The following is a 56,303-nucleotide window of genomic DNA, read 5'->3' on the forward strand; positions in this document are numbered from 1 at the left end:
CGCTGGTGTTCGGGTTGTGTCGCCAGACGCATTGCCCGGTAGCTATGTTCGGATAGGATAACCGCTGAAAGCATCTAAGCGGGAAGCCCCTTCCAAGATGAGATCTCCCTGGACCTTCGAGGTTCCTGAAGAGCCGTTCAAGACCAGGACGTTGATAGGTCGGGTGTGTAAGCGCTGCGAGGCGTTGAGCTAACCGATACTAATTGCTCGTGCGGCTTGACTATATAACACCCAAGACAATTGCGGATGACGCAACGAAATCAACATCACTCTATCTCGTCCCCCCAGTGATCAACCGTTTTGTCTGACGACCATAGCGGCTTGGAACCACCTGATCCCATCCCGAACTCAGAAGTGAAACAGGCCTGCGCCGATGGTAGTGTGGCATTGCCCATGTGAGAGTAGGTCATCGTCAGACTCTTAATACCTGAAACCCCAGCTTCTTCGAAGCTGGGGTTTTTTATTGCCCTCTTAAAAGTCACCGTCGGTGGTATACTCCTGTATCCAAGCCAAATTAATTGATGGAGCCTGCGAATGCCCGTCCACGACCATCTGGTTATCTTCGACACCACGCTCCGTGACGGCGAGCAAAGCCCCGGTGCCACCATGAACAAGGCTGAGAAGCTTCGGATCGCAAAAGCGCTGGAGAAGCTTCGTGTCGATGTGATTGAGGCCGGCTTTGCCATTGCCAGTCAGGGTGACTTCGAGTCGGTGAAAGCCATCGCAGAGTCGATCAAGGAATCAACCGTCTGCAGTCTGGCCCGGGCGCTGGATAAGGATATCGACCGGGCGGCGGAAGCCATTCAGCCTGCCGAGCGTGGACGGATCCATACCTTCATTGCAACGTCGCCCATTCATATGAAACACAAGCTCCAGATGCAGCCGGATGACGTTGTTGAGCAGGCAGTGCGTGCCGTCAAGCGAGCCCGTAGCCACGTTGATGACGTCGAGTTTTCCTGTGAGGATGCCGGTCGTTCGGAATTGGATTTCCTGTGTCGGATCATTGAGGCGGCGATCGATGCGGGTGCTCGTACGATCAATATTCCGGATACCGTTGGCTACGCCATTCCCGAACAGTTCGGTGACACCATTGAGAAGTTGCTGACGCGAATTCCCAATGCCGACAAGGCGATTTTTTCAGTTCACTGCCACAACGACCTGGGCCTGGCAGTCGCCAATTCCCTGGCGGCGGTGACCAAGGGTGCACGCCAGGTGGAGTGTACAATCAATGGGTTGGGTGAGCGTGCGGGCAATGCCTCATTGGAAGAGTTGGTGATGGCGGTAAGGACGCGCCAGGACCTCTTCAAGATTGATACCCGAATCGACACCCGGCACATTGTCCCGGCCTCCCGTCTGGTTTCGACCATCACCGGGTTTCCCGTCCAGCCCAACAAGGCCATTGTCGGAGCGAATGCGTTTGCCCATGAATCCGGCATTCACCAGGACGGCGTGCTGAAGCACCGGGAAACCTATGAAATCATGCGCGCCGAAGATGTTGGCTGGCACACCAACAGTCTGGTGCTTGGCAAGCATTCCGGTCGTAATGCGTTCCGTACCCGTTTGCTGGAACTGGGTATCCAGTTCGAGACGGAAACCGAGCTCAATGAAGCGTTTACCCGATTCAAGGCATTGGCGGATCTGAAGCACGAGATCTTCGACGAAGATCTCCAAGCCATTGCCAGCGATACCCGCCAGAAAGAAGAGGTCGGTCGCTATGGTCTGGTGTGCATGCAGGTGTGCTCCGAGACCGGAGTGGTACCCAGGGCCAGCATGACCCTGACTCTCGACGGCAAAGAGCACAAGGTAGAGGCTGAAGGCAGTGGGCCGGTTGATGCCACCTTCAAGGCGATCGAATCACTGGTGGATTCCGGCTGCAATCTGCAACTCTACTCGGTCAACAACATCACCAGCGGCACCGATGCGCAGGGTGAGGTAACTGTCCGGCTCGAGCGCGGCGGACGGATCGTAAACGGTGTGGGCGCGGATACCGATATCATCATCGCGTCTGCCAAGGCGTACATTGAGGCGCTCAACCTCATCAGCCGCGGTGGCATCCGGCAGCATCCTCAGGTTGCGGATGTTTAAATGCAATTGATCGGACGTGCCAGGCAGCCCCAATGATGCAATCGGAAACCCAGCGACAGTTCTATCTTGGCATGGCCGGCGTGCGACTCTGGTACGCCCGAGATGCCCTGCCCGGAGCGGCGCCCAGCCCGGAGTATGTCTTTGATGAAGAACAGGGCTCTGATACCTGGGTGCCTGAGCAGCCCCTCCCTTCGCCCTCGGGTAGTCAATCACCGGGTGCAGCCTCGTCGGGTGATGCTCGGAAGGAAGCGGGTGCCGTCAGGGTGGCGAATCTCCAGGCGCTAATGGAGGACGCCCAGTCGAATTCCAGCCAACCGGAGCCGGCAGACGTCCCGGCCGAGCCCCCGGAGGCGGAAGAACATCAAGGGCCTGGCGCAGAAGAATCGATGCCAGAGGCCAAAAGCGCTGAGCCGATGCCCGAGCTCAATCTTCAGCTTTGGGTGGGGCGCGATGTATCGCTGGTCGCAAGTCTGTCGACCGAGGCGAGCCTGCGTTTGCAGGAAACCCTGGCTGAAAACATCCTCAAGAGCCTGGGTGAGACTGAGCTTCGAAAAGTGGGGCCGGTCCGCTGGCCCGTGTTCAATAATTTACGGGCGCCCGGCAACTCGATGGCGGACCTCAGGGCGGTCCTCATGCACGCGCTGTCTGAGTTACAGGGGCAGAAAGTCGTTGCCCTGGGCTTGGCGGGGCCTGACGGGTTCGAGAGCGAGCAGAGTTGGCTGCACCATCTTTCAGGAACCCGTCCGGACCTCGACTTTTCGGGCACCCTGGCCGAGTTGGCGTCCAACCCGTCCCAGAAGCGGGCTTTGTGGCAGCAGCTGAAATCACTGGCAGGACGGTAATGCCGGAATCAGAGACCTTTCGAGCGGTCATGAACGGTGACCTGGATATCCGGCACCTCGCCCGGGAAGACCTGCCGCAGGTCCTTGAAATCGAGCGACAGAGCTATTCCCATCCTTGGGCCGAAGCCGTCTTTCAGGATTGTTTCCGGGACAACTACCGTCTATGGGCCGCCTGCCAGGGGGATGTTCTGATTGGGTACGCCGTGGTCGCCTATATGGTGGATGAAGCGCACCTCCTGAATCTCTGCGTCCATCCCGGCCGGCAGGGTCAGGGCTTGGGTCGACAGCTGCTGCGTCACCTGTTGGCCGAGGCGGGCCGGGAACAGATCCGGCAGACCATTCTGGAGGTCCGTCTGAGTAATGATGCCGCCCACCAGCTTTACCTGGCTGAGGGATTCGACGAAATTGGCCGGAGACCGGGCTATTATCCTGACGCCGAAGGGCGCGAGGATGCCCGCGTGATGGCGTTCCGGTTCAGTGCCTAGGCCCACGACTGGAACGGTTCGCGTAAGCATCGCTTAGCCCCTATAATAGCCGCTTTCTCGGAACATCTGATTCAGGTTGCCTCTCTACTATGTCAAACCTTTCCCAGGAAGTGGCCAAGCGCCGCACCTTCGCGATTATCTCGCACCCGGACGCCGGTAAGACCACCATCACTGAAAAAGTCCTGCTGTTCGGCCAGGCGATTCAGAAGGCCGGTACCGTGAAAGGGAAAAAATCCGGCCAGCATGCCAAGTCCGACTGGATGGAAATGGAAAAGGAGCGGGGGATTTCCGTCACGACCTCGGTGATGCAGTTTCCTTATGGCGGTAAACTCGTCAACCTGCTGGATACTCCGGGTCACGAGGACTTCTCCGAGGATACCTACCGCACTCTGACGGCGGTCGACTCCTGCCTGATGGTGATCGACAGCGCCAAGGGCGTCGAGGAACGAACCATCAAGCTGATGGAGGTGACTCGCCTACGTGATACCCCCATCCTCACCTTCATGAATAAACTGGATCGGGATACCCGCGACCCCGTTGAACTGATGGACGAGGTCGAGGATGTCCTCAAGATCGCCTGCGCCCCGATTACCTGGCCGATCGGTATGGGGAAGAGTTTCAAAGGGGTTTATCACCTGTACCGGGACGAGGTTATTCTGTATCAGTCCGGTCAGGGCCATACGATTCAGGACACCCGGATCATTGCCGGCCTCGATAACCCGGAACTCGACGAGGCGATCGGAGCCTACGCGGGGGATCTGCGGGACGAAATCGAACTGGTGAAAGGAGCGTCTCACGAGTTTGACCGGGACGCGTTTCTGGCCGGCGAGCTGACGCCCGTTTTCTTTGGTACCGCCTTGGGTAACTTTGGTGTCGATCACATGCTGGATGGCCTGGTTGAGTGGGCGCCGCAGCCACAGCCGCGGGAAACCGATCAGCGTCTTGTGGAGCCCGTGGAAGATGGGTTCTCCGGGTTTGTTTTCAAGATTCAGGCAAACATGGATCCGCAACACCGAGACAGGGTTGCGTTCCTTCGAATCGTCTCGGGAAAATACACGCAGGGAATGAAGGCCCGTCATGTCCGGATTGGTAAGGAAGTGCGCTTCTCCGATGCATTGACCTTCATGGCGGGTGACCGGGAGCATGCGGATGAAGCGTTCGCCGGCGATATTATCGGCCTGCATAACCATGGCACCATTCAGCTGGGTGACACCTTTACCGCCGGCGACGACATGAAGTTCACCGGGATTCCGAACTTTGCCCCCGAACTGTTCCGTCGCATCCGCCTGAAAGACCCCCTCAAGGCCAAACAGCTTCAGAAGGGCTTGATTCAGTTGTCGGAAGAGGGCGCGGTCCAGGTGTTCCGGCCGCTGAGGAACAACGACCTCATTGTCGGTGCGGTTGGTGTGCTGCAGTTCGACGTCGTAGTCAGCCGCCTCAAGAGCGAATACAAGGTTGAGGCGATCTATGAGCCGATCAACGTGGCGACGGCTCGCTGGGTAACCTGCAAGGATGAACGCAAGCTTGACGAATTTCGGCGCAAGAACAATGACAATCTGGCGCTTGATGGCAGTGATCGGCTCGCCTACATTGCTCCGACCATGGTAAATCTTAACCTCGCGCAGGAACGGTTTCCCGACGTCGAGTTCCACAAGACTCGGGAGCACTGAGGCCCGGCTGGAGGTGTGAGTGCGATTTGTCGATGCTCATTGCCACTTTGATTTTCCCCGATTCGATGGGTGTCGGGACAGCGAGCTCGAGCGAGCGCGGGCTGCCGGCCTGGTCGGGCTGGTGATACCCGGGGTGCGTCGGGCGGACTGGGAGCGGGTTCGGGCAACAGCCCTGGCGTTCCCGGAAGGGTTCTACTGTCTCGGGGTTCACCCGTGGTTTGTGGCCGAGCACCACGACAGTGACCTGCAACTGCTTGAGGATCTGGTCAGTCGGTGCCCGGATCGATGTGTTGCCATCGGTGAGTGCGGCCTTGATCGTGTTCATGGCGACCTCGATCAGCAATGGCCCTGGTTTGAGGCGCAGGTTGCCCTCGCTGCACGGCAGCAGTTTCCCCTGGTGATTCACTCCGTCAGAACCCATGATGAGGTGCATGGCGCACTGAATCGGGCGAACTGGGTTGGGGCGGCGCTCGTGCATGGGTTCTCCGGGAGTTACCAGCAGGCCGGTAAGCTGGTCGATCTGGGCTGTTACATTGGGATTGGCGGAGTGATTACCCATCCGGGTGCCCGCAAAACCCGTGAAGCGGTCGCGAAGCTGCCGCTTGGCGCCCTGGTGCTCGAAACCGATGCGCCGGATATGGCGCCTGCCGGTGTGGAAAAAGGCCGTAATTCCCCGGCCAACATGGGTTTGGTGCTGAACGCCCTGGCAGAACTCCGTGGGATGAGGGTCGAAGCGCTGGCGCCGATTCTGCTGGAGAATGTTCGTCGGTTGTACCGCTGGCCGGAGGCGGCATAGGGGAATAACGAAACACCGGCGTGCGGGGTTGGCTTTCTGTAGTGGTTCGAGTATACTTCGCGCCCTGGCTTTTCAAGGCGATGTCACTGTCTCAGCCCCGAACGGTGTCACTGCCGCATTAATTACAGGTACAGAACCTCCTCCGGATGCCAAGCATTTACCGGTGGTGGTTTTTAACGTTTCTTATATAGCGTTCAAGGCGGAATCAATGAAGACTCTGAGTGCGAAACCAGAAACAGTAAAACGTGACTGGTACGTTGTAGACGCAGCCGGCAAGACGCTGGGTCGTCTGTCAACCGAAATCGCCCGTCGTCTGCGGGGCAAGCATAAGCCTGAGTACACCCCTCATGTAGACACTGGCGATTACATTGTTGTTATCAATGCAGGCCAGGTGCGGGTTACCGGCAACAAGTCATCTGACAAGATGTACTACAGTCACACCGGCTTTCCGGGTGGAATCAAGTCCATCAACTTCGAGAAGCTGGTGGACAAGGCGCCTGAGCAAATTATCCAGAAGTCTGTCAAAGGCATGCTTCCGAAAGGCCCGCTCGGCCGCGCCATGTTCAAGAAGCTGAAAATCTATGCCGGCGCTGAGCATCCTCACGCAGCCCAGCAGCCCAAAGAACTCGACATTTAACGGAAGGCGGATATGTCTGTAGCACAAAATTACGGTACTGGTCGCCGCAAGACATCCACGGCTCGGGTCTTTATCAAGCCGGGAAGCGGTAACATTTCCATCAACGGTCGCACCATCGAAGATTTCTTCGGTCGTGAGACTCTGCGCATGATCGTTCGTCAGCCGCTGGTTGTCGCTGAATCTACCGATCGCTTCGATATCAACATTACCGTCAAGGGTGGTGGTATCAGTGGTCAGGCTGGCGCGATTCGCCACGGTCTGACTCGTGCCCTGATGGATTACGATGAAACTCTGCGTCCGGCGCTGCGCAAAGCGGGTTACGTCACCCGTGATGCTCGTGAAGTCGAGCGTAAGAAAGTGGGTCTGCGCAAGGCGCGTAAGCGTCCTCAGTTCTCCAAGCGTTAATACCGCTGGAGCAGGATCCAGGAAACCCGGCCGATTCGGTCGGGTTTTTTTATGCCCGGATGATGTCGGAGCGAATTGATCTGGAACAGGGATGGGGCCGCCCGAGGCGGCTATCCGACTTGTAAGCCCCTGGTAATTTCATTACCATTTGGGCGCTTATATTTTTGGGTTGTGAAGTCCTTTTGATGCACATTGCCGGCTGTTTGGCGGGCTGTGACATCGCCTGATGGGAGAAAACCATAATGAGTAATGGCGACGTGAGCCAAGGCCGGCGCCGGTTTCTGATCGGTGCTACGTCCGTGGTAGGTGGAGTCGGCGTCGTCGGTGCGGCAGTTCCGTTCGTGGCATCCTGGAATCCCAGTGCCAAGGCAGAAGCAGCTGGTGCACCGGTAACCGTCAATGTCAGCAAGATAGAGCCGGGTCAACAGATCACTGTTGAGTGGCGGGGTAAGCCTGTCTGGATTATCCGCCGTAACGAAGAGATGCTGCAGAACATCGAGAAGCTGAACGACAAAGTGAAGGACCCCCAGTCCGAAGCGCCGCAGCAGCCTCCTTACATCGATGGTATCTATCGGGCGTTGAAGCCGGAGATTGCAGTGATCGTGGGCCTGTGCACCCACCTTGGTTGTGTGCCGTCCTATCGTCCAGAGGTCGCTCCGGCGGATTTGGGTGAGGATTGGCTCGGTGGTCTCTTCTGCCCGTGTCATGGTTCGAAGTACGACCTTGCCGGTCGCGTATACGAGGCGCAGCCTGCTCCCCTGAACCTCGAGGTTCCGCCTTATCGTTACGACGATGACGCGACCCTCACGATTGGTCTTGACCCGGAGGCAGCGTAATGCAGAAGTTCATTCAATGGGTAGACGAACGTCTGCCGGTCGTTGAAGCCTGGAACAAGCACCTTGGCAAGTATTACGCGCCAAAGAATTTCAATATCTGGTACTTCTTCGGCTCCCTCGCCATGCTTGTGCTGGTCAACCAGCTGGTTACCGGCATCTGGCTGACCATGAGCTACAACCCGTCGGCGGAAGGCGCGTTTGCCTCCGTTGAGTACATCATGCGGGACGTGGAGTGGGGCTGGTTGCTCCGTTACCTGCACTCCACGGGCGCATCGGCGTTCTTTGTGGTGGTGTACCTTCACATGTTCCGTGGTCTCATGTACGGCTCCTATCAGAAGCCTCGGGAGCTGATCTGGATCTTCGGCATGCTGATCTACCTGGTGCTCATGGCCGAAGCCTTCATGGGCTACCTGCTGCCGTGGGGCCAGATGTCTTACTGGGGTGCCCAGGTTATCGTTAACCTGTTTGGCGCGATTCCCGTAATCGGTGAAGATCTGTCCCTGTGGATTCGTGGTGACTACCTGATCTCGGGGATTACCCTGAACCGATTCTTTGCATTGCATGTTGTGGCTTTGCCAATCGTGCTGCTTGGTCTGGTGGTGCTTCATATCCTGGCGCTGCACGAAGTGGGGTCGAACAATCCTGACGGTATCGACATTAAGAAGAACAAGGACGAGAACGGCATTCCCAAAGACGGCATTCCGTTCCATCCGTATTACACCGTGCACGACTTGCTGGGTGTAGCTGTGTTCTTCTTCATCTTCTTCGTTGTGGTCTTCTTCTTCCCGGAAATGGGCGGTCTGTTCCTGGAAAAGCCGAACTTTGAGCCGGCTAACGCACTGAAAACTCCCGCGCACATTGCGCCGGTCTGGTACTTCACGCCGTTCTACGCGATGCTGCGGGCGGTAACGGTTGATCTGTTCGGTCTGCCTGCCAAGTTCTGGGGTGTGGTCGTCATGGGAGGGGCCATTGCCATTCTGTTTGTGCTGCCCTGGCTCGATAAGAGCCCGGTCCGGTCCATGCGTTACAAGGGCTGGCTCAGCAAAATCGCCCTCGCGATCTTCGCCGTCAGCTTTGTCGTTCTGGGCTATCTGGGTCTGGTTCCGGCAACTGCCGGGCGGACCACAGTCGCGCAGATTCTGACCGTGCTGTACTTCCTCTACTTCATTCTCATGCCGTTCTACACGCGGATGGAAAAAACCAAGCCAGTGCCAGAGAGGGTGACAGGATAATGAGAAAGCTGATTTTTGGTCTTTTCATCGCATTCCTGCCGGCTCTCGGGCTGGCTGCCGGTGGTGGGGTTGCGCTCGATCATATCGAGACGGATCACACCAACAAGGAGTCCCTGCAGCGTGGTGTGGCTCTGTTCAGCAACTACTGCATGGGGTGTCACTCCATGGAGTACGCTCGCTACAAGCGTGTTGCCGACGATCTTGAGATTCCGGCAGAGCTGTACGAAGAGAACCTGATCTTCACCGGTGCCAAAATCGGTGAGCTGATGAAGAACTCCATGAGCAAGGATATGGCGGCAGACTGGTTCGGTGCACCGCCACCGGACCTGACGCTGGAAACGCGTCTGCGCGGCGAGTCCTGGGTTTACTCGTACCTGCGCGGCTTCTACGAAGATGTCAGCCGTCCGCTGGGCGTCAACAATGTGGTCTTCCCAAACGTGGGCATGCCGCACGTGTTGGTCGATCTGCAGGGACTGTGTGCCGTTGCACCGAACATCGGGGTTGAAGCGAGTGTTGAGCCGCTGAGTGGCAACATCAACAACGCGGATGCCTGCCCCGAGTACGCCACTGAAGGCAGCATGTCGGCCGCGGAGTTCGATCAGGCCATGTACGACCTGACCAATTTCATGTCCTACATGGCGGATCCGATCAGGGTCGAGCGTGAGCGCTTGGGCATCTTTGTTCTGATCTTCGTGGCCATCTTCTTTGTCTTCGCCTACCTGCTCAATCGTGAGTACTGGAAGGACGTACACTGAGAAATAGGGTATAATCCCGTTTCCTGATTTCCAGCGGGCAATAACCGGCCCGCTGGAATTTGCGTTTTTTCGGGATCATTTCGGTTTGTTTACTCGTGAGGTAGTTCTATGGGCGTTGTGACCAAGCGGTCATCAATGACGTTTTTCTCGGATCCGGCCAGTCACTACAGCCACAGGGTGCGTATCGTGTTGGCAGAGAAGGGTGTTACCGTCGACATTGTTGACGTGGATCCGGATAACCCGCCGGCCGAGTTGGCCGACCTGAATCCGTACAATGCCCTGCCAACCTTGGTGGATCGTGATCTGGTGCTGTACGAGCCCAACATCATGATGGAGTACCTGGACGAGCGTTTTCCGCATCCCCCGCTGTTGCCGGTTTACCCGGTAGCCCGGGCCAATAGTCGCCTGATGATCCATCGGATCCAGCGAGACTGGTGTGGTCTGGTTGACCAGATTCTGGCGCAGCCGAATGCCAAGGCTTCGGACGCGGCTCGCAAGGAGTTGCGGGAAAGTCTTCTGGCTACGGCGCCGCTGTTCGGTGAAATGCCATTCTTCCTGTCAGAGGAATTCACCATCGTCGATTGCTGCATTGCTCCGATCCTGTGGCGCCTTCCGGCCCTCGGCATTGAGCTGAACGACAAGCAGGCCCGCCCGTTGCAGAAGTACATGGAGAGCATCTTCAGTCGGGATGGCTTCAAGGCTAGCCTCTCCGACCTTGAAGAAGACATGCGCAGCTGAATTGGCGACTCCCGTAATACCGGGCCAGGAGAGAGGCAGTGCCTGATAGCAAAATCACCATGACGTCCAGTCGGCCGTACCTCGTTCGGGCTTTTAACGAATGGATCCTGGACAACGACTGCACCCCCTATATCGTGGTGGATGCCGGCGTTCAGGGTGTTCAGGTGCCGACCGAGCATGTGGCCAACGGGCAAATCGTGCTCAACATCAGCCCCGGGGCTGTCCGGGGGTTGGTGATCGGAAATGGGGCGTTGGAGTTCAGCGCCCGTTTTGGTGGCGTGCCCATGCAGGTCTTCATCCCCCTGCAGGCGGTTATGGCGATTTACGCCAAAGAGAACGGCGAGGGCATGGTGTTTGGCAGTGAGCCAGGGTCACCCGATCCGGACGGTACCAGTGACAGGGACGACTCTCGTCCAGGTGGCGACGAACGACCATCCGGGCGACCAACCTTGAAAGTCGTTAAATAGCACGCCGACCAGTAGTCCCAGAAAAGCCAGCAATCGCTGGCTTTTTCTTTATCCCCCGAACAGTTTGCTGTCGATCAGTCCGCACAGGGCGTTGATGATGACCAGTAGCAATGGTGTCGCCTCGGTGGGGGGCAGGTCGTTCAGGGCGATTTCGTGATCCTCCGGGTGCATGAGCGAGGTAATGTCGGATTTCTCGCGGGCGCTCAGCACCACGACATTCATCTCCCGGTCGTGGGCGGCCTGAATTGCCTGGATCAGGTTGGCCTTGTGGCCATCGTCGACAATGACGAACAGCAGGTCTCCGGGCTTTCCAATCGCTCTGACCTGGCGGGAAAAGGTGTCATTGAAACGATTGTCCCGGCAGATAGCGGAATAGGTGGTTGCGTCGGCGCCCAGGTTGATGGCTGGCAGCGCCGGACGGTCCTGATCGAACCGATTCAGCAGGGCGGTACAGAAATACTGGGCCAGGATATTGGCATTGCCGTTGGCGCAGGTGATGATTTTCCCATCCTGAAGCAGTGCGTTGACGAAGGCATCAGCAACCTCCCCAATGGCCGGGCCGACAGTGCTGGCCGCCTGGGCAGTCTGTTCCATGTGGCTGGCAAACCATTGGTTGATCTGGTGTTCGGTGTCCGTCATCGTGCCTTTCTATCCTGCCTGAATTGCATTTTTAATCCATTGTACCCGGTATCTCTTGGCCGTTCCCGGGTTGATGGCAATCACATCGATGCGACTCTGCGCGTTCCACAGGCCGTGTTTATGGAGGTAGAAGGACGCCGCCTTCAAAAGCCGTTTCTGTTTGGCGAACGTGACTGAGCTGGCCGCGTCCGTCAGGCTGCTGGCACCGCGATAACGCACTTCGAAGAAAACCAGTGTGTCTCCGTCACGTCCGATCAGGTCGATTTCGCCGCCACGGTTGTAGACGTTGCGTTCAGAGATGGTTACGCCCTGACTCATGAGATACCGGGCAGCCACGCCTTCATAGTGATTGCCCAGTGCTTTGCTGCCTTCCATGGCCTGCGTGTCCCGGGTAGGTGGATTACTGTGGCAGATCCTCGGGCCCACTGCGGTCTTCCTGCGCGGGCTCTGCGAGTCGTGGCTCAGGATCCGGTATCAGCTTTGGGGTGCCGTTCTGGAACTGCGCCCAAAGCTGCTCGCGGTGAATGCTGCCTTGGGGGGACATGGTCAGAACGCCGGTTTGTCCGTCAATGGAGGCCGTTTCGACCTGCCTCAGAAGCGGTAGCCGCTTGCTCAACTGCCAGGCGTCAGCCCCCATGGCGAACAGTCGGCCGAGTTGGCCCCTGGTGCCTGACAGGTGCTCGTCGGCTTTCATGCGCAGTTCATTGGCTTCGCCAAGAACCCAGGGTGTGTCGGTGAAGATGACCCGGTTCAGATCCCGGTCCCTGGCGGCATCAGGTGTGCCCTCGTAGACGATGGATGGGGAGTAAACCGGGAGGCCGCCGCCGAAGTAGTAGGCAAACAGGGGTTTGAATTGGCGGGCAATGGTTGGTTCAGCCACCATCACGATGGCATCGGCGTCCTGCCGGCGCCGGGGCTCGAACTCCACGTCCAGTCCAATGGTTTGCTCCACCTGAATGGCCCGGTCCCGGGACGTTGTAATGCCAAGCAGGTCCGCTGTCACGGCGCGGAGATTGTCGTCCCGGAAAAAGCGCTCGATATCGAGGGCTGAATGGCCGTTGGCGGCCATTCGTTGAAGAAGGGCGGTCTCCACCCTGTCACCCCATTCGCCCTGGGGAATCAGAACCAGGGGGTGGCGAAGGTCCTCTGCGGCAAGCCGATCGGCAATCTGGCGGGCCTCGTCTTCTGCGGACAGACCAAACTGGTAAAGGCCCTCCGGTACGTTCTCATTGGTTGGCAGGTAATTGAGCCCCAGAGCGGGCACCGGAAGCGTGTTCATGGTGCTGAGTTGGGTCAGCGCCTCCTTCTCAAGTGGGCCGACGATCAGGTCGACATCCTTGGCCGAAAGCTCCTTATACAGTTCCGTGAACTCGGAGTCAGAGGTGTCGACGATGCGGATGTCTGTTTTGGTCCGGTCAACGGATTCATCAAGATAATAGGCTGCAATAAAGCCATCGCGAATGGCCTTACCGGCGGTCGCCAGTGGACCGTTCAGCGGCAGGGCCAGCGCGATCGTTTCCGGGCGGCTGTCGGCCAGGGACGCAATCAACTGCAGCTCTGATGGTAGAACCTGCGCCGCCGGATGCCCGGGCCAGTTGTTTTGCCAGCTACGAATGGAGCGCCCCTGCGCCTCCAGTTCAACCCCCGGTGCGCGTGCCGATGCGGCGAGTTCCAGCCAGCCCTGCGTCTCGTAGCCGATCGCGCTGCCGCTCGCCGCGTTCAGTTCGTCATCTGATACGGTTTTGAGCAACTGCCAAATCTGGTCATGCAGCTGTTGAGGGTTGGCGCTACTGTCGGTCTGTGTTTGCAGGACGAGGGTCATGGCCGCGGGCAGGGGCTCGCCGGCCAGGGCGAACGCCTGCGCTTGTAACTGGGCGGCGCGGCCCATCAGTTCCGGGCTGTAGTCGGTAATGCTATCGGGAGACAGGTCTGCGACCAGTGTGCGGGCCCAATTGCTGTCATCCAGAGCGGTCGCGCTGGCCAGGGCCAGGAGACGCTTCTGGCTTTCCAGTGCCGGTTCCGCTTGCGCCAACTGGGAACTTTGCAGTAGCGTGCGAGCCGCCTCATGCTTGCCCTGGTCCTGAAAGCGGCTGGCGATGCGAAGCAGATAACGCTGAGCGGCTTCCCGGTTGGTTTCCTGGCCAGCAAGCTCAAGTGCCTGCTGCGGGGTCTGGGCGACATGGGACTGCAAGTTAACGCTGGCACAACCGGCGGACAGCAGTGCCACAGTAAACGCGGTGGCGAGGGCTCGGTGTTTGGTGGGGTTCTTGATCATGGCAAGCTCGAAATACTCCGGATGATTGGGCTTGTGGCGCCGATCTAACGGTGGCAAGTTTAACAGCTCCGGGGTCAATTCACATGACGTAAGTGTCATGGTGTGGGTGTCAGCAACAACGAGGCAGGCGATTTGAAATCCGAGGGAGAGGGGTCGGTATCCGTAACCGGCAATAAAGATGGGGCCGCCGGTGTTCTCTACATCGTCGCGACCCCGATTGGTAATCTCGACGATCTGTCTCCCCGGGCCGCCGCCATCCTCGCCCGGGTTGATGTGGTCGCGGCGGAAGACACCCGTCACAGCGGGCGTTTGCTGCAGCATCTTGGGCTTCAGAAGCGACTCGTCGCGCTACACGACCATAATGAGCGGGATCGGGCGGGCAGCATTCTGGATGAGCTGGCGCGTGGTCGCAGTGTTGCGTTGATCTCGGATGCCGGTACGCCCCTGATCTCGGATCCGGGATACGTGCTTGTTCGCGAGGCGCGGAACCGAGGGTTCACGGTCTCGCCCATCCCGGGGCCGTGTGCCCTGGTGGCGGCACTCAGCGCCGCCGGCCTGCCGACGGATCGGTTTCTGTTCGTCGGCTTTTTGCCCGCCAAGCGAACGGGGCGTCGCGCCGCGCTGGAGCCGCTGCGTAAGGAGTCGGCAACGCTGGTGTTCTATGAATCCCCGCACCGGATACTGGATGCCATGGGTGATATTTCGGCCGTTCTCGGTGAAAGTCGTGAAATCGTATTGGGTCGCGAGCTGACCAAAACCTTCGAAACTTTCTATTCGGGAACCGTCGCAGAGGTGCTTGGCGCACTTGAGGCTGACCCCCACGGGACCAAAGGGGAGTTCGTGGTGATGATTCGGGGGGCGGACCCAGTCGGCAGTGAAGGGGACGAAAGCGCGCTGGATACTGACCTCCTGATCAAACTGTTGCTTCCGGAGTTGCCAGTGAAGAAAGTGGCCAAGCTGGCGGCTGAGCTCAGCGGGCGCTCGAAGAACGAACTGTATCAGCGGGCATTGGAGCTCAAGCAGGACTGAGCCGGGCAGCGAGTTTTCCTTGCAAGGCCAATACGGCAGGAGTATTGTCTCGCCCGAGCTCGCCAGACAGTCGCCGCCGGTTTCGCCGGGGGAGGAAAGTCCGGGCTCCGTAGGGCAAGGTGCCAGGTAACGCCTGGGCGGCGTGAGCCGACGGAAAGTGCAACAGAAAGTATACCGCCTAAGCACCCTCGGGTGCCGGTAAGGGTGAAACGGTGCGGTAAGAGCGCACCGCGTGGCTGGCAACAGTCCACGGCGATGGTAAACCCCACCTGGAGCAAGACCAAATAGGAATCCAATGGCGTGGCCCGCGCTGGATTCGGGTAGGTTGCTTGAGGCCTGTGGTGACGCAGGCCCTAGATGAATGACTGTCCAAGACAGAACCCGGCTTATCGGCGAGCTCGCCTTCCTCCCGTCCCGGTGTGACGCGGTTCATTCTCAGCAGATTTCCGTTATAGCTAAAAAATCTTAAACCTAACTTGCCTTCTTCAAACATTTTTGCAGGTGTTTGATTTTTCACCTTTTCTTTTTCGTAATCTCTCCGATTTCTCAAAACCTCGCCTGTAACCTCTTGTCATAAAAGGAACTTTTGCTAGTGCGACGCCATTCGCGGCGCTTGCATTGTGTAATGCGTGTTTCTATAGTGTGCAGAAGTGGGAAAAAGTGGTTTCTAGTGGTTTTTTGTGGGTTTCTAGGTCCCAGAGACGGTAAAAATGAGCAAATTCCTCGGCAGCAATGCCATCAATATGGATGCGAAGGGTCGCCTGGCGATCCCCGCCAAGGTGCGCGAAGAGCTCGCGCAGACCTGTGGTGGGCGCATTGTATTGACGGCCAATGCCGATGAAGAGCGTTGTTTGCTGGTTTACCCCGAACCCGAATGGGAAGAATTGCGTCCCAAGATTGAAGCACTGCCCAATATGAACAAGGCCGCTCGTCGGCTTCAGCGCTTGCTGCTTGGTAATGCTGCGCCCATGGAGTTGGACTCTGCGGGGCGTATCCTCATTCCGCCGACCTTGAGAAGCTATGCCCACCTTGAGAAAAAACTGATGTTGATTGGCCAGGGTAAAAAACTGGAGCTCTGGAGCGAAGAGCGCTGGTTCGCTTGGCTGGATGAGTCCTCAGACGACGATGAGATGCCGCCTGAAATGGAGGCGCTCTCCTTATGACCGCCGATCGCAAGCAGGGGCACGGGGCAGCGCTTCCGCATCGCTCGGTGCTTCTGGACTCGGCGGTCGACTATCTGGTCAATGACCCCGAAGGAAACTACGTGGACGCCACCTTTGGCCGAGGTGGTCACAGTCGGCTCATTCTGGAACGCCTGGGGCCCGATGGACGTCTTCTGGGCATCGATAAGGATCCGGAAGCGATCAGTGTCGCTGAGCAGTTAGCCATCAAGGATCCGCGCTTCTCCTGGTTCCACGGCTCTTTCGCGGAACTTGAGCTTGCGCTGGCGCGTCGGGAATGGGATGTGGTGAACGGGGTATTGATGGACCTGGGCGTGTCCTCCCCGCAACTGGACGACGCCTCCAGGGGGTTCAGCTTTATGCGGGATGGACCTCTGGACATGCGGATGAATCCGCAGCAGTCGCCCAGTGCGGCCGAATGGCTCGCTGAAGCCGACGAGCAGGACATCGCCAACGTGATCTGGCGATACGGCGAGGAGCGGTTTTCTCGTCGTATCGCCCGTTTGGTTGTGGCGCGCCGCCAGGAAGAGGCGATCGAAACGACTCGCCAGTTGGCCGAGCTGGTCAGTGAGGCGGTGCCCAAGAAAGAAAAACACAAGCACCCGGCGACCCGGACCTTTCAGGCTATCCGGATATTCATTAACCGGGAGCTCGAGGATCTGGAAATTGGCTTGCAGGCCGCCGTTGATCACCTTGGTCCGGGTGGCCGACTGGTCGTGATCAGCTTTCATTCGCTCGAGGATCGTGTGGTCAAACGGTTCATGCGAGATCTGGCGCGCGGGCCGCAACTGCCCAAGGGCATACCGGTAACCGCGGAGCAAGAGGCGTCGGCATTCCGGTTAATCGGCAAGGCCGCCAAGGCGAATGCAGAGGAAGTCAGTGACAACGTCCGGGCCAGGAGCGCAGTGATGCGGGTCCTGGAACGTATCGATACCAAAGCGAACTCGAAGGGGAGTGCGTAGCCATGGGCGCCGTAGCCATAGAACAGCCGGTAAAGACGGCCAAGCTAAACAAGCAGCGAGTGCGCGATGGCGTCGCGACGGCCGTGCGGATCTCACGGCAGGTCTTCGATGCTACTCGCCAGCGCAATGTGTTGATTTCTCTGGCACTGGTGACCTTGCTGGTGGCCTCGTCCATTGGCGTAGTCGTCAGTGCCCACGAGAACCGTGAGCTATTCAACACCCTGTCTCATTTGCAGAGTGAGCGTGATCGCTACCAGCAGGAGTGGAGTCAGCTGCTTCTGGAGCAGAGTGCGCTGAGCGCCCACGGGCGCGTGGAGAATCTCGCTGCTGCGCGGTTCGGAATGGTGGTTCCGGGGCGTCAGGATATTGTTTTGGTGCCGCTGATGTCACCGACGTCAACGCCGTAATACACGATAACAACAACCGTCAGGGTGATCGATTTGTCCGGTCAGGAAACACAGACAACATGGAGCCAGCGATTGGTGTCCGGCCTGAAAGCCTGGCGCTACTGCTCTGTGCTGGGCGTTTTCCTGATGGTCGTGGCCGGTCTCGGCTGGCGGCTGGTTGATCTCCATGTCGTCGATAACGAATTCCTTCGCAAGCAGGGCGACGTCCGTACCATCCGGGTGGAGACCATCGATGCCCACCGGGGTGTCATTTCAGACCGCTATGGCGAACCGTTGGCGGTCAGCACGCCGGTTCAGACCATCTGGGCCAATCCCTCTGAGGCGGATGCCGGCGAGCCCCGGCTGGCCAACCTCGCTCGCTTGCTTGACATCAGTGAGGCGGGCTTGCGCGAGCGCCTGAACGATTATGCCGGCCGGGAGTTTATGTACCTGCGGCGGAAGGTGCAGCCGGAATTGGCGAATCAGGCGATGGCCCTGGACATCGATGGCATATACACCCGCCAGGAGTATCGTCGTTATTACCCCGCCGGAGAAGTGACCGCTCACATTGTCGGTTTTACCAACATTGACGAGCGTGGCCAGGAAGGCATGGAACTGACCTATAACCAGTGGCTGTCCGGCGAATCCGGTCGCAAGCGGGTGCTGAAGGATAACCGTGGCCGCGTGATCAAGGATCTCACGCTGATTCGGGATGCCCGCCCAGGGCACAGTCTCCAGCTCAGCATCGATCTGCGCCTTCAATACCTGGCCTACCGTGAACTGAAAGCCGTGGTTCATGCTCACGATGCCCGGGGTGGAACCCTGGTCATGCTGGACGTGGACACCGGCGAAGTGCTCGCGATGGTCAACCAGGGGTCCTACAATCCCAATGACCGCAGTCAGTTGGCGCCAGAGAATCTTCGGAACAAAGCGATCACGGACCTGTTTGAGCCCGGATCGACCATGAAGCCGGTGACCATGGCCGCCGCACTTGAAACCGGGAAATACACGGTTAACACCACCATTGATACATCGCCGGGCTACCGGCGTTTTGGTCGGTTTACCATCCGGGACCATCGCAATTACGGCGTTATGAACCTCACCGACATCATCGCCAAGTCCAGCAACGTGGGAATCAGCAAGATTGCCACCGACATCGGCGGTGACACCATTCGGGATCTGTATAGCCGGCTGGGTCTCGGTCAGCCAACGGGCATCGGATTTCCCGGCGAGGCGGTCGGCGTCCTTCCGTCTCCGCCAAAGTGGCGCCCGGTTGAGGAGGCGACCCTTTCCTATGGATACGGTATGAGCGTAAACGCGCTGCAGTTGGCCCAGGCCTATATGGTTATTGCCAATGGCGGTGTACGGTATCCATTGAGCCTGATCAAGCTTGACGGGGAACCTGAGGGGCAGCGGGTACTCTCAGAAAAGGTGACCTACGAAGTTCGGAACATGCTCCGCGAGGTTGTTTCCCGCGGTACCGGCAAGCGTGCCCAGCCTGGCTTTTACTCGGCGGGTGGCAAAACGGGGACCGTTCATCTCGTTGGCAAGCAGGGTTATGAAGACAGCCAATACAAGGCGATATTCGCGGGTATGGCGCCAATTGATAACCCCAGAATTGTAACGGTTGTGGCCGTTGATGCGCCGCAGTCCGGCGAGTACTACGGCGGTGAAGTAGCCGCTCCGGTATTTGCGCGGGTCATGAGTGACGCACTTCGACTGTTGAATGTGAAGCCTGAACTGGAAGTCGGTGGCACGAAAGTGCCCGGAAAGACCGCCGGGGAGCGAGGGTAAGCCTATGTGCATCACATCTCTCAGCACGTTGTTGCAAGGAATTGTAGCGGTGCCGTCGGTATTCGACGTCACCATTCACGGACTCAAGACGGACAGTCGCGATGTCAGGGCGGGCGATGCCTTTGTTGCCCTGGCCGGTGCTCGAACGCCCGCGGATCATTACCTCGAGGACGCCATTGCTGCGGGCGCCACGGTGGTGCTGCTGGAATCCGAGGCAGCGGGCGAATGCTCCGAGCACCAGGGCGCTTTGCTGGTGCCGGTCGTCGGTCTTCGGACACTCTTGGGCAAGATCGCTGATCGATTCTTCGAGCATCCATCCCAGCGGCTGCGAGTGATCGGTGTGACGGGAACCAACGGCAAAACCTCGGTGACCCAGTATGTCGCACAATTGCTCAAGGAAACCGGCACACCCTGTGGTGTCCTGGGAACCCTGGGTTACGGCATGCCCGGAGCGCTGCAGCCGGCCACCCACACCACGCCGGATGTTGTCCAGGTCAACCGGGTGCTGTCGCGCATTCTGGCCCAGGGTGGCCGTGCTGCCGTTATGGAGGTGTCCTCCCACGCCCTCGATCAGGGCCGGGTAGATGACCTGACCATCATGGGTGGCATTTTCACCAACCTTACCCGGGATCACCTCGACTACCACGGTTCCATGGAGGCTTACGGTGAGGCCAAGGCCCGTCTGTTCGACCGGGAAGAGTTGCACTTCTCCGTGATCAATTTCGATGATCCATTCGGCCGGCAACTGTATGACCAGCTTGAAGGCCAGTGCGATCGGGTCCGTTTCAGTTTGCACGAAGCCCAGACCGAGCTTTGGCTAAAATCCTTCACCCCTACCGACGATGGTTTCCAGGCCAGTGTGGACGGTCAGTGGGGCGCCTTCGATATCGCGGTTCCGCTGATGGGGAGCTTCAACGCCAGCAACGTTCTGGCGTCGATGGCCATGGTGCTGACCCTGGGGGTCCCGGTTGAACGCGTACAGCAGGCGGTCAGCAAGTTGACGCCACCTCCGGGTCGGCTCGAAAAATTCAGCAGCGCCGAAGGTGTCCGGGTGATTGTGGATTACGCCCATACCCCCGATGCCTTGTCTAATGCGCTGGCGGCCCTGCGGCCGCATGTTGCGGGACGACTGATCTGCGTTTTCGGGTGTGGCGGCGACCGGGACAGCGGCAAGCGCCCGGAAATGGCACGGGAGGCCGAGAAAGTGGCCGATGTCATTATCGTCACTGATGACAATCCCCGCAGCGAGGATCCGGCGGCAATCGCAGCCGAAATCGTGGCCGGCTTCTCGCAGCCGGACCGGGCCTCGGTGATTCATGATCGGGCAGATGCGATTCGTTCCGCCATCCAGATGGCGTCGGCCGATGATCTCGTTCTGGTAGCTGGCAAGGGTCACGAGGCCTATCAGGAAGTGGCCGGACAGAAGATTCCTTTCAGTGACGCGGAGCAGGTGCGTCATGGCCTGAACCTGAATGGGGGTGTGGCATGATGCGCGCATTCTCCCTGGCCGATGCCCTGCGGTGGACTGGCGCGACCAGCGACGCTCCGGGGCTGGACGACCTGAATTTCTTCGGTGTTTCCACCGATACGCGGTCGCTCGGACAAGGCCAAGTGTTTGTTGCACTGCGCGGTGACAATTTCGACGGCCACCGATTTCTGCAAAAGGCGAAGGACTGCGGCGCGGTGGCGGCCGTGGTTGATACCAAAGATGCGACTGTTGATCTGCCCCAACTTGTGGTCGATGACACGGTTAATGCCCTGGCCCGGTTGGCGGCGGGCAACCGGAACGAAAGCGACGCCCGGTTCGTCGCCGTCACCGGCAGCAGCGGCAAGACGACCGTTCGGGAAATGACAGCGGCAATCCTCGCCCGAATGGGCCCGACTCTGGCCACCCAGGGCAACCTGAACAACCACATTGGCGTGCCATTGACCTTGTTCGGGCTTATGCCTGAGCACCGCTATGGCGCTATTGAGCTTGGAGCCAGCGGCCTGGGAGAAATCGCGCACACCGTAGCGATCACTCGGCCTGAGGTGGTCATCCTGACCAACGCCGGTTCCGCCCACCTCGAAGGCTTTGGCAGTTACGAGAATATCGTCCAGGCCAAGGGCGAGATCATTGATGGCGTTGCCGACAATGGCCTGGTCGTACTGAACCGGGACGACCCGGCGTTTGAGCAATGGCAGGCCCGCGCGGGACACCGTTCTGTCGTCAGCGTCAGTCGTCTGGGGCATCCCGATGCGGACTATCGCTCAGAGACAATGGCATCGGATGCGCCGGGCCAGCGCTTCCGGGTAGACGGCCCGGATGGTTGGACCAGCAGCATTCGCCTTGGCCTGGAGGGCGAGCACAACCAGACCAATGCCATGCTCGCGATCGCCGCAGCCCGGCGGGTGGGCGCTGACGATAACGCGATAACGGAGGGGCTGGCCGAGCTGGCGCCCGTAAAGGGACGGTTGCAGAGCCTGGAGCTTGCGCCAGGGCTCACCGTGATTGATGACAGCTACAACGCCAACCCGGCCTCCATGAAGGCCGCGCTCAGCGTGTTGGCCAAACGCGGCGGGGAAAAAGTCGCTGTGTTTGGCGCTATGGCAGAACTTGGTCCGGAGGCACTGGCCCTGCACCGGGAAGTTGGTGAGTTCGCACGGGCCCAGAATATCGACCGTTTGCTCACCGTCGGGCCGGGCTGCGAGGGTTACGCCGATGGTTTTGGTGGCGGAGCCGAATCGTTTCAGACCCACGATGAAGCCGTTGAGGTCATCGTTAGAGCTCGCCAATCGCCGATGACGGTCCTGGTAAAAGGTTCTCGCAGTTCTGCCATGGATCGCGTGGTGGAGGGATTAAAAGAAAAGGTGAATAACTCATGCTGCTCTGGCTGACAGAGGTTCTATCACAATATTTCACGGCTCTGACCGTGTTCCAGTATCTGACCTTGCGCGGGATACTGGGCACGCTCACGGCCTTGCTGATCTCCCTGATCATTGGGCCGGTGATGATCCGCAAGCTGAGTCAGTACCAGATCGGTCAGGCCGTTCGGGATGACGGCCCGCAGACGCACCTGAGCAAGGCCGGTACGCCAACCATGGGCGGCGCCCTGATTCTGGTGGCGATTGGCATCAGCACCCTGCTCTGGGGCGATCTTACCAACCGCTACGTGTGGGTTACCTTGCTGGTTACCCTGTTGTTCGGGGCCGTCGGCTGGGTCGACGATTACCGCAAGGTGGTTGAGCGCAATCCGCGGGGGTTGCCGGGGCGATGGAAATACTTCTGGCAGTCGGTGATTGGTGCCGGTGCCGCCATTGCGCTCTTTTTCAGCTCGTCATTGCCGCAGGAAACGTCGCTGTACGTGCCGTTCGTCAAGCAGGTGTCGCTGACCCTCGGGCCGGTGATCTTCATCCTGCTCAGCTACTTCGTGATTGTTGGCAGCAGTAACGCCGTCAACCTGACCGATGGCCTGGATGGTCTGGCGATCATGCCGACAGTGATGGTGGCGGGAGCGCTCGGTATTTTTGCGTACGTCTCCGGCCACTCGCAGTTTTCCAACTATCTTCTGATTCCCCATTTGCCTGGGACCGGCGAGCTGATCGTGTTCTGCGGCGCCATTGTCGGAGCGGGGCTGGGTTTCCTTTGGTTTAACACCTACCCGGCGCAGGTATTCATGGGCGATGTGGGCGCGTTGGCACTGGGTGCCGCCCTTGGGGTTGTCGCCGTCATCGTTCGTCAGGAAATCGTGTTGTTCATCATGGGCGGTGTGTTCGTGATGGAGACGGTCTCGGTGATTCTGCAGGTCGCCTCGTACCGGTTGACGGGACGCCGTATCTTCCGGATGGCACCACTGCATCACCATTTTGAGTTGAAGGGCTGGCCGGAGCCGCGCGTCATTGTGCGGTTCTGGGTGGTAACGGTTGTTCTGGTTCTGATTGGCCTCGCCAGTCTGAAGATACGATAAGGGTACGCATCGATTATGAGCGTCATTGTTTCGGATCGTCGCACATTGATTGTAGGGCTCGGTAAAACCGGGCTCTCCTGCGTGCGCTATCTATCCGAGCAAGGCCGGGACATTGCCGTTGCGGACAGTCGCGAAACACCGCCGGGACTGGATGAATTGCGGGCTGGCTGGCCGGATGTGCCTGTCCATCTTGGCGCCTTTGATGCGGAACTGTTCTCAGGTTTCAACGAGCTGGTGGTGAGCCCGGGAATCAGCACCGAAGAACCGGCCATTGCCCAGGCAAGCAGGAACGGCGCGCGGATCCGCGGCGATATCGACCTGTTTGCCGAGGCCGCAGACGCTCCCATCGTGGCCATTACCGGCTCCAACGGCAAGACCACGGTAACCACGTTGGTTGGAGAGATGGCCAGGGCCGCCGGTCGACAAGTGGAAGTCGGCGGTAATATTGGTACGCCGGCGCTCGAGCTCCTCGGGCGGGGAGCCGACCTTTACGTGCTGGAACTGTCGAGTTTTCAGCTGGAAACCACCGAGGAACTCAATGCCCTCGCGGCTACCGTCCTGAACGTCAGTGACGATCACATGGATCGTTACCCGAACAAAATGGCGTACTTCCAGGCCAAGCAGAGGATATTCCGGGGCTGCAAGAACGCTGTGGTCAATCTGGATGATGCCCTCAGCACTCCCATGGCCCGGGATAACCTCCGGTTTATCTGTTTCGGTTTTCACCGGGTGAATCCGGACACCTTCAGTACCCGCGATGACGACCAGGGCACCTGGATCACCTTCGGTTTTGACAACCTGCTGCTGGCCAGTGAGCTACACCTGATGGGCCAGCACAACATCAGCAATGTGATGGCGGCTTTGGGACTCGGGTACGCGGCTGATTTGCCCATGGACGTCATGCTCGATGTGGCTCGCCGGTTCCGGGGTCTGCCTCACCGATGCGAGTTCATCCGGCAGGTGGGCGGTGTTGATTACATCAACGATTCCAAAGGCACCAACGTTGGCGCTTCGGTGGCTGCCATTGAAAGCCTCGCGCCACAGGATGGCAAGGTTGTGCTCATTGCCGGAGGCGATGGCAAAGGCGCCGACTTTGCGCCGCTGCAAGCGCCGGCGTTGTTGCACTGTCGAGCACTGGTACTGATTGGACGGGATGCTGGACAAATCGCCGAGGCCATAGGCACCGGCGTCGAAAGCCACATTGCCCACTCGCTGGCGGACGCAGTCGACATCGCCGCCGGGCTGGCACAGGAGGGTGACCGGGTACTGCTGTCGCCCGCGTGCGCCAGCTTCGACATGTTCCGGGACTACGGTGACCGCGGTGACCAGTTCCGCACGCTGGTGGAGGCCTTGTGATGCAGACAGGAATCGCAATGCCAAATCGAAACCAGTGGCTGGGCGAGCTTCAGCCGTTGCCCATGCTTGTCATCAGTGCCGTCGCCTTGCTGGTGATGGGGGTGGTGATGATTTCGTCGGCGTCCATGGACATGGCGGCCGAAACCATGGGCAATAGCTACCACTACGTGATTCGTCAGCTGCTCTTCGCCGCGATGGGCTGCGTGCTGGCCCTCATTGCCGTCAACGTGCCGATCTCATGGTGGGAGCGAAGCGGCTGGCTCTTGCTGGGCATCGGTCTTGTGGTTCTGGTGCTGGTCTTGACGCCACTGGGTCGTACCGTCAACGGCTCCACTCGCTGGATCCCGTTCGGACTGTTCAACGTCCAGGTATCCGAGGTGGCCAAGCTTTGCTTGATCGCCTATCTCGCGGGCTACGTCGTTCGCCGCAGGGAGGAGTTGCTGAATACCTGGAGCGGATTCCTCAAGCCATTGGTCGTGCTTGGCGTGGCGTCGGTTTTGCTGGTGATTCAGCCCGACTTCGGGGCCACCGTGGTTCTGGTGTCGGCTGCCGCCGGCATGATTTTCCTGAGCGGGGTCCGGCTCAGCCGGTTCGTGCCGCTGATCGTGACCCTCGTGGTGCTCGGGGCGCTGCTGGTCCTGACCCAGCCGTACCGCCTCAAGCGCGTGGTGAGTTATCTCGATCCCTGGAAAGATCAGTTCGACAGCGGCTACCAGTTGACCCAGTCCCTGATCGCGTTCGGTCGCGGAGACTGGGGCGGGGTTGGCCTCGGCAACTCGATTCAGAAGCTGTTTTATCTGCCGGAGGCGCATACCGATTTCATTTTCGCCATCATCGCCGAAGAGTTCGGCTTGTTGGGGTCACTGATTGTCCTGGCGCTGTTCACCCTGCTGGTGGTCTCCGGCTTTGTCATCGCCCGCCGGGCCGAGAAGGCGGATATGCCGTTCGGAGCATGTTTCTCCTACGGCATTACCCTGCTGATCGGACTGCAGGCAACCATCAACATCGCCGTCAGTACCGGCATGCTGCCGACCAAGGGGCTGACGTTGCCGCTGGTCAGCTACGGTGGCTCCAGCCTGATGATCATGTGCATCTGTATCGGTGTCCTGGCTCGGGTCGAGATGGAACGCCTGGATCAGGTTCGGCTCGGGCAGGAGAAAACCGGACGAGGAAAGCGGGGAGGTGCGGTTTATGACTGACCAGCGTCGCTTCCTGATGATGGCCGGTGGCACCGGAGGGCACGTTTTCCCGGCGCTGGCAACCGCGCGCGCGCTCGAAGAGAAGGGGCACCAGGTCTACTGGCTAGGGGCCAGCGGTGGCATGGAACAGCGCCTCATTGGTGACACCGATATCCCGCTGTCACTGATCCACATCTCGGGTCTGAGAGGCAAGGGCAAGCTGGCTCTGCTGCTCGCACCTTTCCGGCTGATGCGGGCCCTGGGTGAGGCATTCACGATCATGCGCCGGATTCGCCCGGATTGCGTGGTCGGTATGGGCGGCTTCGTGACCGGTCCTGGGGGCGTGGCGGCCTGGTTGACCCGGACGCCGTTGGTGATTCACGAGCAGAACGCGGTCGCCGGACTGACCAACCGCCTGCTGGTGCGGTTTGCCGAGACCGTACTGGAGGCGTTTCCGGCGAGCTTTGGTACCGACGTGGTCACCCGGTGCACCGGCAACCCGGTTCGGCAGGATCTGGCGGCCTTGCCAGCCCCGGACCAGCGCCTGGCCAATCGAGACGGTGTCCTGCGCGTGCTGGTGGTCGGTGGAAGTCTCGGCGCGCAGGTGTTCAACCAGCAGGTGCCCGAAGCCCTGGCGAAGCTGCCGGAGAACGAGCGGCCCGTTGTGCGCCACCAATGCGGCGAGAAACATCTCGATGCGGCCCGGGCGGCTTACGAGTCGAACGGGGTGGAGGCGGATGTCGAGCCCTTTATCAAGAACATGGCTGAGGCCTACGAGTGGGCTGATGTGGTCCTGTGCCGGGCCGGTGCCCTGACCATCTCGGAGCTCTGTGCCGCGGGAGTCGGGGCGATCCTGGTGCCTTTCCCCCACGCAGTGGACGACCACCAGACCAAGAATGGCCAGCAGATGGTGAACGTGGGTGCGGCGATATTGATTCCGCAGAACCGGCTGACACCGGAAGGACTGGCAGAGACCTTGGGCGACCTGAGCAGAGATCGGACCCGGATAACAAACATGGCGAAGGCCGCACGTACGCTGGCCCGCCCGGATGCAACGGAGAGAGTCGTGAATTACTGTCTGGAGGCCGCCAATGGCTGATGCAACGAATCCGCCGCTGGTCTATCAGGTGCCGGAAATGCGCCGGATTCGCCATATCCACTTTGTGGGTATCGGCGGCGCCGGCATGAGTGGCATTGCCGAGGTGCTGAAGAACCAGGGCTACGATGTCTCCGGTTCGGACATCAAGGAGGGGGCAGTCACGGCGAGACTCAAGGCCATGGGCGTGGAAGTGCACATCGGTCATGGTCCCGAGAACAGCGCCAAGGCGGACGTGGTTGTGGTGTCCTCGGCGGTGGCGGATGACAACCCTGAGGTGGTCTCAGCGCGCGGTCGCAGAGTGCCGATTGTTCCTCGCGCGGAAATGCTTGCAGAGATCATGCGTTACCGGCATGGCATTGCGGTGGCGGGTACCCACGGCAAGACCACAACCACGAGCCTGATCGCGTCGGTGCTTGGTGAGGCCGGTCTCGACCCCACCTTTGTGATTGGGGGCAAGCTGAACAGTGCGGGCACGAATGCCCAGCTTGGTAATTCTCGTTACCTCGTTGCTGAAGCGGACGAGAGTGATGCGTCGTTCCTGCACCTGACGCCGGTCATTTCCGTGGTGACCAACATCGAAGCGGACCACATGGATACCTACGGCGGAGACGTCGAAAAGCTGAAACAGACGTTCGTCGACTTTCTTCACAACCTCCCGTTCTACGGTGTCGCGGTCATGTGTGTCGACGACGACTACGTCCGGGAAATCATCCCGCGAATTTCCCGCGCCATCATTACCTACGGTATCGACAACCCCGAGGCCGACTACCGAGCCGAAGACATCGAATCGGATGGCCTGCGGACCCGTTTCGTGGTCAAGCGCCCAGGCGGCCGGAGTGATCTGGCGGTGGAACTCAAAATGCCGGGGCGTCATAACGTGCTGAATGCACTTGCGGCCATTGCGGTAGCGACTGATGAAGGTGTTGCCGATGACGCCATCTGCAAGGGGCTGGCGAGTTTCGCCGGCGTTGGCCGTCGGTTCCAGGTCTACGGCGACTATCAGACACCCAAGGGCAACATCACACTGGTTGATGACTATGGTCACCATCCGACCGAGGTGGAAGCGGTGATCCGCGCCGCCCACGATGCGTGGCCGGGACGTCGGCTGGTGATGCTTTATCAGCCGCACCGTTACAGCCGTACACGGGATCTGTATGAGGATTTCGTCCGGGTTCTGTCTGAGGTGGACGGACTGCTACTGATGGAAGTGTATTCCGCGGGTGAGCCCGCCATCCCCGGAGCGGATGGCCGTGCGCTCTGTCGGAGCATCCGGCAGCGGGGCAAGGTTGAGCCCATGTTTGTCGAGGACAACAACGAAATTGAGAGCCTGCTGGCGAACGTACTTCAGGACGGCGACCTGCTGATGACACAGGGCGCCGGGGATATTGGTGGTGTAGCGGCGAGATTGGCCGCAGCAGGAGTGATTTCCAGTGAGTGATATGCAGCATCCCGAACCACAGGCCTACCAGGCGCCGCCGGAACTTGTCCGGGCGCTCGGCCGTGTTGCGGTGTTTATGGGGGGCGATTCCGCTGAACGCGAAGTGTCCCTGAAAAGCGGTAAGGCCGTGCTGGCGTCACTGGTGTCCGCCGGTGTCGATGCCTTTGCGGTCGACGTTCGCGGCTGTCTGCTGAAGACCGTCGAGAACCCGGATTTTGACCGTGTCTTTATTGCCCTGCATGGTCGCGGCGGTGAGGACGGCACGTTACAGGCCATCCTGGCGCAGGCCGGTATCCCCTATACCGGCAGCGAAGTGCTGGCGTCGGCCCTGGCGATGGACAAACTGCGCACCAAATACGTGTTCGAAGGGTGCGGCCTGCCGACGCCGCGGTTCCGCACCATGGGCTCGGTGGACGAGGCCGCGCAGATTGTCTCGGAATTGAGACCGCCTCTGAGCGTGAAGCCCTCCCGGGAAGGATCGAGCATCGGCATCCGCAAGGTCAGCAACGCCGAAGAACTGGCAGCGGCGTACAAGGAAGCGGAAGCGCTGGATACCCTGGTGCTGGTCGAGGAGTGGATCGAAGGCCCGGAGTTTACCGTCAGCCTGCTTCAGGATCAGGCCCTGCCAGCCATCGGGTTGAGCACCGATCACGTGTTCTACGACTACGACGCCAAGTACCTCGCGGACGATACCCGCTATCGAATCCCCTGCGGACTGGCGCCAGAAGACGAGCTTCGTCTTCAGCAGCTGGCGCTGGACGCCTTCCGGGTTGTTGGCTGCCGGACGTGGGGGCGGGTGGACGTCATGCAGGACAACGACGGCCAGTTCTGGTTGCTGGAAGTGAATACCGTGCCGGGGATGACCGACCACAGTCTGGTACCCATGGCCGCGAAAGCCGCGGGTATCAGCTTCGAAGAGCTGGTGGTCCGCATTCTGCGGGACACCCTGGAGGACGCCGATGCTTGAGACACTGCTGATCCGGAGTCGGGCGGTACCGTCCGAACCCTCGCGGCGCCGGGGGGCAACCACCCTCGGTCCCGAGCGGGACCGGTTTGGTGTGTTGAAAGCGGTACTCGCCGCGGTGCCCTGGCTACAGGTGGGCATGGGCGCGGTCATCGTGTTGCTGGCGGCGCTGGTGCCCTGGGGGACCAGCAAGGTTCTCGGCGCCATGGACCAGCAGTTCATGGCGGTGGATGTGAATGGTGATTTCATTGGCGACAGCCGGGTGGCGATTGAACGGGCGGCAGGTAACTGGATTGGAAAGAGCTACTTCGCCACGGACCTGTCGGAGATCAAGACCAGCCTCGAGCAGAGACCCTGGGTTGAGTCCGCCGCCGTGCGCCGGGTGTGGCCCGATCGCCTGGTCATCGACATCCGGGAGAAAAAGCCACTGGCCTACTGGACCGACGGGCGACTGGTGAGCCGTACCGGTGAGCTGTTCGCGCCACCCAATCCGCAGGTCGCGGGTCGGCTGCCAAAGCTGGCCGGTCCGGATGAGCGGGTGCGTGACGTTATCAAAATGGCCCAGGGCATGAGCGAACAACTGGTCGGCCACGGCCTGAATTTTGCGGGACTGTCGCTGGAACAGCGCGGTGCCTGGACCCTGCAACTGGCAAACGGCATCGAAGTGGTGCTCGGTCGGGACCAGGTGGAGCAGAGGTTCGAACGGTTTATCACAGTGTACGAAACCCGGCTGGCGTCACGGTCGGATGAAGTCAGTCGGGTGGATGCCCGTTACACCAATGGTGTGGCGGTGCAGTGGAAAGCGGCGGAAGCCGCCTCCGGCCCGAAATCATAGTAACGGTTAATTCAGACCACGGTTTGGTGAGATACATGTCATCGGTTGAAACGGAAAACATGATTGTCGGCCTCGATATCGGAACCTCGAAGGTGGTTGCGATTGTCGGCAAGCGCAAGATGGACGGCACCATTGAGGTGGTGGGCATCGGCTCGCACCCCTCGCGGGGGCTGAAGCGAGGTGTCGTGGTCAATATCGAGACCACGGTCCAGGCTATCCAGCGCGCGGTGGAAGAGGCTGAGCTGATGGCGGGCTGCCGCATTCATTCGGTGTATGCGGGCATCGCCGGCAGCCACATCAAGAGTCTGAACTCCCATGGCATCGTGGCGATTCGTGACCGTGAAGTGACCCAGGCGGATATCGACCGGGTAATTGATGCTGCTCAGGCGGTGGCGATTCCGGCAGACCAGAAAATCCTGCACATCCTGCCGCAGGAATTCGTGATCGATAGCCAGGAAGGCATCAAGGAACCGATGGGCATGTCCGGTGTGCGCCTCGAGGCGAAGGTGCATCTGGTGACCTGCGCGGTGAATGCCGCACAGAACATCGAGAAATGCGTCAAGCGCTGTGGCCTGGATGTGGACGACATCATTCTGGAGCAACTGGCCTCCAGCCACGCCATCCTGACCGAGGACGAAAAAGAACTGGGCGTCTGCGTCGTGGATATTGGTGGCGGCACCACTGACATCGCCGTCTTCACCGGCGGCGCTATCCGCCACACCGCGGTAATTCCCATTGCCGGTGACCAGGTCACCAACGACATTGCCATGGCCCTGCGCACACCCACGCAGAACGCCGAGGAAATCAAGATCAAGTATGCCTGCGCGCTGACCCAACTGGCGGGCGCCGATGAAACCATCAAGGTTCCGAGTGTCGGCGACCGGGCACCGCGGGATCTGTCTCGCCAGGCCCTGGCGGAGGTGGTGGAGCCTCGCTATGAGGAGCTGTTCACCCTGGTCCAGTCTGAGCTTCGGCGCTCCGGGTTCGAGGACCTGATTCCCGCAGGCATCGTGATTACAGGCGGTTCCTCCACCATGGAAGGCGTGGTGGAACTGGCTGAAGAAATCTTCCACATGCCGGTAAGGCTGGCCTGTCCGCAGGCGGTTTCCGGTATGACGGAAGTGGTCAACAACCCGATCTACGCCACGGGCGTGGGGTTGTTGATCCATGGTTTCCGCCAGATGGATCTTGGGCGGACGCCAGTGCTCAAGGGTGAAGACGCACCCACGCTGTTTGAGCGAATGAAGGCCTGGTTTACCGGTCATTTCTGACGGTGCCGGGTGAGCAGTTAACGAAGGTATCTCGAAAACACAATCTCGAAATAACAGCCTGGAAAGGCTGAAAAAACAGCACGAAGGAGTAGGGGAAATGTTTGAACTCGTCGATAATGTCCAGCAAAACGCTGTCATTAAGGTCGTCGGTGTAGGCGGCGGTGGCGGTAATGCCGTACGTCACATGCTTAACAGCGACATCGAGGGTGTGGAATTCATCTGCGCCAACACCGATGCCCAGGCACTGACTGATATGGATGCCCGGCAAATCATTCAGCTGGGTGGCAATATCACCAAAGGGCTGGGAGCAGGTGCAAACCCGGAAGTGGGGCGTCAGTCCGCTCTGGAAGACCGGGATCGCATTGCCGAGTCCCTGAAGGGCGCTGACATGGTGTTCATCACCGCCGGCATGGGTGGTGGTACCGGCACCGGCGCCGCGCCTGTGGTGGCGGAAGTGGCCCGCGAGCTTGGCATCCTGACCGTTGCGGTTGTGACCAAGCCGTTCATGTTTGAAGGTGGCAAGCGCATGAGTGTCGCCGAGGCCGGCCTGAAGGAGCTGGAGGAAAGCGTTGACTCGCTGATCACCATCCCGAACGAGAAGCTGCTGGCGGTCATGGGCAAGAAAACCAGCCTGCTGGACGCCTTTGCCTCGGCCAACGACGTGCTGCTTGGGGCGGTTCAGGGGATTGCTGACCTGATCACCCGAAACGGCATGATCAACGTCGACTTTGCCGACGTAAAAACGGTTATGTCCGAGATGGGTATGGCGATGATGGGCACCGCCCGCGCCACCGGCGAAAACCGGGCCCGGGAAGCTGCCGAAGCTGCAGTACGCAGTCCGCTTCTCGAGGATATCAACCTGCAGGGCGCCAAGGGCATTCTGGTCAACATCACGGCTGGCATGGACCTCAACCTGGGCGAGTTCTCCGAGGTTGGTGACATTGTGCGCGAATTCGCATCCGATTCCGCCACCGTCGTCGTTGGTACGGTGATCGATCCGGAGATGACCGACGAGCTTAAGGTAACCGTGGTTGCCACTGGCCTGGGTGGAGATCGCGAAAAGCCGACCAAGGTGGTGGACAACACCCGGACCCTGGACGGTAAGACCGATTACAACCAGCTCGACCGTCCGGCTGTTCTGCGTCGTCGTGCCGTTTCTCACGGTAACGTTGCGATTGATCAGAGCAAAGAGAGCGAAGAGCAGGGAGTCGACTATCTCGATATTCCCGCATTCCTCCGTCGGCAAGCTGATTGATAATCTGTTGCAATTGTGATCCGGTTTAGGGGTTTGCTCCAGAGTAGGAAAAAAATAATGAACCATTGATCCGGAAAAAACGTGCACTGTTTACCGAACGTTGGCTTATTGTAAATTTGACGCAAAGCCAAGCTGGTTAAATGGTACTCAGTATTACTTTCTGATATTCTCCGGGCAGATTTTTGCTCAGAATATCGACATTTTGTGACGGAATAATGAACCGATGATCAGACAACGGACACTAAAAAACACTATCCGTGCAACGGGTGTGGGGCTGCATTCGGGCGAGAAGGTTTACCTGACGCTGAAGCCTGCGCCGGTTGACTCGGGAATCATCTTCCGGAGGACCGATCTGGACCCAATGGTCGAGATTCGTGCCTGCGCGGAAAATGTGGGTGAGACCATGCTGTCCACGACGCTGGTAAAAGACGGTGTCCGTGTGGCAACAGTAGAACATCTGCTGTCAGCCATGGCTGGTCTCGGTATCGACAACTGCTTTGTGGAACTCAGTGCTGCTGAGGTGCCGATCATGGATGGTTCTGCGGGGCCGTTTGTGTTTCTGCTCCAGTCTGCCGGCATCGCCGAGCAGGAAGCTGCCAAGCGTTTCATTCGCATCAAGCGCGAAGTGACCATTGAAGAGGGTGACAAGAAAGCCACCTTCCTGCCGTTCGAGGGCTTCAAGGTCAGCTTCGGCATCGATTTCGACCATCCGGTCTTCAAGGGCCGTGCCCAGACCGCCACTGTCGACTTTTCCAGCACGTCCTTTGTCAAGGAAGTGAGTCGCGCCCGGACTTTCGGGTTCATGCGTGATATTGAAAAGCTTCGGGCGATGAATCTGGCGCTGGGTGGTAGCGTGGATAACGCCATTGTGGTCGACGACTACAAGATTCTTAACGAAGACGGTCTTCGTTACGATGACGAGTTCGTCAAGCACAAGGTCCTGGACGCCATCGGTGACCTTTACCTGCTGGGCAACAGCCTGATTGGTGAGTTCCGTGGTATCAAGTCCGGTCACGACCTGAACAATAAGCTGCTCCGCAAGCTCAGGGCAGAAGAGGATGCATGGGAAGTGGTTACGTTTGACGACGAAGCCACAGCACCCATCTCCTACATGAAACCTGTGCTGGCGGCCCAGGCTTAAGGCGGGAGGCCTTAATCCCGGACGTGGCTTGCGAGTTTTTCGAGAACCTCGCGTAGTTTTTTATCCTTCGTGTGCCCGGCTTCCTCTTTGAGGAGCCGGGCATTTTCTTTGCTGAGCGGCGCTTTTTTGAACGCCGGCTTCTCACGATAGCGGGGCGGGGTCACTTTGACCTTCAGCTTCCAGACGTACCGAAACAGTTCGTGTTCCCGAACCTTTTCCATGATTTCGTGCTGGCGAAAACGGATCTGGCTGGCCTTGCCCGCGGTTTCTGTGGACAGTACGAGCTCACCTTCATGGCAACTGACAAAGCGGGTTCCGGCCGCAAGAGTTGGTGGTACGGCGGAGAGCACCTGTTCCTCCGCCTGGCGATGCAGTTCGGCTTTGGCGACAAGATCCTTCAATGCCGGCGTGCCACCGAGTTTGTCGAAGCTCAATTTCTGTTCACTTTTTCGCTTCATTGACGACCGTTCACTCGACGAATTCGATTACGATTGGTTACACTTCGGCACGGTTTGTGCGTAGTGCCTGTATTAGACTCGTTTTACATTGTGGAAACTCAGTATGTCTACCCGGGCGCTGCGACTTTTTTAGTACGTAGTTGTTGTCATGGACGGCAAGCCCACTCGGAAATTTCCGGGGCGCAACACTACAGGAATCAGGTTGCGGCTCAACGATGAAACCAGATGACACTATGAACATTATCCTTGTTGGCAAGCGCCATGGGAAATCCCGCGTGGTAGCACTGAACGGTGCCGTTGCCGTCGGCCTCGTTCTTCTTGTACTTGCCTTGCTTGTTTCTGCGGGCTGGGCGGGCTACCAGGTCGCGATCAGTGAAGCCGAGGCGGAGAAGCCGACCCCGTCGGGTTTGGTTGCCCACTGGAAGGCCCGTCTGGATGAGCAAAAATCCGAATTGGTTGCCGTTGAACAGGAAGCTCAGCGACAGATTGACGCGCTGACGCTCCGGTTGGGGGCAATGCAAGGGCGCTTGCTCCGGCTGGATGCGCTCGGCCAGCGGTTTGTTGAGTCCGGCCTGGTCGCCAGCGAAGAATTTGACTTCAGTGAGCCGGCGGCCGTTGGTGGTCCGGAAGGCGGTGCCGGCAACGAATCCTTCACCGTGCCCGGACTGACGGCGATGATTGAACGGCTGGAAGCTCAGCTCGACGATCGGGAACAGCAGCTGCGCCTGCTGGACAAGCTGGCCTCCCGTCAGAAGCTGGAAGACGAGATGTTTGTCGAGGGACGACCAATCACCTGGGGCTGGTTATCCTCCAAGTACGGCTACCGGTCCGACCCGTTTACCGGAAAACGTACCTGGCACGATGGTGTCGATCTGGCCGGCAAGGATGGTAGTGATATCATTTCCGTGGCCGGCGGCGTCGTTACCTGGGCAGGGGAGCGGTACGGATATGGCAATCTGGTGGAGATCGATCATGGCGACGGTCTGGTGACCCGGTACGGGCACTGCAAGACCATCAAGGTCAAGGTGGGTGATGTTGTCCAGAAAGGCCAGGTTGTTGCGCTGATGGGCAGTACCGGGCGCTCCACCGGGCCCCACGTGCACTTCGAGGTACTGGCCAATGGACGGTCCAAGGATCCCGTAAAATACATCGCGCGATCAAGCAACTGAGCGCTGTTTCAATCCGGTTTTCCTGCCTTTCCCTGCGTTCCTGAATCGCCGGCGGCGTCCCGATTTGTCGGGGCTGGCGATTGGGGACACATCAATAAGTTACCCCAAACCCCGCGGCTGTGCGGCCTACCTTTTTTCCTGTCGCGAAATAAGGTTAGAATGCCCGCTTCCTCCGTTTAATCAAAGAAGCAGTGGTCTATGTTCACAAAGCTTGCAACCAAGATGTTCGGCAGTAAAAATGCCAGAGAAATCAAGCGCATGCGCAAATCGGTGTTGCGCATCAACGAACTTGAAGAACAATTTGGCAATTTGTCCGACTCCGAGCTGCAAGGCAAGACCGCTGAGTTCCGTCGCCGCATTGAAGAAGGTGAAAGCCTGGAGGCCATCCTGCCGGAGGCCTTTGCTACGGTCCGTGAGGCCAGCCGACGGGTCATGGGCATGCGTCATTACGATGTCCAGCTGATTGGTGGTATTACCCTTCACGAAGGGCACATTGCGGAGATGAAGACCGGTGAGGGCAAAACCTTGGTGGCGACCGCCTCGGTTTACCTCAATGCCTTGCCGGGCAAGGGCGTCCACGTGGTGACCGTGAACGATTACCTGGCCCGCCGGGACGCCGACTGGATGGGAAAACTGTACCGGTTCCTAGGGTTGCAGGTCGGCGTTGTCGCCTCGGGCCAGCCACCGGAAGAGAAGCGCGCGGCCTACCAGGCTGACATTACCTACGGCACCAACAATGAGTTCGGCTTCGATTACCTCCGTGACAACATGGCGTTCAGCACCGAAGACAAGGTGCAGCGTGGGCTCAACTACGCCATCGTCGATGAAGTCGACTCGATTCTGATCGATGAGGCGCGGACGCCGCTGATCATCTCCGGCGCCGCCGAGGACAGTTCCAAGCTCTACAAGGCGATCAACGAGCTGATCCCGAACCTGGAAAAAGGTGAGGTGCCCGAAGAAGGCGAGCCAACAGGCGACTTCACCATCGACGAGAAATCCCGTCAGGTCGAACTGACCGAATCCGGCCACGAAAGGGTCGAAGAGTTGCTGCTCAATCAAGGCCTGTTGGCTGAGGGCGAGAGCCTCTATTCAGCGTCCAACCTCAGCCTGTTGCATCATGTGCATTCCGCACTTCGGGCCCACCACCTGTTCCAGAAAGACGTGGATTACATCGTCCAGGGCGGTCAGGTGGTCATCGTTGATGAGCACACCGGCCGGACCATGCCGGGTCGCCGTTGGAGTGAGGGTCTGCACCAGGCGGTGGAGGCCAAGGAAGGAGTCAATATCCAGGCTGAGAGCCAGACCCTGGCGTCCACCACCTTCCAGAATTACTTCCGTCTATACGACAAGCTGGCGGGCATGACGGGTACCGCCGACACCGAAGCTTTCGAATTCCGCCAGATCTATGGCCTCGATGTGGTGGTGATTCCGCCCAACAAGCCGATCCAGCGTATTGATTACAATGATCTTGTCTACCTCACCCAGGAAGAGAAGTTCCATGCGATCATTGACGAGATCAAGGATGTCACGACCGAGGGGCGTCCCATACTGGTCGGTACGGCGTCCATCGAAGCCTCTGAGCTGCTGTCGATGCTGCTCAAGAAGGCCCGGATTGACCACAAGATCCTGAACGCCAAGCAGCACGACTCGGAAGCCCTGATCATCGCCCAGGCTGGTCGTCCCGGCGCGGTGACCATCGCTACCAACATGGCCGGTCGTGGTACCGACATCGTGTTGGGTGGTAACTGGGAGTTCGAGGTCGCGGATATGGACAATCCGTCCGAGGAAGACGTCGCGAAGATCAAGGCCGAGTGGACCGAACGCCACAACCAGGTGCTGGATGCCGGCGGTCTGCACATCATCGGCACCGAGCGCCACGAGTCCCGTCGGATTGATAACCAGCTGCGTGGTCGGGCCGGTCGTCAGGGCGACCCGGGCTCCTCCCGTTTCTTCCTGTCCCTGGAAGACAACCTGATGCGCATTTTCGCGCCGGATCGGGTCAAGAGCCTGATGCAGGCCATGGGCATGAAGAAGGGCGAGGCCATCGAGCACCGCATGGTCACCAACGCAATCGAGAAATCCCAGCGCAAGGTGGAAGGTCGCAACTTCGACATGCGTAAGACGCTGCTTGAGTACGACGACGTGGCCAATGACCAGCGTACCGTGATCTACGAGCAGCGTAACGAGGTGATGTCTTCAGAGGACATCTCCGAGATGGTGGATACCATTCGGGCCGATGTCGTTGACAGCATGATCAGCGAATACATCCCGCCCCAGAGCATGCCGGAACAGTGGGATGTTTCCGGGCTGGAATCCCAGATCCAGTCGGAGATGGCGCTCGAGCTGCCAGTGCAGAAGTGGCTGGAAGAGGACAGCAACCTTTACGAGGAAAATCTCCGCCAGAAGATTCTTGATGAGGTTGTCACTGCCTACAAGGCAAAAGAGGAGATTGCCGGCTCCGAGGCCATGCGCAAGTTCGAGAAGCAGGTCTTCCTGCAGGTGCTGGATACCCTGTGGAAGGAACACCTTTCCAACATGGATCACCTGCGCCGCGGTATTCACCTGCGTGGCTATGCCCAGAAAAACCCCAAGCAGGAGTACAAGCGCGAGGCGTTTAACCTGTTTGAGGACATGCTGGAAACCATGAAGCGCGATGTCACTCGGGTGCTCTGTCATGTTCGGGTCCAAAGCCGCGAGGAAATGGAAGAGGTTGAGCGTCGTCGCAAGCAGGAGCTTGAGCAGGAACTGGCCCGGGCTCGCCTGCGCCATGACCAGACCAGCGCGACCGCCGAGAGCCAGCGCGAGGCCGAGGGCCAAGGGGGGCAGCAGCCTGCGGGTACGCCCGAGACCTATGTCCGGCAGGAGCGTAAGGTCGGGCGCAATGAGCCGTGTCCGTGCGGGTCTGGCAAGAAGTACAAGCAGTGTCATGGCAAGGTCAGCTGATCGCCGGCACTGAGTTGAAATCGAAGACCCGCAACCTGGCACGATCAGGCTGCGGGTTTTTACGTTTTGAATGGCCTGTTTCAGGCGTTATCAGAGGAGATGCAGGATGGCGGTAGGTCCCGGAACCTTGCCCGAATTTTTCCCGGTTGCCGGAGTTCGGTTGGGAATTGCCAGTGCCGGAATCAAAAAGCCCGGCCGGAAAGACATCGTGGTGTTCGAGTTGGCGTCGGAAAGCCGGGTTGCCGGTATTTTTACCCGTAACCAGTTCTGTGCCGCGCCCGTGACACTGAGCCGCCGACACCTGGCGCAGAAAGCCCCGCGCTACCTGCTGATCAATACCGGCAATGCCAATGCCGGTACTGGCGAGCGCGGTATGGCCGATGCCCTTGCCTGCTGTAATGCCTTGGCTGAAAAAGCCGGCGTGAATTCGGCGGAAGTGTTGCCATTTTCCACCGGTGTTATCGGTGAACCGTTGCCGGTGGCGAAGATTGTAAATGCCCTTCCCGACGCGCTCGCGAATACCGATGAGACCCATTGGGCGGAGGCAGCCAGCGGCATCATGACCACGGACACCCGTCCCAAAGGAGCAACCCGTCGGTTGGATCTCGATGGCCATACCGTCACCATCTCCGGCATCAGTAAGGGCGCGGGCATGATTCGCCCGAATATGGCTACCATGCTGGGCTTCATTGCCACCGACGCCCGCATTGAGCCCGGGTTGCTGCAGACCCTGGCATCCGAGCTCGGAGAGAAGTCCTTCAACCGGATCACCATCGACGGTGACACCTCGACCAATGACTGCTGCATGCTGATGGCCAGCGGTCAGTATGGTGGGCCGGAGATTGATGCAGATAGCCCGACTCTGCCGAAGCTTCGGGAAGCGCTGGAGCAGGTATACCTGGAGCTGGCCCACGCCATTGTCCGGGACGGGGAGGGCGCCACCAAGTTTGTCACCATCGACGTCAGCGGCGCCGCGGACCAGAAGGAGGCTCTGGACGTCGCCTACACGGTGGCGCATTCCCCCCTTGTGAAGACCGCGCTGTTCGCTTCGGACCCGAACTGGGGTCGGATTCTGGCGGCGGTTGGACGTGCCGGGGTCCCGGACCTGGACCTTGAGGCGCTGGAGATCTTCCTTGGGGACGTTTGTCTGGTCCGCCATGGCGGGCGCGCCGACGACTATTCGGAAGCGCGGGGACAGGCTGTGATGGACCGCGAGGAGATCACCATCGCCATCGACCTGAAGCGAGGCGATGTCAGGGAAACGGTCTGGACCTGTGACTTCTCCCACGACTACGTCACCATCAACGCCGAGTACCGGACCTGAGCATGACCGGAGTCAAGCCTGCGGTCAGGGAAGTGCATGTAGCGGTGGCGGTCGTGATCCGTGAAGGCAGGGTGCTGATTGCCCGGCGGCCGGATCATGTGCATCAGGGCGGGCTGCTGGAGTTTCCCGGTGGCAAGGTGGAGCCGGACGAAACCGTCCAGCAGGCACTGGTGCGGGAAATCGCTGAGGAAACCGGCCTGAGCGTGCCTGAGGGCTCTCTGAAGCCCGTTATTGGTATTCGCCATGACTATGGCGACAAGCGGGTGTTTCTGGACGTCTGGCGCACTCAGGAAGCCATCGGGGTGGCCGAGGGGCGTGAAGGTCAGCCGATAGAATGGTTGCTGCCCGGTGACTTACGGGATGAGGATTTTCCCGCGGCGAACCGGCCCATCATCCGGGCCCTGAGGCTGCCGCCGGTGCTGGCCATTACCGGTGCCATCGAAAATGTCGCAGACGGTCTGCGAGGGCTTCAAATGGCGCTGGCGGGCCTGTCGTCGGACCTCGTGGTTTTGCGGGCTCCGGATCTGCCAGTCGAGGATTACCTGCGATTGGCGGAGCGGGCGGTTCCGTTGTGCCGCGACGCCGGTGTCGGAGTGATCGTCCATGGCGCGCCGGCGACGTTTCGGGAGACTCCGGGCGCGGCCGGACTGCATTTGCCCTGGCGGCAAGCCGAGACGTTGTCGGAGCGTCCGATTCCCCCGGGTGCCTGGCTGGGTGTGTCCTGCCATGACGCGGGGCAATTGGTCCATGCGACCTCGCTGGGCGCGGATTACGTCACGCTCGGACCGGTAACCCCCACGCCCACGCACCCCGAGGCCAGGGGCATCGGCTGGGCCGAATTCGGACGCCTCGCCCGCGCCGCCCGGGTTCCGGTCTATGGTCTGGGAGGCCTGGGGCCGGGTGATGTAGCGCGAAGCCGTGATGAGGGTGGCCAGGGCGTGGCCGGTATCCGGTTCTGGTGGTCCGCACGCTGACGATGACGGCGGTGTTGGCGGTCATCTGGTATGCTCGTCATCCTGCATGAGTCATTCCCCGGTTCAAGAAATCCTGGAGACGCTGTGAGCAAACTGACGCATCTTGATGACAAGGGTGAAGCCCGCATGGTCGATGTGACCGAGAAAGCGGTCACCGAACGTGAGGCCCGTGCCGAGGCCACCATTCGTATGGCGCCGGAAACACTGAACATGATTGTTGACGGTGAACACCCAAAGGGTGATGTGCTGGCGGTCGCCCGCATCGCAGGCATCATGGCGGCCAAGAGAACCCACGAACTGATTCCGTTGTGCCATTCGCTCAACCTCACCTCGGTGAAGGTGGAGCTGACGCCCGGCGATGATGGCGCGTCGGTCCATATCCTGACCCGCTGCAAGCTCTCTGGCCAGACCGGTGTCGAAATGGAGGCGCTGACCGCGGCCAGCGTGGCGGCCCTCACCCTCTATGACATGTGCAAGGCGGTGGATCGCGGCATGGAAATTGGCGCGGTTCGTTTGCTTGAGAAGAAAGGTGGGCGCAGCGGCCATTGGGTGGCAAACAGCCCCTGAGTTTTAATCCGCAATGTCCCCTGGTGCGTAAATCACCAATATCTCAGCATCATCGGAGGCGCTACAGTGCCGGGACTACGCCAAGCAGACGGCCGCGTGATAGAATGCGCGGCCCGATTGACTGAACCACGAGGAAAGACTGTGGCTGTTCGTTACATCCAGACCTGCCGGTTGCCGACCCCGTTCGGGGTGTTTGACATGCACGGCTTCGAGGAACCGGACACTGGCAAAGAGCACATAGCCCTGACATTGGGTGAATTGAACAGCGCGGAACCCATGCTTGCCCGGACTCACTCCGAGTGCCTTACCGGCGATGCGCTGTACAGCATGCGCTGTGACTGTGGTTACCAGCTTGAAGAGGCCCTGCGCAGTATTGCCCGCGAAGGTCGGGGTATTCTCATGTACTTGCGCCAGGAAGGCAGAGGCATTGGCTTGTTGAACAAGATTCGCGCCTACCACCTGCAGGACCAGGGTGCAGACACCGTCGAAGCCAATGAACAGCTCGGTTTTGCGGCAGATCTTCGGGATTACAGCATGTGCAAAGACATGCTGGAGCATCTGGGTATCACAAGTCTGCGGCTGATGACCAACAACCCCCGCAAGGTCAAGGCGCTGTCGTCCTATGGCATCGATATCGCCGAACGGGTGCCCTTGCATGTGGGACGTAATCCCCACAATGAGCATTACCTCGACACCAAGCAGAGCAAGCTCGGCCACTGGCTCGAAACCCATCAGGACGACGATCCCGACGTGTGATTCGCCGCGTCAGGTTCGCGCAAAAAAAAGCCCGCCATAACGGCGGGCTTTTTCGTGTCGGCGATCGGAGACTACTTGACCGCTTTGAGGCTTTGTCTTTGCAGGCGTTCCATCCGCTCCTCGATGTCGGCGCGGATGCCCTCAGCGTCGAGGCCGCAGTCTTTCAGCAGTTCGCCGTGCTTGCCATGGTCAATGAAGGTGTCGGGCAGGCCCAGCTGTAACACGGGCATCAGTACCTCACATCGATTCAGGAATTCGGTCACGGCGCTGCCAGCCCCGCCGGCAATGGCGTTCTCTTCCAGCGTCACCAGCAATTCATGCTGCTCGGCCAGCGCCAGCACCAGTTCCTCATCCAGCGGTTTCACGAAGCGCATGTCCGCGACGGTGGCGCCCAATGCTTCCGCGGCTTCCAGGGCCGGCGCCAGCAGTGTGCCAAAGTTCAGGATGGCCACACCGCTGCCTTCGCGGACGCGGCGCCCCTTGCCGATGGGCAGTGCCTGCAGTTCCTGCTGGATGGCCGCACCGGGACCGGTGCCGCGCGGGTAGCGAACCGCAGCCGGGCCACTGAACATCAGCCCGGTGTGCAGAAGCTGCCGGGTTTCGTTCTCATCGGAGGGCGTCATGACCACCATGTTGGGAATGCAACGAAGGTAACTGATGTCGAACGCACCGGCGTGGGTGGGCCCGTCTTCACCCACCAGTCCGGCTCGGTCAATGGCGAACAGTACATCCAGATTCTGGATGGCAACGTCGTGGATCAGCTGGTCGTAGGCTCGTTGCAGGAACGTGGAATAGATGGCCACCACCGGTTTGGCATTGTCACAGGCCAGGCCAGCGGCCAGGGTAACGGAGTGCTGTTCGGCAATGGCGACGTCGAAATATCGGTCCGGGAAACGTTCAGAGAACGCCAGCAGGTCCGAGCCCTCACACATGGCCGGAGTGATGCCCACAACCCGTTCGTCCGCGGCCGCCGCGTCGCAAAGCCATTGGCCGAAAACGTTGGCGTACTTCGGCTTGGCTGGCTTGGGCTTGACCGGTTCCGGCTTGCTGGGTGGCACCGGGTCGATCTTGTTGATGGCATGGTAGCCGATGGGGTCTGCCTCGGCCGGCGCGAAGCCCTTGCCCTTGGTGGTCACCACGTGCAGGAACTGTGGGCCTTCCAACTCCCGGATGTTCTCCAGGGTTTCGACCAGCAGCGGCAGGTCGTGACCATCGATCGGACCGATGTAATTGAAGCCCAGTTCCTCGAACAGCGTGCCGGGTGCAATCATGCCCTTGAAGTGCTCTTCGGTCTTCTTGGCCAGCGCCATCAGGTGGGGCGTGCCCTGAAGCACTTTCTTGCTGCTGTCCCGGACCTGGTTGTAGGTCCGGCTGGATAGCAGCTTGGCGAAATAGTTGGACAGACCACCGACGTTACGGGAGATCGACATGTCGTTGTCGTTCAGGATCACCAGCATGTCCGCATGCAGGTGGCCGGCGTGGTTCAGGGCCTCGAAGGCCATCCCTGCCGTCATGGCGCCGTCCCCGATCACGGCAATGCTCTTGCGACCGGTTTTCTGGAGACGCGCGGCAATGGCCATGCCCAGTGCGGCACTGATGGAGGTGCTGGAGTGGCCCACGCCGAAGGTGTCGTACTCACTCTCTGCCCGTTTCGGGAACCCGGCCAGACCGTCTTTACGACGGATCGTGCCCATCTGTTCCCGCCGCCCGGTCAGTATCTTGTGAGGATAGGCCTGGTGGCCGACATCCCAGACCAGGCGGTCTTCCGGGGTGTTGAACACGTAGTGCAGCGCAACGGTCAGTTCCAGCACGCCCAGCCCCGCGCCGAAATGGCCTCCGGTCTGTCCAACCGACCACAGCAGAAACGCCCGCAGCTCCCTGGCCAGCTGGGTGAGCTGGTCAGCCGGTAGTTCTCGCAGCTGGGCCGGTGAATCCATCCGGTCCAGCAGCGGGGTATTCGGCCGCTGTGACGGGATTTCCTTGAAAATATAAGTGTCCTGCATCTGCTCGGGTCTTTTCCGGAATGTTCGGCAACTGCCTGGCATTATAGGGGAACAGGACCGCCTGTTTCACACCTATCGGGCCAGTTGTTGCGAGATTGTTAAGCTCAGTGTGCGCCCTTCTGGCGCCGGGATTCAATGGGTCCGTGCCACCACGTAATCGGCCATGGCGCGCAGTGGGTCTGCCTCCGGGCCGAAGTCCCTGAGACTCTCCTGTGCTCGGGTCAGCAAGGTCGCCAGATGCTCCCGGGCACCGGCCGCGCCCAGCAGGGCCGGGTAGGTGGGTTTGGCGCGAGCCGCGTCCGAACCCTGCGGTTTCCCAATGACCGCGGTTTCGCCTTCGATGTCCAGCAGATCGTCCTGAACCTGGAACGCCAGCCCCAGGGCCCTGGCGTAGTCGCCCAGGTTGTCCAGGGCCGAGTCGGGGAGGCCAGGGGCCGTCAGTGCGCCCAGCCTCACACTGGCTTCAATCAACGCGCCGGTCTTGTGCCTGTGCATCGTCTCGAGCTGGTCGAGGGACAGGGTCTTACCAACCGATTCCAGATCAATGGCCTGACCACCAACCATGCCATGATGGCCGCTGGCCCTGGCCAGTTCGTGCACCATGGCAAGCCGCGCCGGGGCGTCGATTCGGTCGTTTCCGGATAGCCAGCGAAAAGCCAGTGCCTGGAGAGCGTCACCGGCGAGAATCGCCGTGGCCTCATCAAATGCAATGTGGGTGGTCGGCCGGCCCCGGCGCAATTCGTCGTCGTCCATCGCGGGCAGGTCGTCGTGGATCAGGGAGTAGGCATGGATCAGTTCCACCGCACAGGCGGGCGCCAAAGCCTCGTCTCCGGTCTGCCCGGCTGCCTTGGCCGCGGCCAGGCAAAGCGCCGGTCGAATACGCTTGCCGCCACCGAGTACGCTGTAGCGCATGGCTTCCTGCAGGCGTTCGGAGGCGGAGCCGTGTTCCAGACAACGTTCCAGTTCGGCGTCCACCCGGACGCGACAGGTCTCGAGGAAGTCCTGCGCCAAGTTGTTCTGATCAGTCATCAATCCGCGTCGTCCGGAGTAAACGGTTGGGTTTCCAGGGTGCCATCGCTGTTCTGGACCAGTTGTTCGACCCGCTGTTCGGCACTCTTCAGGGCTTTCTGGCACTCTCGGGTCAGCTTGACGCCGCGCTCGAACGCGGTCAGTGATTGTTCGAGAGACAGCTCGCCCTGTTCCAGATCCCGGACGAGCGTTTCCAGTTCATCAAGGGATTTCTCGAAATCGGCTATGGATGCGGCGCCTTGTTCACTGGCCATCAGGGCCCTCCAATGGGTGGCAGAATTTCGCGGATTATATCAGAGCTTGCGGGCTACCGCTGCCAATGGAAGCGCCGGCAGTGCTGCGGTTGGGCGTTAGGCCCCCAACTCTGTTCGCTGACCCTTATTTCGCCGCTGCGGGAAACGCTGACAACGGTCGTGGCTCGGGTGCCGTAGGCCTCACCGACAATGAATGGCGAGGACAGGAAGCGCTCGGTATCAATGCCAACGCCGGTGTCCGGCAACAGGTGGTCGGGTGCCGGAGTTGTGTCCTGCAGCAGATGGATCAGGTCCTGGTGCAGTGTTTCGGCGTCGTCGCTTGCCGACGCCACCGTCTCACCTACGGCCTGTCGCAGGCGCAGCAGCTTGGGCCAGGGCGTCTGCAGCAAGTGATTGCTCAGGCCATACAGGCCTCGATGAATGTGTCGGCCGGGATGAGCGTCACGATTGCTGTAATACCAGCCCGACGAATCGTTCAGGTGCACCAGGTTAAAGCCGGCGTACTGACCCGGTTCAGCGGATAAGCTGGCGGTCAGCTCCGCGAGTGGTTCCTGAAGGGCCCGAAGCGGCAGCTCCCCACGACTGTGGCGGCCGTCCTCTGGTGTGCCTTCCCGGACGTTAGTCACCGCGCTGATCGTGCCGTGCCGGGAAACGGCCAGCCAGGTGCCACCGGACTGCAGGTCCCGGCCGGCCAGTATCCGGTTGCCCTGATCCGTGTCCCACCAGTCCATCGGGGCTGTTGGACGTCGGAAAAACTCGTCCCGGTTGGCGGCCACCACCAAGGGAAAGCGGGCGTTCTGGCCAAGGGTAAAGGCGATAAGACACATGGTGGTGCGCGACGCTCCCGGATTTAATGAAGTTGGCACTTGCGGTGTGTATCATACCAGCCTTGTTGAGCGGGGCTATGGACAAGGCGATGACCCTGATTTACGTATTTGCATCCTATCTGGCGCTCGGCGCCCTGGCTGGAACGCTGGCGGGCCTGTTCGGTATCGGTGGCGGGCTGATCATTGTTCCGGTGCTGATTTTCAGTTTCGGGCTGCAGGGCATCAGCCCTGAAATTGCCGCCCACCTGGCCGTTGGTACTTCGCTGGCGACCATTGTGTTCACCTCCCTCAGTTCCATTCGTTCCCATCACCGGCATGGGGCCGTCCGCTGGGACATCTTCCGGCCGATGGCGCTGGGAATTGTCTTCGGCGCGGTGATTGGTGCCTGGTCCGCATCGCTGTTGAGCGGGCCGGCGCTGGAGTTGGTCATTGGTATATTCGTCATCGCGGTCGCCATCAAGATGCTCACAGGCGCCAACCCCAAGCCTGGACGCTCCGTACCTGGACAGCCTGGCCTGGTGGCGTCCGGCGGTGTGATTGGCTGGGCATCCGCCATTTTCGGAATCGGCGGCGGTACCCTGACCGTGCCTTACATGACCTGGTGCAACGTGCGTATGCAGAATGCCGTGGGTACTTCCGCGGCGTGCGGCTTACCCATCGCCATTGCCGGCGCGCTTGGTAATGTCTGGACAGGCTGGGGCAATACCTACCTGCCCGAATACAGCGTTGGGTTTATCTACCTGCCCGCCCTGCTGGGCATCATCCTGACCAGCGTGCTGTTTGCCCGTGTGGGGGCGGCACTTGCGCACCGCTTGGATGCCGCAGTGCTGAAACGAATATTTGCCGTAGTCCTGCTGCTGGTAGGGCTCCGTTTTCTTTTAAGCTGAGAGGTTGTCGATGCTGCAGCATCCCCAGATTGATCCGGTGGCCATCGCCATCGGTCCCCTCAAGATTCACTGGTACGGCCTGACGTATCTCGTTGGTTTCATTGCCGGTTGGTGGCTCGGGCGTTTGCGTACCCGCAAGCCCTGGTCGCCGATCAATGAAGAGCAAATGGGTGACCTGCTGTTCTACCTGGCCCTGGGGGTCATTCTGGGTGGCCGTTTTGGCTATGTCGTCTTATACAACTTCGACGCCTTCCTGGCGGACCCGCTCTGGTTACTGCGGGTCTGGGAGGGGGGCATGTCTTTCCACGGCGGCCTGCTGGGCGTCATGTTGGCGATGTGGTGGTACGGTCGAAAGGTTGGGGCCGGTTTCTGGAAGATCGCTGATTTCGTGGCACCGCTGGTTCCGGTGGGGCTTGGCGCCGGCCGTATCGGCAACTTCATCAATGGTGAACTCTGGGGCAAGCCGACCGATGTGGCCTGGGGCATGGTGTTTCGAACGGCGCCGGATTCCCTGGCCCGCCACCCCTCCCAGCTCTACCAGTTTGCGCTTGAGGGCATTGCGCTGTTCGTTATCCTGTGGTGGTTTTCGGCGAAACCCAGACCGCGGATGGCGGTGTCCGGAATGTTCCTGATCTTTTATGGCGTGTTCCGGTTTATGGTGGAGTTTGTGCGGGAGCCGGATCCGCAACTCGGATACCTGGCATTTGACTGGCTGACCATGGGTCAGGTGCTGTCGACGCCGATGATTGTCGCGGGGGCCGTCCTGATGTTCATTGCTTACCGGAGAAACGCGGAATGAAAGCCTATCTCGACCTGATGCAGGATGTTGTGGATAACGGATTCGAAAAAGGTGACCGGACCGGCGTCGGCACGCGATCCGTGTTCGGACGCCAGGTCCGCTTTAATCTGCAGGATGGCTTCCCGTTGGTGACCACCAAGAAAGTCCACCTGCGCAGCATCATTTACGAGCTGCTCTGGTTCCTGAACGGTTCCACCGATAACACCTGGCTGAAAGAGCGCAAGGTGTCGATCTGGAACGAGTGGGCCCTGGACGATGGGGACCTGGGCCCGATCTATGGCAAGCAGTGGCGCAGCTGGCACTGTCCGGACGGTCGCGTGGTTGACCAGATCAGCGAGGTGATCGAGCAGATCCGCACCAAGCCCAATTCCCGACGGTTGATCGTATCCGCCTGGAACCCGGCCGAGCTGCCAGACGAATCCATCAGCCCTCAGGACAACGTTCGCGAAGGTCGCATGGCATTGGCACCCTGCCACTGCCTGTTCCAGTTCTACGTGGCCGACGGCAAGCTCTCCTGCCAGCTCTATCAACGCAGTGCTGACCTGTTTCTCGGTGTGCCGTTCAACATTGCCTCCTACGCCCTGTTGACGCACATGATCGCCCAGCAATGCGACCTGGGTGTCGGCGAGTTCGTCCACACCTTTGGTGATTGCCACCTGTACCAGAACCACCTGACGGACGACATTGTCTTCGAGCAGCTCAAGCGCGAGCCGCGAGCCCTGCCGAAGCTGGTGATCAAGCGCAAGCCGGCCTCGATCTTTGACTATGAGCTGGACGATTTTGAGTTCGAAGGTTACGACCCTTATCCGGGGATCAAGGCGCCGATCGCGATTTAAACGTCAGCGGGCTGTTTCTTAAGCCTGATTGATAGCGGTAGGTGGAGCCTTTCAAAACTGTGCGGAGCCATGGATGGCGGAGCTCAAGCGCCACAGGGAGGTGCTTGAGCGGGTTTTGAAAGGCTCCACCTGCCGCTTGTCAACGCCAAAGCAAGAGGATCCGAAATGAGGAAAGCCCTCATCGTCGCCATGTCCCGTAACCGGGTCATCGGTCGCAACAACAATCTTCCTTGGTACCTTCCGGGCGACCTGCGCTACTTCAAGCAGGCCACCATGGGCAAGCCCATCATCATGGGGCGCAAGACCTGGGATTCCATTGGCCGGCCACTGCCGGGCCGCATGAATGTCGTCATTTCCCGAAATCCGGACTGGCAGGCACCCGCCGGCACGGTGGCGGCAACGTCGCTGCAGGATGCGTTGGTCAAAGCCGAGGCTCAGGCCGAGCTGGAAGGGGGAGACGAGGTGATGATCATCGGGGGCGGCCAGATCTATACCGAGGCGCTACCGATGGTGGATCGAATGTACGTCACCCAGGTGCACGCAGAAGTGGACGGGGACGCGTTTTTTCCGGAAGTGAACTGGGACCAGTGGGAAGAGATCGGACGGGAGGATTTCTCCGCGTCCGACAACAATCCGTACGACTACAGTTTCGTCGTCTATCAGCGCCAGGCTTAAGCCTGGCGAGGTGGGCGTTTTCCTGCGGGCTTGCCGCCCTTGCCGGGCGGTTTACCGCGACCGCCTGGGCCGCCTTTGCCCTTGGGCCCGCCTTTCTTGAAGCCCCCTTTCGGGCCCTTGCGAAACTCGCCGGGACGCCCGCCTTTGCGATCACGGCGGGGTGGGGTGGCCGAAACCACCGGCAAGGCTTCCGGCTGCTCCAGCGGCAGTGAGCCGGGCTGCGCAGCTTCCATCCAGCACGCCAGGGCACCGGCAACCATCGCCATATCCATCTCATTACGCTCGGCAATCTCGTCGAGCAGCGACATCGCCTTTGCCAGTTTCCTGTCCTCTGCGAAACCCAGCAGTTGGGCTTCAAACTGCTGTTCCCGCATCTTCTTGAGATCGGTGGGGGACGGCAGTTCGTAGGCTTCCATCGGCGAATTGGTGGCGCGCTCGAGGGTCTTCAGCCAGCTCCGCTCACGGGGAGTGACCAGCAGGATGGCCTTGCCAGTACGACCGGCGCGACCGGTCCGGCCCACCCGGTGGATGTAGGCTTCCGTATCGTAGGGCACGTCGTAGTTGATAACGTGCGTGATGCGAGAGACGTCCAGGCCGCGGGCGGCGACATCGGTCGCAATGATGATGTCCTTCTTGCCACGCTTCAGGTCTTCAACGGTTTGCTCGCGCTGGCGCTGATTCAGATCGCCACTCAGGGGCGCGACGGCATGGCCGCGTGCCGACAGTTTCTCCGCCAGCATGGTGGTTTCGGCCTTGGTGCGCACGAAGATAATGGCGGCATCGATCGGTTCGACTTCCAGGATGCGGGTCAGGGCGTCCAGCTTGCGCTCGGCGTAGACCGGCAGGACGAACTGGGAGATCCGCTCGACTGTTCGGGTTTCGCTCTCGATTTTTACTTCGGTGGCATTGCGCAGGTAGGTCTGGGCGACCTTCTTGATCTGCGGCGGCATGGTGGCCGAGAACAAGGCGCGCTGGCAGTTCTCGGGCGTCTTGGCCAGGATCGCTTCGACATCGTCAATGAAACCCATGCGCAGCATTTCGTCGGCTTCGTCCAGAACCAGAGCCTTGAGGCTGTCCAGTTTCAGGGTGCCCTTGCGCAGATGATCAAGCATGCGCCCGGGGGTGCCAACGATGACCTGGGCGCCGCGTCGCAGGCCCTTGATCTGCGGATAGAAGTCCTGACCTCCGTAGATGGGCAGCACGTGGAACTGGCGGAATTTGCTGGCATAGGTGGTGAAGGCTTCCGCCACCTGGATGGCCAGCTCTCTCGTCGGTGCCAGGACCAGAATCTGGGGCTCGCTGAGGCTGGCGTCAATTCGGCTCAACAGCGGCAGGGCAAACGCGGCGGTTTTACCGGTGCCTGTCTGGGCCACGCCCAGAAGGTGGTTGCCGGCCAGCAGCGCAGGGATGGACTGAGCCTGGATGGGTGACGGTTTTTCGTAGCCAACTGCGGTCACGGCTTCGAGAACGGCCGGGTCCAGACCCAGTTCGGCAAAGGACAATTCTGACATTGATTTACTCGGAATTCGGGGGGTAAGGCATTGTCGGGCAATGCACGATGTGGTCGGATTATAGCGGCTTTGGAGCCTCTTTAATATGGATATTCCCACGATCCCTGTAGGTAGTTGCCGGTGCGCAGGATTGCGTTGGCGGCCTATCTGCGGCAGTCTCCCTGTTTGCCGATAGGTTGCTAACAGGAATCCAGAATGACCTTTGATCAGTTGTTGTCGTCGGTCCGGTCCGGCGAAGAACTTGTAATTCCTGCCAGTTGGGGCCAGGGGCGAGCCAGTTTTGGCGGTCTGGTTGCCGCGCTCATGTTTGATCGCATGGAACAGCTGGTGAGTCCGGGGCGGGCCATGCGATCAATGCAGGTGTCGTTCGTTGGCCCTGTTGAACCCGGGGTGCCGGCCACCTTCCACGCCGAGATCCTGCGTGAGGGCAAGGCGGTGAGTCAGGTCCAGGGACGTATTGTGCAGAACGGCGAGCCACGTCTGGTGTGCCTGGCCAGCTTTGGCGGAGACCGGGAGTCCGCGGTTCAGGTTGACCCGCTGCCGGCCCCCGAGGCGCAGCCGGTCGACCAGTGCCAGGCGTTACCCTATATCCCGGGTGCCACCCCCGAGTTCACCCAGCACATCGAGATGCGCTGGTCCTTCGGGCATATGCCTTTCTCCGGCAAAGGCGGTCGGGAAATGGGGGGCTGGATGCAGTTTCGCGAGACGCCCGAAACCTTTTCCGACGCCCACATCGTGGCGCTTGTGGACGCCTGGCCTCCGGCGCTCCTGCCGCACCTGAGTGATCGGGTACCGGCCAGCTCACTCAGCTGGGCGCTGGACATCGTCCACCCTCGTCCGACCCTGACGCCCGGCGACTGGCTGCTGTACAAGGCGAGCATCGATCAGGCAGGCGCCGGTTACGGCCACACTCAGGCTGGGATCTGGACAGCCAAGGGTGAACTGGTGGCGCTCAGTCGCCAGACTGTGACGGTATTTGGCTGATCCAGAGTCGGGAATGGGGCGGCTCAGGCCGCCATTTCCGACTTCAGGGCGTCTACGATGATGCGGGCGAAATCTTCCGGGGAGTCTTCCTGCAGGAAGTGCCCGCCCCTCAGCGTGATGTGCGGTTGGCCATGGGCTCCGGGAATGCGGCGCTGCATGTAGCGGTCTCCGCCCCGGGTAATCGGATCGCCATTGCTGAAGCAGGTGATGAAAGGCTTGCGCCACTTTTCCAGCACTCTCCAGGCTTCCTTGTTGGCTTCACCGGACGGATCATCGCCGGATACCGGGACCAGTTTCGGAAATGCCCGGGCACCTGCCTTGTAGTCCGCGGTTGGGAAGGGGGCTTCGTAAGCGGCCAGTTCCGCCTTCGAGAGGGTGCGTTCGGTGCCCAGTTGGACAATACGGCCAATCGGGAACCAGGGGCTGTGGCTGGCAAAGGCCTTCCACAGCGTAAACACCGTTGGAACGCGATCCTCGCCGGTCGGCAGCATGCCATTACCGACGATGATTCGACGGAAGCGATGCGGGTGTTCCGCCGCCAGCCTCAAACCCAGCAGCGATCCCCAGTTCTGGCAAACCAGGGTGATGTCCGTGAGGTCCAGGGTTTCCAGCCAGTTTGTCAGCCATTCCATGTGGCGGTCGTAGCTGTAGTCCTCGATGGCTGCGGGCTTGTCGGATTTTCCAAAGCCAATCAGATCCGGTGCCAGGACTCTGTGCCCGGCGGCGGCCACGTGCGGAATCATGTGCCGGTACAGGTAGGACCAGGAGGGTTCTCCATGCAGCATGAGAACCGGTGACGCGCTGTCCGGACCCTCGTCTACATAGTGCATCCGCAGGTTGGGTGCGACATCAAGATAATGCGGAGCAAAAGGGTAATCCGGAAGACCTGCGAAGCGGGCTTCATCGGTTCTCAGAATACGCATGCCATCGACTGTCCTGACTGATTGGTTGCGTGATTGTCGAAGGCTTCCGGCGGGGGAAGCCCAGTAAGACAATCGTCGACAAACAGGATAAAGCAGATGGAAATTTTGTGTGTTTGAGTTGCGTAACAGTGCGTTGCCGCTTTGAATCAGGACGCCATTCCGAACAGTTGTTCCGAATCGTCGATGCTGGCCATGGCCGCATCGCAGCAGTTTACGGCGCCGCAGTCATCGGCCGAACACAGGCCGACGGTCATGCATTCGACGTCCCGGATATGATTGCCTTCGTTCCGGAAAATCCGGGCGCGAGACAGGATCGAGCGACAGTGACCACAGAGTAGGGTCGGGACGGCACTGCCTTCAGCAACCAGGGCAGTGTAGATTTGTTGATCGTTCTTGCTCATGTTTATCCTCCTGATAAAGTCCAACCTAGGGATGGAGTGTGACAAATTAAAGTCTCCAGCCCCATTACGCCTTAGTTATCCGGATCGACCACCGGTCGACGGTTGGAACGCTTGTCTTCCCAATCAAGCTCCTTCGGATCATACCAGCCTATGCCATTCAGGACCTTTTCGCGAGTTGTCGGAGAGAGGGTTGGCCACAATTCCTGAAAATCGTCCAGGCCAAGCTCCCGCTGCCGCAGCTGTTTGCTTTGCAGGCGGTTAATGGTACGCGGGAGCTGAAGGGCCTCACCCAATTGACCCGGAACCAAAACCTCCTGCCCCAACACCTTGCGGCGATGGGTGCGGGCAGCCAGCACCCGACGCAACTCAATGGCGGCTTCGAGGGCGGTTTCCGGAGTAAACGTTTCCAATTCCAACAGCGCGACCTGTTTAATAGCTGATCAACAACCGTCCACTATAACCTGAAGCAGGCTACAGTGGCCATGTTGCCGTGATAGGCTAGCCCTGTTCTGCGGCTGAGGCCGTACAGGGCTGTCTTTGCTCTCACTTGTCAGGAAAAACCACAACTATGTACGCAAAACTGGAAACACGGACCTTTCTCGCGATGTTGGTGGGGGTTTCCCTGGCCTTTGTCTGGCTGATGAAACCGTTTTTCGGCCCCATCTTCTGGGCCGTGGCCATTGCCTTGATCTTCCATCCAGTGCAGCAGCTATTGGTCCGAAAGCTCGGGGAACGGCCCAACATTAATGCGTTGATAACGTTGGTTATCTGCATGGTGATCGTCGTGATTCCGGTGCTGGTGCTGATAACCTCGCTGATTGCAGAAGGCGTCGGTCTTTACCAACAGATCCAGGCCGGCGAGATACGACCGGGCGAGTACATTGATCAGGTCAACAAGTCGTTTCCCGCCATCCAGTCGTTTTTGGCTCAATTCGACATCAACTTTGCCGAGATCCGCGATCGGGCAGTGAGCATTTTCGTCGGAGGCAGCCAGTTCCTCGCCAAACAGGCGCTCGGGGTGGGGCAGAATACCTTTCAGTTTTTCCTGGGCCTGGCCCTGATGGTCTATCTGGCGTTTTTCCTGTTACGCGACGGTACCAAACTCGTGGAACTGATGATTCGTGCGCTGCCGCTGGGTGATGAGCGTGAGCGACTGCTGTTTGCCAAGTTTGCCGAGGTGACCCGGGCGACGGTGAAAGGGAATCTGCTGATCGCCATCATTCAGGGAGCCCTGGGGGGGCTCATTTTCTGGCTCCTCGGGATCAACGGTGCGCTGCTGTGGGGTGTGGTCATGGCCATCGTGTCGCTGTTGCCCGCCGTGGGAGCCGCGCTGGTCTGGGTGCCCGCCGCCATCTACCTGGCGGCCATCGGTGACGTGGTTGAGGCCGTCATCCTGACGGTCTTTGGCGTTGTGGTGATTGGCCTTGCGGACAACTTGCTGCGCCCGGTCCTGGTGGGTCGGGACACCAAACTGCCTGACTACATCGTGCTCCTGTCCACCCTGGGCGGGATTGTTATGTTCGGAATCAATGGCTTTGTGATGGGCCCCCTGGTGGCAGCCCTGTTCATGGCGTTCTGGGGGATCTTCATCCGCGAGTTCGGGGAGGGCGCAGGGCGGGTGGACCAGGTCGGTTCCGGCGCCGCGCAGCGCGACGAATGAGTGGGTGAGGTTACATGTCGCGAAAGTATGATAGGATTTTCATTGTTTGCCCCAGCCTGTGGAGATAGGCACCACAAAACAATAAAGAAACGGGTATCGGCAAGATATCAGGAGTATGCAGGTGAGTACCATGAGAAACGCGACCAACCATCTGGGCCGTCTGGCGATTGCGGCCGGCACAGCGGCTTTGCTTGGGCTGGCGCCCGCGGCCTATGCGGATGAAACCGTTGCCCTCAAAAACGCGCTCTACGGAGCAGGGTACAACATCACAAACGTCAGTTCGCAGATGGACGATGCCACCCGCGCGGCACTGACCAAGTTTCAGAAGGAAAATGGCCTTCAGGCGACGGGAATGCTCGACGACGAGACGAAGAAGGCGCTGGGAATGATCTCGGTCCAGGTGGCTGCGGCGTCAACGGCACCGGCCCAGAACAGCAGCGCGCCTGCCGAAGCTGAGTCTGCGGCACCCGAGCAGACCGAAAGCACCGACGAGGGTGCGATCGAGGAAGACGACGACGGTGGCTGGTCACTGTGGTAAACCGGCCCTGACAAAAAAAGCCCGCCAGGCAACCTGGGCGGGCTTTTTTTGTGGGCGGGTGAAGGGTCAGTCGAGCTTGCTAAGATCCCTTACCGCGCCCTTGTCCGCGCTGGTGGCCAGCAGGGCATAGGCTTTCAGGGCCGCCGACACCTTCCGGTCCCGGGCCAGCTCGGGTTTCCAACCCCGGGCATCACGAGCTTCCCGGCGACGATCCAGTTCGTGCTGATCCAGTTCGACATTGATTGTGCGATTCGGAATGTCGATGCGGATACGATCGCCATTCTCGATCAGGCCGATGGCTCCTCCCGCTGCGGCCTCAGGTGAGGCATGGCCAATCGACAGGCCGGATGTGCCCCCGGAAAAACGACCATCGGTGAGCAGCGCGCAGTCCTTGCCCAGCCCCTTGGATTTCAGATAGCTGGTGGGGTAGAGCATTTCCTGCATGCCGGGTCCGCCCCGGGGACCTTCGTAACGGATGATGACCACCTCACCCGGCTTGACCTCGTCGCTCAGGATACCGGCGACGGCGGAGTCCTGGCTTTCGAAAACCCGGGCCGTCCCCTCGAACACGTAGATGCTTTCATCGACCCCCGCGGTTTTCACGACGCAGCCATCCTGCGCGATGTTGCCGTAGAGCACCGCCAGTCCGCCTTCGGATGAATACGCGTTCTCGACCGAACGGATGCAGCCGGTCTCGCGGTCACCGTCGAGGGTTGGCCAGCGAGTGTTTTGACTGAACGCCGTCTGGGTCGGGATACCGGCGGGCCCTGCCTTGTAGAATTCAACGACCTCGCTGGGCGGCGAACGCATGATGTCCCAGGTTTCGAGCGCTTCCTTCATCGTCTTGCTGTGAACGGTGGGCAGCTCTGTGTTGATCAGTCCGCCGCGCTCCAGTTCCCCGAGAATACCCATGATGCCGCCGGCCCGATGCACGTCTTCCATGTGGTACTTGGGCGAGTTGGGGGCGACCTTGCACAACTGGGGCACCCTGCGCGACAACTGGTCGATTTCGTTCAGGGTAAACGGAACGCCGCCTTCCTGGGCCGCGGCCAGCAGGTGCAGGATGGTGTTGGTGGAGCCACCCATC

The 56,303-nt window shown here is 59.8% G+C and carries 55 protein-coding genes, 2 rRNA genes and 1 other RNA gene (1 of these 58 running past the window's edge); 45 read left to right on the top strand and 13 right to left on the bottom strand.

Going from position 1 to position 56,303, the window contains the following annotated elements; all coding sequences use genetic code 11:
- The 14 genes from KXD86_RS14350 to KXD86_RS14415 form a co-directional block, all read left to right on the top strand.
- Positions 1-224, top strand: a 23S ribosomal RNA gene (locus KXD86_RS14350); the annotation flags it as partial.
- Between the two features lie 79 nt (positions 225-303).
- A 5S ribosomal RNA gene (rrf, locus tag KXD86_RS14355) occupies positions 304-418 on the top strand.
- Positions 419-534: 116 nt separating this feature from the next.
- Positions 535-2,085, top strand: coding sequence for a 2-isopropylmalate synthase (locus KXD86_RS14360; RefSeq protein WP_218636848.1), 1,551 nt, complete (start codon positions 535-537; stop codon positions 2,083-2,085).
- Between the two features lie 32 nt (positions 2,086-2,117).
- A complete protein-coding gene (locus tag KXD86_RS14365) occupies positions 2,118-2,927 on the top strand; it encodes a 2-isopropylmalate synthase (RefSeq protein ID WP_218636849.1) in 810 nt (269 codons plus the stop codon).
- Positions 2,927-3,412, top strand: coding sequence for a ribosomal protein S18-alanine N-acetyltransferase (gene rimI / locus KXD86_RS14370; RefSeq protein WP_218636850.1), 486 nt, complete (start codon positions 2,927-2,929; stop codon positions 3,410-3,412). Before KXD86_RS14365 ends, rimI begins: the two co-directional genes overlap by 1 nt.
- An 89-nt stretch (positions 3,413-3,501) precedes the next feature.
- Positions 3,502-5,082 (top strand): peptide chain release factor 3, encoded by a 1,581-nt coding sequence (gene prfC, locus KXD86_RS14375; RefSeq protein WP_218636851.1) that lies wholly within the window; start codon positions 3,502-3,504, stop codon positions 5,080-5,082.
- A gap of 19 nt (positions 5,083-5,101) precedes the next feature.
- Complete coding sequence (locus tag KXD86_RS14380) at positions 5,102-5,878, top strand: TatD family hydrolase (protein WP_218636852.1); 777 nt, start codon at positions 5,102-5,104, stop codon at positions 5,876-5,878.
- A gap of 208 nt (positions 5,879-6,086) precedes the next feature.
- On the top strand, positions 6,087-6,515 hold the full coding sequence (gene rplM, locus KXD86_RS14385; protein ID WP_218636853.1) for a 50S ribosomal protein L13: 429 nt from the start codon (positions 6,087-6,089) through the stop codon (positions 6,513-6,515).
- A 12-nt stretch (positions 6,516-6,527) separates the two neighbouring features.
- A complete protein-coding gene (rpsI, locus tag KXD86_RS14390; RefSeq protein ID WP_218636854.1) occupies positions 6,528-6,920 on the top strand; it encodes a 30S ribosomal protein S9 in 393 nt (130 codons plus the stop codon).
- 242 nt (positions 6,921-7,162) lie between these two features.
- On the top strand, positions 7,163-7,756 hold the full coding sequence (gene petA / locus KXD86_RS14395) for a ubiquinol-cytochrome c reductase iron-sulfur subunit (RefSeq protein WP_218636855.1): 594 nt from the start codon (positions 7,163-7,165) through the stop codon (positions 7,754-7,756).
- On the top strand, positions 7,756-8,988 hold the full coding sequence (locus tag KXD86_RS14400) for a cytochrome b (protein WP_218636856.1): 1,233 nt from the start codon (positions 7,756-7,758) through the stop codon (positions 8,986-8,988). Before petA ends, KXD86_RS14400 begins: the two co-directional genes overlap by 1 nt.
- Entirely contained in the window at positions 8,988-9,743 is a 756-nt protein-coding gene (locus KXD86_RS14405) for a cytochrome c1 (RefSeq protein ID WP_218636857.1), read from the top strand. Before KXD86_RS14400 ends, KXD86_RS14405 begins: the two co-directional genes overlap by 1 nt.
- 108 nt (positions 9,744-9,851) lie before the next feature.
- The gene (locus tag KXD86_RS14410) at positions 9,852-10,481 is read left to right on the top strand and encodes a glutathione S-transferase N-terminal domain-containing protein (protein WP_218636858.1); all 630 of its coding nucleotides are present in this window, start codon (positions 9,852-9,854) and stop codon (positions 10,479-10,481) included.
- A gap of 59 nt (positions 10,482-10,540) precedes the next feature.
- The gene (locus tag KXD86_RS14415) at positions 10,541-10,948 is read left to right on the top strand and encodes a ClpXP protease specificity-enhancing factor (RefSeq protein WP_228739614.1); all 408 of its coding nucleotides are present in this window, start codon (positions 10,541-10,543) and stop codon (positions 10,946-10,948) included.
- Between the two features lie 48 nt (positions 10,949-10,996).
- On the opposite strand, the gene KXD86_RS14420 is transcribed toward KXD86_RS14415, so the two are convergent.
- Genes KXD86_RS14420 through KXD86_RS14430 form a run of 3 tightly spaced genes read right to left on the bottom strand, consistent with a single transcriptional unit; the run spans position 10,997 to position 13,919 of the window.
- Positions 10,997-11,587, bottom strand: a complete 591-nt coding sequence (locus tag KXD86_RS14420; RefSeq protein ID WP_218636860.1) for a D-sedoheptulose-7-phosphate isomerase — start codon at positions 11,585-11,587, stop codon at positions 10,997-10,999.
- Between the two features lie 9 nt (positions 11,588-11,596).
- Positions 11,597-11,962 carry a YraN family protein gene (locus KXD86_RS14425; protein ID WP_218636861.1) on the bottom strand — a complete coding sequence of 122 codons (366 nt, stop codon included), beginning with the start codon at positions 11,960-11,962 and terminating at the stop codon, positions 11,597-11,599.
- A gap of 25 nt (positions 11,963-11,987) precedes the next feature.
- Positions 11,988-13,919 (bottom strand): penicillin-binding protein activator, encoded by a 1,932-nt coding sequence (locus KXD86_RS14430; protein WP_228739603.1) that lies wholly within the window; start codon positions 13,917-13,919, stop codon positions 11,988-11,990.
- 75 nt (positions 13,920-13,994) lie between these two features.
- Between KXD86_RS14430 and rsmI the strand changes: the two genes are divergently transcribed.
- The 18 genes from rsmI (at position 13,995) to lpxC (ending at position 33,698) form a co-directional block, all read left to right on the top strand.
- Entirely contained in the window at positions 13,995-14,891 is an 897-nt protein-coding gene (gene rsmI, locus KXD86_RS14435) for a 16S rRNA (cytidine(1402)-2'-O)-methyltransferase (protein ID WP_218637170.1), read from the top strand.
- Positions 14,892-14,945: 54 nt separating this feature from the next.
- An RNA gene (rnpB, locus tag KXD86_RS14440) (RNase P RNA component class A) lies at positions 14,946-15,296 on the top strand.
- Positions 15,297-15,601: 305 nt separating this feature from the next.
- The gene (gene mraZ, locus KXD86_RS14445) at positions 15,602-16,054 is read left to right on the top strand and encodes a division/cell wall cluster transcriptional repressor MraZ (protein ID WP_218636862.1); all 453 of its coding nucleotides are present in this window, start codon (positions 15,602-15,604) and stop codon (positions 16,052-16,054) included.
- Positions 16,051-17,034: a 16S rRNA (cytosine(1402)-N(4))-methyltransferase RsmH gene (rsmH, locus tag KXD86_RS14450; RefSeq protein WP_218636863.1), complete on the top strand. Its 984-nt coding sequence runs from the start codon at positions 16,051-16,053 to the stop codon at positions 17,032-17,034. Before mraZ ends, rsmH begins: the two co-directional genes overlap by 4 nt.
- 2 nt (positions 17,035-17,036) lie before the next feature.
- Positions 17,037-17,441 (top strand): cell division protein FtsL, encoded by a 405-nt coding sequence (gene ftsL / locus KXD86_RS14455; protein WP_218636864.1) that lies wholly within the window; start codon positions 17,037-17,039, stop codon positions 17,439-17,441.
- Positions 17,442-17,474: 33 nt separating this feature from the next.
- A complete protein-coding gene (locus tag KXD86_RS14460; protein ID WP_218636865.1) occupies positions 17,475-19,214 on the top strand; it encodes a peptidoglycan D,D-transpeptidase FtsI family protein in 1,740 nt (579 codons plus the stop codon).
- Between the two features lie 4 nt (positions 19,215-19,218).
- Positions 19,219-20,703 (top strand): UDP-N-acetylmuramoyl-L-alanyl-D-glutamate--2,6-diaminopimelate ligase, encoded by a 1,485-nt coding sequence (locus tag KXD86_RS14465; RefSeq protein WP_218636866.1) that lies wholly within the window; start codon positions 19,219-19,221, stop codon positions 20,701-20,703.
- A complete protein-coding gene (locus tag KXD86_RS14470) occupies positions 20,700-22,091 on the top strand; it encodes a UDP-N-acetylmuramoyl-tripeptide--D-alanyl-D-alanine ligase (protein WP_218636867.1) in 1,392 nt (463 codons plus the stop codon). The genes KXD86_RS14465 and KXD86_RS14470 overlap by 4 nt, the downstream gene beginning before the upstream one ends.
- Positions 22,076-23,161: a phospho-N-acetylmuramoyl-pentapeptide-transferase gene (mraY, locus tag KXD86_RS14475; RefSeq protein WP_218636868.1), complete on the top strand. Its 1,086-nt coding sequence runs from the start codon at positions 22,076-22,078 to the stop codon at positions 23,159-23,161. Before KXD86_RS14470 ends, mraY begins: the two co-directional genes overlap by 16 nt.
- Positions 23,162-23,176: 15 nt before the next feature.
- Positions 23,177-24,517, top strand: coding sequence for a UDP-N-acetylmuramoyl-L-alanine--D-glutamate ligase (gene murD / locus KXD86_RS14480; protein WP_218636869.1), 1,341 nt, complete (start codon positions 23,177-23,179; stop codon positions 24,515-24,517).
- A gap of 17 nt (positions 24,518-24,534) precedes the next feature.
- Positions 24,535-25,716, top strand: coding sequence for a putative lipid II flippase FtsW (ftsW, locus tag KXD86_RS14485; RefSeq protein WP_376770981.1), 1,182 nt, complete (start codon positions 24,535-24,537; stop codon positions 25,714-25,716).
- Positions 25,709-26,794 (top strand): undecaprenyldiphospho-muramoylpentapeptide beta-N-acetylglucosaminyltransferase, encoded by a 1,086-nt coding sequence (gene murG, locus KXD86_RS14490; protein WP_218636871.1) that lies wholly within the window; start codon positions 25,709-25,711, stop codon positions 26,792-26,794. The genes ftsW and murG overlap by 8 nt, the downstream gene beginning before the upstream one ends.
- Positions 26,787-28,232, top strand: coding sequence for a UDP-N-acetylmuramate--L-alanine ligase (gene murC, locus KXD86_RS14495; RefSeq protein WP_218636872.1), 1,446 nt, complete (start codon positions 26,787-26,789; stop codon positions 28,230-28,232). The genes murG and murC overlap by 8 nt, the downstream gene beginning before the upstream one ends.
- Before the next feature lies 1 nt (position 28,233).
- Entirely contained in the window at positions 28,234-29,199 is a 966-nt protein-coding gene (locus tag KXD86_RS14500) for a D-alanine--D-alanine ligase (protein WP_218637171.1), read from the top strand.
- A complete protein-coding gene (locus tag KXD86_RS14505; RefSeq protein ID WP_218636873.1) occupies positions 29,192-30,031 on the top strand; it encodes a cell division protein FtsQ/DivIB in 840 nt (279 codons plus the stop codon). Before KXD86_RS14500 ends, KXD86_RS14505 begins: the two co-directional genes overlap by 8 nt.
- 35 nt (positions 30,032-30,066) lie before the next feature.
- Complete coding sequence (gene ftsA, locus KXD86_RS14510) at positions 30,067-31,302, top strand: cell division protein FtsA (protein ID WP_218636874.1); 1,236 nt, start codon at positions 30,067-30,069, stop codon at positions 31,300-31,302.
- Positions 31,303-31,399: 97 nt separating this feature from the next.
- Complete coding sequence (ftsZ, locus tag KXD86_RS14515; protein WP_218636875.1) at positions 31,400-32,557, top strand: cell division protein FtsZ; 1,158 nt, start codon at positions 31,400-31,402, stop codon at positions 32,555-32,557.
- Positions 32,558-32,780: 223 nt separating this feature from the next.
- On the top strand, positions 32,781-33,698 hold the full coding sequence (lpxC, locus tag KXD86_RS14520) for a UDP-3-O-acyl-N-acetylglucosamine deacetylase (protein ID WP_127330694.1): 918 nt from the start codon (positions 32,781-32,783) through the stop codon (positions 33,696-33,698).
- Positions 33,699-33,709: 11 nt separating this feature from the next.
- Here lpxC and KXD86_RS14525 read toward each other — a convergent pair whose 3' ends face one another.
- Positions 33,710-34,156: a DUF721 domain-containing protein gene (locus KXD86_RS14525; protein WP_218636876.1), complete on the bottom strand. Its 447-nt coding sequence runs from the start codon at positions 34,154-34,156 to the stop codon at positions 33,710-33,712.
- 233 nt (positions 34,157-34,389) lie between these two features.
- On the opposite strand from KXD86_RS14525, the gene KXD86_RS14530 reads away from it, so the two are divergent.
- The 6 genes from KXD86_RS14530 (at position 34,390) to ribA (ending at position 41,889) form a co-directional block, all read left to right on the top strand.
- Positions 34,390-35,325 (top strand): M23 family metallopeptidase, encoded by a 936-nt coding sequence (locus KXD86_RS14530; protein ID WP_228739604.1) that lies wholly within the window; start codon positions 34,390-34,392, stop codon positions 35,323-35,325.
- A gap of 198 nt (positions 35,326-35,523) precedes the next feature.
- Entirely contained in the window at positions 35,524-38,268 is a 2,745-nt protein-coding gene (secA, locus tag KXD86_RS14535) for a preprotein translocase subunit SecA (protein WP_218636878.1), read from the top strand.
- 106 nt (positions 38,269-38,374) lie between these two features.
- On the top strand, positions 38,375-39,592 hold the full coding sequence (argJ, locus tag KXD86_RS14540) for a bifunctional glutamate N-acetyltransferase/amino-acid acetyltransferase ArgJ (protein WP_218636879.1): 1,218 nt from the start codon (positions 38,375-38,377) through the stop codon (positions 39,590-39,592).
- A 2-nt stretch (positions 39,593-39,594) separates the two neighbouring features.
- Positions 39,595-40,566: a Nudix family hydrolase gene (locus KXD86_RS14545; RefSeq protein ID WP_218636880.1), complete on the top strand. Its 972-nt coding sequence runs from the start codon at positions 39,595-39,597 to the stop codon at positions 40,564-40,566.
- An 84-nt stretch (positions 40,567-40,650) separates the two neighbouring features.
- Entirely contained in the window at positions 40,651-41,133 is a 483-nt protein-coding gene (gene moaC / locus KXD86_RS14550) for a cyclic pyranopterin monophosphate synthase MoaC (protein ID WP_218636881.1), read from the top strand.
- A gap of 141 nt (positions 41,134-41,274) precedes the next feature.
- Entirely contained in the window at positions 41,275-41,889 is a 615-nt protein-coding gene (ribA, locus tag KXD86_RS14555; RefSeq protein WP_218636882.1) for a GTP cyclohydrolase II, read from the top strand.
- A 71-nt stretch (positions 41,890-41,960) separates the two neighbouring features.
- On the opposite strand, the gene dxs is transcribed toward ribA, so the two are convergent.
- The 4 genes from dxs to KXD86_RS14575 form a co-directional block, all read right to left on the bottom strand.
- Positions 41,961-43,892, bottom strand: a complete 1,932-nt coding sequence (gene dxs / locus KXD86_RS14560; RefSeq protein ID WP_218636883.1) for a 1-deoxy-D-xylulose-5-phosphate synthase — start codon at positions 43,890-43,892, stop codon at positions 41,961-41,963.
- A 132-nt stretch (positions 43,893-44,024) separates the two neighbouring features.
- A complete protein-coding gene (locus tag KXD86_RS14565) occupies positions 44,025-44,921 on the bottom strand; it encodes a polyprenyl synthetase family protein (RefSeq protein ID WP_218636884.1) in 897 nt (298 codons plus the stop codon).
- Positions 44,921-45,175 carry an exodeoxyribonuclease VII small subunit gene (locus KXD86_RS14570; protein ID WP_218636885.1) on the bottom strand — a complete coding sequence of 85 codons (255 nt, stop codon included), beginning with the start codon at positions 45,173-45,175 and terminating at the stop codon, positions 44,921-44,923. Before KXD86_RS14570 ends, KXD86_RS14565 begins: the two co-directional genes overlap by 1 nt.
- A 53-nt stretch (positions 45,176-45,228) precedes the next feature.
- Entirely contained in the window at positions 45,229-46,002 is a 774-nt protein-coding gene (locus KXD86_RS14575) for an NRDE family protein (protein WP_218636886.1), read from the bottom strand.
- A gap of 89 nt (positions 46,003-46,091) precedes the next feature.
- On the opposite strand from KXD86_RS14575, the gene KXD86_RS14580 reads away from it, so the two are divergent.
- From KXD86_RS14580 to KXD86_RS14595, 4 genes are all read left to right on the top strand, one after another.
- On the top strand, positions 46,092-46,889 hold the full coding sequence (locus tag KXD86_RS14580) for a sulfite exporter TauE/SafE family protein (protein ID WP_218636887.1): 798 nt from the start codon (positions 46,092-46,094) through the stop codon (positions 46,887-46,889).
- A gap of 10 nt (positions 46,890-46,899) precedes the next feature.
- The gene (gene lgt, locus KXD86_RS14585; RefSeq protein WP_218636888.1) at positions 46,900-47,688 is read left to right on the top strand and encodes a prolipoprotein diacylglyceryl transferase; all 789 of its coding nucleotides are present in this window, start codon (positions 46,900-46,902) and stop codon (positions 47,686-47,688) included.
- Positions 47,685-48,524: a thymidylate synthase gene (locus tag KXD86_RS14590; protein WP_218636889.1), complete on the top strand. Its 840-nt coding sequence runs from the start codon at positions 47,685-47,687 to the stop codon at positions 48,522-48,524. The genes lgt and KXD86_RS14590 overlap by 4 nt, the downstream gene beginning before the upstream one ends.
- A 165-nt stretch (positions 48,525-48,689) precedes the next feature.
- Positions 48,690-49,199 (top strand): dihydrofolate reductase, encoded by a 510-nt coding sequence (locus KXD86_RS14595; protein WP_218636890.1) that lies wholly within the window; start codon positions 48,690-48,692, stop codon positions 49,197-49,199.
- Here KXD86_RS14595 and KXD86_RS14600 read toward each other — a convergent pair.
- Positions 49,196-50,710: a DEAD/DEAH box helicase gene (locus tag KXD86_RS14600; RefSeq protein ID WP_218636891.1), complete on the bottom strand. Its 1,515-nt coding sequence runs from the start codon at positions 50,708-50,710 to the stop codon at positions 49,196-49,198. The genes KXD86_RS14595 and KXD86_RS14600 overlap by 4 nt on opposite strands.
- A gap of 195 nt (positions 50,711-50,905) precedes the next feature.
- On the opposite strand from KXD86_RS14600, the gene KXD86_RS14605 reads away from it, so the two are divergent.
- Entirely contained in the window at positions 50,906-51,694 is a 789-nt protein-coding gene (locus KXD86_RS14605; RefSeq protein WP_218636892.1) for an acyl-CoA thioesterase, read from the top strand.
- Positions 51,695-51,717: 23 nt separating this feature from the next.
- Here the strand turns inward: KXD86_RS14605 and KXD86_RS14610 are convergent, their stop codons facing one another.
- The 3 genes from KXD86_RS14610 to KXD86_RS14620 all read right to left on the bottom strand — a co-directional run bounded on the left by KXD86_RS14610 (position 51,718) and on the right by KXD86_RS14620 (position 53,434).
- A complete protein-coding gene (locus KXD86_RS14610; RefSeq protein ID WP_218636893.1) occupies positions 51,718-52,617 on the bottom strand; it encodes a haloalkane dehalogenase in 900 nt (299 codons plus the stop codon).
- A 146-nt stretch (positions 52,618-52,763) separates the two neighbouring features.
- On the bottom strand, positions 52,764-53,018 hold the full coding sequence (locus KXD86_RS14615) for a hypothetical protein (protein ID WP_218636894.1): 255 nt from the start codon (positions 53,016-53,018) through the stop codon (positions 52,764-52,766).
- Positions 53,019-53,089: 71 nt separating this feature from the next.
- On the bottom strand, positions 53,090-53,434 hold the full coding sequence (locus KXD86_RS14620) for a hypothetical protein (RefSeq protein WP_218636895.1): 345 nt from the start codon (positions 53,432-53,434) through the stop codon (positions 53,090-53,092).
- Between the two features lie 152 nt (positions 53,435-53,586).
- On the opposite strand from KXD86_RS14620, the gene KXD86_RS14625 reads away from it, so the two are divergent.
- Positions 53,587-54,678 (top strand): AI-2E family transporter, encoded by a 1,092-nt coding sequence (locus tag KXD86_RS14625; RefSeq protein WP_218636896.1) that lies wholly within the window; start codon positions 53,587-53,589, stop codon positions 54,676-54,678.
- Between the two features lie 115 nt (positions 54,679-54,793).
- Positions 54,794-55,216, top strand: coding sequence for a peptidoglycan-binding domain-containing protein (locus KXD86_RS14630; protein WP_228739607.1), 423 nt, complete (start codon positions 54,794-54,796; stop codon positions 55,214-55,216).
- 66 nt (positions 55,217-55,282) lie between these two features.
- On the opposite strand, the gene ilvD is transcribed toward KXD86_RS14630, so the two are convergent.
- Positions 55,283-56,303 carry the 3' portion of a dihydroxy-acid dehydratase gene (gene ilvD / locus KXD86_RS14635; RefSeq protein ID WP_218636897.1) on the bottom strand. The gene runs 815 nt beyond the window's last position, so 1,021 of the gene's 1,836 nt are visible here — the last part of the coding sequence; its start codon lies off the right edge, out of view; it ends in the stop codon at positions 55,283-55,285.

Source organism: Marinobacter arenosus (assembly GCF_019264345.1).
GTDB classification, from domain to species: Bacteria; Pseudomonadota; Gammaproteobacteria; order Pseudomonadales; family Oleiphilaceae; genus Marinobacter; species Marinobacter arenosus.

Bases quoted from the DNA above. Each gene is read 5' to 3' on its own strand.
- KXD86_RS14360 (WP_218636848.1), top strand. From the start codon at position 535: ATGCCCGTCCACGACCATCTGGTTATCTTCGACACCACGCTCCGTGAC.
- KXD86_RS14365 (WP_218636849.1), top strand. From the start codon at position 2,118: ATGATGCAATCGGAAACCCAGCGACAGTTCTATCTTGGCATGGCCGGC.
- rimI (WP_218636850.1), top strand. From the start codon at position 2,927: ATGCCGGAATCAGAGACCTTTCGAGCGGTCATGAACGGTGACCTGGAT.
- prfC (WP_218636851.1), top strand. From the start codon at position 3,502: ATGTCAAACCTTTCCCAGGAAGTGGCCAAGCGCCGCACCTTCGCGATT.
- rplM (WP_218636853.1), top strand. From the start codon at position 6,087: ATGAAGACTCTGAGTGCGAAACCAGAAACAGTAAAACGTGACTGGTAC.
- rpsI (WP_218636854.1), top strand. From the start codon at position 6,528: ATGTCTGTAGCACAAAATTACGGTACTGGTCGCCGCAAGACATCCACG.
- petA (WP_218636855.1), top strand. From the start codon at position 7,163: ATGAGTAATGGCGACGTGAGCCAAGGCCGGCGCCGGTTTCTGATCGGT.
- KXD86_RS14400 (WP_218636856.1), top strand. From the start codon at position 7,756: ATGCAGAAGTTCATTCAATGGGTAGACGAACGTCTGCCGGTCGTTGAA.
- KXD86_RS14405 (WP_218636857.1), top strand. From the start codon at position 8,988: ATGAGAAAGCTGATTTTTGGTCTTTTCATCGCATTCCTGCCGGCTCTC.
- KXD86_RS14410 (WP_218636858.1), top strand. From the start codon at position 9,852: ATGGGCGTTGTGACCAAGCGGTCATCAATGACGTTTTTCTCGGATCCG.
- KXD86_RS14415 (WP_228739614.1), top strand. From the start codon at position 10,541: ATGACGTCCAGTCGGCCGTACCTCGTTCGGGCTTTTAACGAATGGATC.
- KXD86_RS14420 (WP_218636860.1), bottom strand. From the start codon at position 11,587: ATGACGGACACCGAACACCAGATCAACCAATGGTTTGCCAGCCACATG.
- KXD86_RS14425 (WP_218636861.1), bottom strand. From the start codon at position 11,962: ATGGAAGGCAGCAAAGCACTGGGCAATCACTATGAAGGCGTGGCTGCC.
- mraZ (WP_218636862.1), top strand. From the start codon at position 15,602: ATGAGCAAATTCCTCGGCAGCAATGCCATCAATATGGATGCGAAGGGT.
- rsmH (WP_218636863.1), top strand. From the start codon at position 16,051: ATGACCGCCGATCGCAAGCAGGGGCACGGGGCAGCGCTTCCGCATCGC.
- ftsL (WP_218636864.1), top strand. From the start codon at position 17,037: ATGGGCGCCGTAGCCATAGAACAGCCGGTAAAGACGGCCAAGCTAAAC.
- KXD86_RS14465 (WP_218636866.1), top strand. From the start codon at position 19,219: ATGTGCATCACATCTCTCAGCACGTTGTTGCAAGGAATTGTAGCGGTG.
- KXD86_RS14470 (WP_218636867.1), top strand. From the start codon at position 20,700: ATGATGCGCGCATTCTCCCTGGCCGATGCCCTGCGGTGGACTGGCGCG.
- mraY (WP_218636868.1), top strand. From the start codon at position 22,076: ATGCTGCTCTGGCTGACAGAGGTTCTATCACAATATTTCACGGCTCTG.
- murD (WP_218636869.1), top strand. From the start codon at position 23,177: ATGAGCGTCATTGTTTCGGATCGTCGCACATTGATTGTAGGGCTCGGT.
- ftsW (WP_376770981.1), top strand. From the start codon at position 24,535: ATGCCAAATCGAAACCAGTGGCTGGGCGAGCTTCAGCCGTTGCCCATG.
- murG (WP_218636871.1), top strand. From the start codon at position 25,709: ATGACTGACCAGCGTCGCTTCCTGATGATGGCCGGTGGCACCGGAGGG.
- murC (WP_218636872.1), top strand. From the start codon at position 26,787: ATGGCTGATGCAACGAATCCGCCGCTGGTCTATCAGGTGCCGGAAATG.
- KXD86_RS14500 (WP_218637171.1), top strand. From the start codon at position 28,234: ATGCAGCATCCCGAACCACAGGCCTACCAGGCGCCGCCGGAACTTGTC.
- KXD86_RS14505 (WP_218636873.1), top strand. From the start codon at position 29,192: ATGCTTGAGACACTGCTGATCCGGAGTCGGGCGGTACCGTCCGAACCC.
- ftsA (WP_218636874.1), top strand. From the start codon at position 30,067: ATGTCATCGGTTGAAACGGAAAACATGATTGTCGGCCTCGATATCGGA.
- ftsZ (WP_218636875.1), top strand. From the start codon at position 31,400: ATGTTTGAACTCGTCGATAATGTCCAGCAAAACGCTGTCATTAAGGTC.
- lpxC (WP_127330694.1), top strand. From the start codon at position 32,781: ATGATCAGACAACGGACACTAAAAAACACTATCCGTGCAACGGGTGTG.
- KXD86_RS14525 (WP_218636876.1), bottom strand. From the start codon at position 34,156: ATGAAGCGAAAAAGTGAACAGAAATTGAGCTTCGACAAACTCGGTGGC.
- KXD86_RS14530 (WP_228739604.1), top strand. From the start codon at position 34,390: ATGAACATTATCCTTGTTGGCAAGCGCCATGGGAAATCCCGCGTGGTA.
- secA (WP_218636878.1), top strand. From the start codon at position 35,524: ATGTTCACAAAGCTTGCAACCAAGATGTTCGGCAGTAAAAATGCCAGA.
- argJ (WP_218636879.1), top strand. From the start codon at position 38,375: ATGGCGGTAGGTCCCGGAACCTTGCCCGAATTTTTCCCGGTTGCCGGA.
- KXD86_RS14545 (WP_218636880.1), top strand. From the start codon at position 39,595: ATGACCGGAGTCAAGCCTGCGGTCAGGGAAGTGCATGTAGCGGTGGCG.
- dxs (WP_218636883.1), bottom strand. From the start codon at position 43,892: ATGCAGGACACTTATATTTTCAAGGAAATCCCGTCACAGCGGCCGAAT.
- KXD86_RS14565 (WP_218636884.1), bottom strand. From the start codon at position 44,921: ATGACTGATCAGAACAACTTGGCGCAGGACTTCCTCGAGACCTGTCGC.
- KXD86_RS14570 (WP_218636885.1), bottom strand. From the start codon at position 45,175: ATGGCCAGTGAACAAGGCGCCGCATCCATAGCCGATTTCGAGAAATCC.
- KXD86_RS14575 (WP_218636886.1), bottom strand. From the start codon at position 46,002: ATGTGTCTTATCGCCTTTACCCTTGGCCAGAACGCCCGCTTTCCCTTG.
- KXD86_RS14580 (WP_218636887.1), top strand. From the start codon at position 46,092: ATGACCCTGATTTACGTATTTGCATCCTATCTGGCGCTCGGCGCCCTG.
- lgt (WP_218636888.1), top strand. From the start codon at position 46,900: ATGCTGCAGCATCCCCAGATTGATCCGGTGGCCATCGCCATCGGTCCC.
- KXD86_RS14590 (WP_218636889.1), top strand. From the start codon at position 47,685: ATGAAAGCCTATCTCGACCTGATGCAGGATGTTGTGGATAACGGATTC.
- KXD86_RS14595 (WP_218636890.1), top strand. From the start codon at position 48,690: ATGAGGAAAGCCCTCATCGTCGCCATGTCCCGTAACCGGGTCATCGGT.
- KXD86_RS14600 (WP_218636891.1), bottom strand. From the start codon at position 50,710: ATGTCAGAATTGTCCTTTGCCGAACTGGGTCTGGACCCGGCCGTTCTC.
- KXD86_RS14605 (WP_218636892.1), top strand. From the start codon at position 50,906: ATGACCTTTGATCAGTTGTTGTCGTCGGTCCGGTCCGGCGAAGAACTT.
- KXD86_RS14610 (WP_218636893.1), bottom strand. From the start codon at position 52,617: ATGCGTATTCTGAGAACCGATGAAGCCCGCTTCGCAGGTCTTCCGGAT.
- KXD86_RS14615 (WP_218636894.1), bottom strand. From the start codon at position 53,018: ATGAGCAAGAACGATCAACAAATCTACACTGCCCTGGTTGCTGAAGGC.
- KXD86_RS14625 (WP_218636896.1), top strand. From the start codon at position 53,587: ATGTACGCAAAACTGGAAACACGGACCTTTCTCGCGATGTTGGTGGGG.
- KXD86_RS14630 (WP_228739607.1), top strand. From the start codon at position 54,794: ATGCAGGTGAGTACCATGAGAAACGCGACCAACCATCTGGGCCGTCTG.